Source organism: Halobellus clavatus, from assembly GCF_900107195.1.
In the GTDB taxonomy this organism is placed as follows: domain Archaea; phylum Halobacteriota; class Halobacteria; order Halobacteriales; family Haloferacaceae; genus Haloquadratum; species Haloquadratum clavatum.
The window spans coordinates 1-55,161 of the sequence record NZ_FNPB01000008.1 but is presented as its reverse complement, the minus strand read 5'-3'; the positions used below and the strand labels follow the sequence as shown (position 1 = coordinate 55,161).

Annotated in this window: 57 protein-coding genes, 1 tRNA gene and 1 pseudogene; 29 read left to right on the top strand and 30 right to left on the bottom strand. The window is 65.4% G+C overall.

The window, feature by feature from the left end; all coding sequences use genetic code 11:
• The first annotated feature begins 22 nt into the window (after positions 1 to 22).
• The 3 genes from BLU74_RS12080 to BLU74_RS12070 all read left to right on the top strand — a co-directional run bounded on the left by BLU74_RS12080 (position 23) and on the right by BLU74_RS12070 (position 2,262).
• The gene (locus BLU74_RS12080; protein ID WP_089767564.1) at positions 23 to 793 is read left to right on the top strand and encodes a VOC family protein; all 771 of its coding nucleotides are present in this window, start codon (positions 23 to 25) and stop codon (positions 791 to 793) included.
• A gap of 75 nt (positions 794 to 868) precedes the next feature.
• Positions 869 to 1,792: an archaeosortase A gene (gene artA, locus BLU74_RS12075; protein ID WP_089767561.1), complete on the top strand. Its 924-nt coding sequence runs from the start codon at positions 869 to 871 to the stop codon at positions 1,790 to 1,792.
• Between the two features lie 59 nt (positions 1,793 to 1,851).
• Positions 1,852 to 2,262, top strand: a complete 411-nt coding sequence (locus BLU74_RS12070) for a DUF4260 family protein (protein WP_089767559.1) — start codon at positions 1,852 to 1,854, stop codon at positions 2,260 to 2,262.
• A gap of 69 nt (positions 2,263 to 2,331) precedes the next feature.
• Here BLU74_RS12070 and dph5 read toward each other — a convergent pair whose 3' ends face one another.
• The 5 genes from dph5 to BLU74_RS12045 form a co-directional block, all read right to left on the bottom strand.
• A complete protein-coding gene (gene dph5, locus BLU74_RS12065; RefSeq protein ID WP_089767556.1) occupies positions 2,332 to 3,111 on the bottom strand; it encodes a diphthine synthase in 780 nt (259 codons plus the stop codon).
• 127 nt (positions 3,112 to 3,238) lie between these two features.
• Positions 3,239 to 3,454 carry a DUF8149 family protein gene (locus BLU74_RS12060; protein ID WP_089767554.1) on the bottom strand — a complete coding sequence of 72 codons (216 nt, stop codon included), beginning with the start codon at positions 3,452 to 3,454 and terminating at the stop codon, positions 3,239 to 3,241.
• Positions 3,455 to 3,676: 222 nt separating this feature from the next.
• The gene (locus BLU74_RS12055; protein WP_089767551.1) at positions 3,677 to 4,537 is read right to left on the bottom strand and encodes a cytochrome c oxidase subunit 3; all 861 of its coding nucleotides are present in this window, start codon (positions 4,535 to 4,537) and stop codon (positions 3,677 to 3,679) included.
• Between the two features lie 87 nt (positions 4,538 to 4,624).
• Positions 4,625 to 5,698: a phytoene/squalene synthase family protein gene (locus BLU74_RS12050; RefSeq protein ID WP_089767549.1), complete on the bottom strand. Its 1,074-nt coding sequence runs from the start codon at positions 5,696 to 5,698 to the stop codon at positions 4,625 to 4,627.
• Between the two features lie 118 nt (positions 5,699 to 5,816).
• Positions 5,817 to 6,134 carry a PadR family transcriptional regulator gene (locus BLU74_RS12045; protein ID WP_089767546.1) on the bottom strand — a complete coding sequence of 106 codons (318 nt, stop codon included), beginning with the start codon at positions 6,132 to 6,134 and terminating at the stop codon, positions 5,817 to 5,819.
• Between the two features lie 116 nt (positions 6,135 to 6,250).
• Between BLU74_RS12045 and BLU74_RS12040 the strand changes: the two genes are divergently transcribed.
• Entirely contained in the window at positions 6,251 to 6,526 is a 276-nt protein-coding gene (locus BLU74_RS12040; protein WP_089767543.1) for a DUF7111 family protein, read from the top strand.
• Positions 6,527 to 6,569: 43 nt separating this feature from the next.
• Here the strand turns inward: BLU74_RS12040 and BLU74_RS12035 are convergent, their stop codons facing one another.
• Entirely contained in the window at positions 6,570 to 7,271 is a 702-nt protein-coding gene (locus BLU74_RS12035) for a protein sorting system archaetidylserine synthase (protein ID WP_089767541.1), read from the bottom strand.
• Between the two features lie 135 nt (positions 7,272 to 7,406).
• On the opposite strand from BLU74_RS12035, the gene BLU74_RS12030 reads away from it, so the two are divergent.
• Entirely contained in the window at positions 7,407 to 7,862 is a 456-nt protein-coding gene (locus BLU74_RS12030) for a cupredoxin domain-containing protein (RefSeq protein WP_089767539.1), read from the top strand.
• Between the two features lie 153 nt (positions 7,863 to 8,015).
• On the opposite strand, the gene BLU74_RS12025 is transcribed toward BLU74_RS12030, so the two are convergent.
• From BLU74_RS12025 to BLU74_RS12010, 4 genes are read right to left on the bottom strand one after another with little or no spacing between them, the layout of a single operon-like run.
• Positions 8,016 to 8,663, bottom strand: coding sequence for a 30S ribosomal protein S3ae (locus BLU74_RS12025; protein ID WP_089767537.1), 648 nt, complete (start codon positions 8,661 to 8,663; stop codon positions 8,016 to 8,018).
• Entirely contained in the window at positions 8,656 to 9,003 is a 348-nt protein-coding gene (locus BLU74_RS19345; protein ID WP_245705790.1) for a KEOPS complex subunit Pcc1, read from the bottom strand. Before BLU74_RS19345 ends, BLU74_RS12025 begins: the two co-directional genes overlap by 8 nt.
• Positions 9,000 to 10,190 (bottom strand): hypothetical protein, encoded by a 1,191-nt coding sequence (locus BLU74_RS12015; RefSeq protein ID WP_089767535.1) that lies wholly within the window; start codon positions 10,188 to 10,190, stop codon positions 9,000 to 9,002. The genes BLU74_RS19345 and BLU74_RS12015 overlap by 4 nt, the downstream gene beginning before the upstream one ends.
• Before the next feature lie 18 nt (positions 10,191 to 10,208).
• Positions 10,209 to 10,676: a 30S ribosomal protein S15 gene (locus BLU74_RS12010; RefSeq protein WP_089767533.1), complete on the bottom strand. Its 468-nt coding sequence runs from the start codon at positions 10,674 to 10,676 to the stop codon at positions 10,209 to 10,211.
• A 234-nt stretch (positions 10,677 to 10,910) separates the two neighbouring features.
• Here BLU74_RS12010 and BLU74_RS12005 point away from each other — a divergent pair.
• The 3 genes from BLU74_RS12005 (at position 10,911) to BLU74_RS11995 (ending at position 12,999) form a co-directional block, all read left to right on the top strand.
• Positions 10,911 to 10,982: transfer RNA gene (locus BLU74_RS12005), tRNA-Ala, on the top strand.
• 164 nt (positions 10,983 to 11,146) lie between these two features.
• On the top strand, positions 11,147 to 11,632 hold the full coding sequence (locus BLU74_RS12000; RefSeq protein WP_089767819.1) for a hypothetical protein: 486 nt from the start codon (positions 11,147 to 11,149) through the stop codon (positions 11,630 to 11,632).
• A gap of 101 nt (positions 11,633 to 11,733) precedes the next feature.
• A complete protein-coding gene (locus BLU74_RS11995) occupies positions 11,734 to 12,999 on the top strand; it encodes an MFS transporter (protein ID WP_217635371.1) in 1,266 nt (421 codons plus the stop codon).
• A gap of 70 nt (positions 13,000 to 13,069) precedes the next feature.
• On the opposite strand, the gene BLU74_RS11990 is transcribed toward BLU74_RS11995, so the two are convergent.
• From BLU74_RS11990 to BLU74_RS11975, 4 genes are all read right to left on the bottom strand, one after another.
• Entirely contained in the window at positions 13,070 to 15,544 is a 2,475-nt protein-coding gene (locus BLU74_RS11990) for a tubulin-like doman-containing protein (RefSeq protein WP_089767531.1), read from the bottom strand.
• Positions 15,545 to 15,815: 271 nt separating this feature from the next.
• The gene (locus BLU74_RS11985; RefSeq protein ID WP_139175753.1) at positions 15,816 to 16,604 is read right to left on the bottom strand and encodes a hypothetical protein; all 789 of its coding nucleotides are present in this window, start codon (positions 16,602 to 16,604) and stop codon (positions 15,816 to 15,818) included.
• Positions 16,605 to 16,704: 100 nt separating this feature from the next.
• A complete protein-coding gene (locus tag BLU74_RS11980; protein ID WP_089767526.1) occupies positions 16,705 to 17,913 on the bottom strand; it encodes a sensor histidine kinase in 1,209 nt (402 codons plus the stop codon).
• Between the two features lie 150 nt (positions 17,914 to 18,063).
• The gene (locus tag BLU74_RS11975; protein WP_175454633.1) at positions 18,064 to 18,282 is read right to left on the bottom strand and encodes a hypothetical protein; all 219 of its coding nucleotides are present in this window, start codon (positions 18,280 to 18,282) and stop codon (positions 18,064 to 18,066) included.
• Positions 18,283 to 18,397: 115 nt separating this feature from the next.
• Here BLU74_RS11975 and BLU74_RS11970 point away from each other — a divergent pair, with 115 nt between their 5' ends.
• Both BLU74_RS11970 and BLU74_RS11965 read left to right on the top strand, forming a co-directional pair.
• Positions 18,398 to 18,685, top strand: coding sequence for a hypothetical protein (locus BLU74_RS11970; RefSeq protein WP_089767521.1), 288 nt, complete (start codon positions 18,398 to 18,400; stop codon positions 18,683 to 18,685).
• A 67-nt stretch (positions 18,686 to 18,752) separates the two neighbouring features.
• Complete coding sequence (locus BLU74_RS11965) at positions 18,753 to 18,911, top strand: AbrB/MazE/SpoVT family DNA-binding domain-containing protein (RefSeq protein WP_089767519.1); 159 nt, start codon at positions 18,753 to 18,755, stop codon at positions 18,909 to 18,911.
• 430 nt (positions 18,912 to 19,341) lie between these two features.
• On the opposite strand, the gene BLU74_RS11955 is transcribed toward BLU74_RS11965, so the two are convergent.
• Both BLU74_RS11955 and BLU74_RS11950 read right to left on the bottom strand, forming a co-directional pair.
• A complete protein-coding gene (locus BLU74_RS11955; RefSeq protein ID WP_089767516.1) occupies positions 19,342 to 20,013 on the bottom strand; it encodes a nucleotidyltransferase family protein in 672 nt (223 codons plus the stop codon).
• Complete coding sequence (locus tag BLU74_RS11950) at positions 20,010 to 21,284, bottom strand: molybdopterin molybdotransferase MoeA (protein ID WP_089767514.1); 1,275 nt, start codon at positions 21,282 to 21,284, stop codon at positions 20,010 to 20,012. The genes BLU74_RS11955 and BLU74_RS11950 overlap by 4 nt, the downstream gene beginning before the upstream one ends.
• Positions 21,285 to 21,530: 246 nt before the next feature.
• Between BLU74_RS11950 and BLU74_RS11945 the strand changes: the two genes are divergently transcribed.
• The 9 genes from BLU74_RS11945 (at position 21,531) to BLU74_RS11905 (ending at position 31,789) form a co-directional block, all read left to right on the top strand.
• Positions 21,531 to 22,127 carry an SRPBCC family protein gene (locus tag BLU74_RS11945; protein ID WP_089767512.1) on the top strand — a complete coding sequence of 199 codons (597 nt, stop codon included), beginning with the start codon at positions 21,531 to 21,533 and terminating at the stop codon, positions 22,125 to 22,127.
• Positions 22,124 to 23,011, top strand: coding sequence for an FAD binding domain-containing protein (locus BLU74_RS11940; protein ID WP_089767511.1), 888 nt, complete (start codon positions 22,124 to 22,126; stop codon positions 23,009 to 23,011). The genes BLU74_RS11945 and BLU74_RS11940 overlap by 4 nt, the downstream gene beginning before the upstream one ends.
• Positions 23,008 to 23,709: a (2Fe-2S)-binding protein gene (locus BLU74_RS11935; RefSeq protein ID WP_089767510.1), complete on the top strand. Its 702-nt coding sequence runs from the start codon at positions 23,008 to 23,010 to the stop codon at positions 23,707 to 23,709. Before BLU74_RS11940 ends, BLU74_RS11935 begins: the two co-directional genes overlap by 4 nt.
• Positions 23,706 to 26,207: an aerobic carbon-monoxide dehydrogenase large subunit gene (locus BLU74_RS11930; RefSeq protein WP_089767509.1), complete on the top strand. Its 2,502-nt coding sequence runs from the start codon at positions 23,706 to 23,708 to the stop codon at positions 26,205 to 26,207. Before BLU74_RS11935 ends, BLU74_RS11930 begins: the two co-directional genes overlap by 4 nt.
• A gap of 126 nt (positions 26,208 to 26,333) precedes the next feature.
• Entirely contained in the window at positions 26,334 to 27,461 is a 1,128-nt protein-coding gene (locus BLU74_RS11925) for an XdhC family protein (RefSeq protein ID WP_089767508.1), read from the top strand.
• Positions 27,458 to 28,414: an AAA family ATPase gene (locus tag BLU74_RS11920; protein WP_089767507.1), complete on the top strand. Its 957-nt coding sequence runs from the start codon at positions 27,458 to 27,460 to the stop codon at positions 28,412 to 28,414. Before BLU74_RS11925 ends, BLU74_RS11920 begins: the two co-directional genes overlap by 4 nt.
• Before the next feature lie 5 nt (positions 28,415 to 28,419).
• Positions 28,420 to 29,802, top strand: coding sequence for a VWA domain-containing protein (locus BLU74_RS11915; RefSeq protein ID WP_217635370.1), 1,383 nt, complete (start codon positions 28,420 to 28,422; stop codon positions 29,800 to 29,802).
• On the top strand, positions 29,799 to 30,635 hold the full coding sequence (locus tag BLU74_RS11910) for a Rossmann-like domain-containing protein (RefSeq protein ID WP_089767505.1): 837 nt from the start codon (positions 29,799 to 29,801) through the stop codon (positions 30,633 to 30,635). Before BLU74_RS11915 ends, BLU74_RS11910 begins: the two co-directional genes overlap by 4 nt.
• Entirely contained in the window at positions 30,632 to 31,789 is a 1,158-nt protein-coding gene (locus BLU74_RS11905) for an XdhC family protein (protein ID WP_089767504.1), read from the top strand. The genes BLU74_RS11910 and BLU74_RS11905 overlap by 4 nt, the downstream gene beginning before the upstream one ends.
• 25 nt (positions 31,790 to 31,814) lie before the next feature.
• On the opposite strand, the gene BLU74_RS11900 is transcribed toward BLU74_RS11905, so the two are convergent.
• A complete protein-coding gene (locus BLU74_RS11900) occupies positions 31,815 to 32,786 on the bottom strand; it encodes a phosphoadenosine phosphosulfate reductase family protein (RefSeq protein WP_089767503.1) in 972 nt (323 codons plus the stop codon).
• A gap of 608 nt (positions 32,787 to 33,394) precedes the next feature.
• Between BLU74_RS11900 and BLU74_RS11895 the strand changes: the two genes are divergently transcribed.
• Positions 33,395 to 34,291 (top strand): NAD-dependent epimerase/dehydratase family protein, encoded by an 897-nt coding sequence (locus BLU74_RS11895; RefSeq protein WP_089767502.1) that lies wholly within the window; start codon positions 33,395 to 33,397, stop codon positions 34,289 to 34,291.
• A 51-nt stretch (positions 34,292 to 34,342) separates the two neighbouring features.
• Here the strand turns inward: BLU74_RS11895 and BLU74_RS11890 are convergent, their stop codons facing one another.
• Both BLU74_RS11890 and BLU74_RS11885 read right to left on the bottom strand, forming a co-directional pair.
• The gene (locus BLU74_RS11890; RefSeq protein WP_089767501.1) at positions 34,343 to 35,119 is read right to left on the bottom strand and encodes an IclR family transcriptional regulator; all 777 of its coding nucleotides are present in this window, start codon (positions 35,117 to 35,119) and stop codon (positions 34,343 to 34,345) included.
• A 153-nt stretch (positions 35,120 to 35,272) separates the two neighbouring features.
• Positions 35,273 to 35,962 carry a 4-carboxy-4-hydroxy-2-oxoadipate aldolase/oxaloacetate decarboxylase gene (locus BLU74_RS11885; RefSeq protein WP_089767814.1) on the bottom strand — a complete coding sequence of 230 codons (690 nt, stop codon included), beginning with the start codon at positions 35,960 to 35,962 and terminating at the stop codon, positions 35,273 to 35,275.
• Between the two features lie 88 nt (positions 35,963 to 36,050).
• On the opposite strand from BLU74_RS11885, the gene BLU74_RS11880 reads away from it, so the two are divergent.
• A complete protein-coding gene (locus BLU74_RS11880) occupies positions 36,051 to 37,058 on the top strand; it encodes a 2-hydroxyacid dehydrogenase (protein WP_089767500.1) in 1,008 nt (335 codons plus the stop codon).
• A 156-nt stretch (positions 37,059 to 37,214) separates the two neighbouring features.
• Complete coding sequence (locus BLU74_RS11875) at positions 37,215 to 38,312, top strand: TRAP transporter substrate-binding protein (RefSeq protein WP_089767499.1); 1,098 nt, start codon at positions 37,215 to 37,217, stop codon at positions 38,310 to 38,312.
• 124 nt (positions 38,313 to 38,436) lie between these two features.
• Here BLU74_RS11875 and BLU74_RS11870 read toward each other — a convergent pair whose 3' ends face one another.
• Positions 38,437 to 38,880, bottom strand: a complete 444-nt coding sequence (locus BLU74_RS11870; protein ID WP_089767498.1) for a universal stress protein — start codon at positions 38,878 to 38,880, stop codon at positions 38,437 to 38,439.
• Between the two features lie 167 nt (positions 38,881 to 39,047).
• Between BLU74_RS11870 and BLU74_RS11865 the strand changes: the two genes are divergently transcribed.
• Positions 39,048 to 40,007, top strand: coding sequence for an AEC family transporter (locus BLU74_RS11865; RefSeq protein WP_089767497.1), 960 nt, complete (start codon positions 39,048 to 39,050; stop codon positions 40,005 to 40,007).
• A gap of 72 nt (positions 40,008 to 40,079) precedes the next feature.
• On the opposite strand, the gene BLU74_RS11860 is transcribed toward BLU74_RS11865, so the two are convergent.
• Complete coding sequence (locus tag BLU74_RS11860) at positions 40,080 to 41,378, bottom strand: TRAP transporter large permease (protein WP_089767496.1); 1,299 nt, start codon at positions 41,376 to 41,378, stop codon at positions 40,080 to 40,082.
• Positions 41,371 to 41,850, bottom strand: coding sequence for a TRAP transporter small permease (locus BLU74_RS11855; protein WP_089767495.1), 480 nt, complete (start codon positions 41,848 to 41,850; stop codon positions 41,371 to 41,373). Before BLU74_RS11855 ends, BLU74_RS11860 begins: the two co-directional genes overlap by 8 nt.
• A gap of 133 nt (positions 41,851 to 41,983) precedes the next feature.
• Between BLU74_RS11855 and BLU74_RS11850 the strand changes: the two genes are divergently transcribed.
• Entirely contained in the window at positions 41,984 to 43,027 is a 1,044-nt protein-coding gene (locus BLU74_RS11850; protein WP_089767494.1) for a zinc-dependent alcohol dehydrogenase, read from the top strand.
• 78 nt (positions 43,028 to 43,105) lie between these two features.
• Here BLU74_RS11850 and BLU74_RS11845 read toward each other — a convergent pair whose 3' ends face one another.
• Positions 43,106 to 43,780: an MBL fold metallo-hydrolase gene (locus BLU74_RS11845; RefSeq protein WP_089767811.1), complete on the bottom strand. Its 675-nt coding sequence runs from the start codon at positions 43,778 to 43,780 to the stop codon at positions 43,106 to 43,108.
• Positions 43,781 to 44,173: 393 nt separating this feature from the next.
• Here BLU74_RS11845 and BLU74_RS11840 point away from each other — a divergent pair, with 393 nt between their 5' ends.
• Both BLU74_RS11840 and BLU74_RS11835 read left to right on the top strand, forming a co-directional pair.
• The gene (locus BLU74_RS11840) at positions 44,174 to 44,824 is read left to right on the top strand and encodes an MBL fold metallo-hydrolase (RefSeq protein ID WP_089767493.1); all 651 of its coding nucleotides are present in this window, start codon (positions 44,174 to 44,176) and stop codon (positions 44,822 to 44,824) included.
• 356 nt (positions 44,825 to 45,180) lie between these two features.
• Positions 45,181 to 45,831, top strand: coding sequence for a type I 3-dehydroquinate dehydratase (locus tag BLU74_RS11835; protein ID WP_394327873.1), 651 nt, complete (start codon positions 45,181 to 45,183; stop codon positions 45,829 to 45,831).
• A gap of 30 nt (positions 45,832 to 45,861) precedes the next feature.
• Here the strand turns inward: BLU74_RS11835 and BLU74_RS11830 are convergent, their stop codons facing one another.
• Positions 45,862 to 46,386, bottom strand: a complete 525-nt coding sequence (locus BLU74_RS11830) for an amino acid-binding protein (RefSeq protein ID WP_089767491.1) — start codon at positions 46,384 to 46,386, stop codon at positions 45,862 to 45,864.
• Positions 46,387 to 46,647: 261 nt separating this feature from the next.
• Here BLU74_RS11830 and BLU74_RS11825 point away from each other — a divergent pair, with 261 nt between their 5' ends.
• Positions 46,648 to 47,985: a hypothetical protein gene (locus BLU74_RS11825; protein WP_217635369.1), complete on the top strand. Its 1,338-nt coding sequence runs from the start codon at positions 46,648 to 46,650 to the stop codon at positions 47,983 to 47,985.
• Positions 47,986 to 48,066: 81 nt separating this feature from the next.
• Here the strand turns inward: BLU74_RS11825 and BLU74_RS11820 are convergent, their stop codons facing one another.
• From BLU74_RS11820 to purB, 5 genes are all read right to left on the bottom strand, one after another.
• Entirely contained in the window at positions 48,067 to 48,633 is a 567-nt protein-coding gene (locus BLU74_RS11820) for a DUF7110 family protein (RefSeq protein ID WP_089767490.1), read from the bottom strand.
• Between the two features lie 157 nt (positions 48,634 to 48,790).
• On the bottom strand, positions 48,791 to 49,132 hold the full coding sequence (locus tag BLU74_RS11815; RefSeq protein WP_089767489.1) for a glutaredoxin family protein: 342 nt from the start codon (positions 49,130 to 49,132) through the stop codon (positions 48,791 to 48,793).
• Between the two features lie 101 nt (positions 49,133 to 49,233).
• Positions 49,234 to 49,884 (bottom strand): transcriptional regulator GfcR, encoded by a 651-nt coding sequence (gene gfcR, locus BLU74_RS11810; protein ID WP_089767488.1) that lies wholly within the window; start codon positions 49,882 to 49,884, stop codon positions 49,234 to 49,236.
• Entirely contained in the window at positions 49,871 to 50,947 is a 1,077-nt protein-coding gene (locus BLU74_RS11805) for a glucose 1-dehydrogenase (protein ID WP_089767487.1), read from the bottom strand. Before BLU74_RS11805 ends, gfcR begins: the two co-directional genes overlap by 14 nt.
• 60 nt (positions 50,948 to 51,007) lie before the next feature.
• Entirely contained in the window at positions 51,008 to 52,393 is a 1,386-nt protein-coding gene (gene purB, locus BLU74_RS11800; protein ID WP_089767486.1) for an adenylosuccinate lyase, read from the bottom strand.
• A 167-nt stretch (positions 52,394 to 52,560) separates the two neighbouring features.
• On the opposite strand from purB, the gene purH reads away from it, so the two are divergent.
• A complete protein-coding gene (gene purH, locus BLU74_RS11795) occupies positions 52,561 to 54,150 on the top strand; it encodes a bifunctional phosphoribosylaminoimidazolecarboxamide formyltransferase/IMP cyclohydrolase (RefSeq protein WP_089767485.1) in 1,590 nt (529 codons plus the stop codon).
• Between the two features lie 196 nt (positions 54,151 to 54,346).
• Here the strand turns inward: purH and BLU74_RS11790 are convergent, their stop codons facing one another.
• Positions 54,347 to 54,784, bottom strand: coding sequence for a universal stress protein (locus tag BLU74_RS11790; RefSeq protein WP_089767484.1), 438 nt, complete (start codon positions 54,782 to 54,784; stop codon positions 54,347 to 54,349).
• 103 nt (positions 54,785 to 54,887) lie between these two features.
• On the opposite strand from BLU74_RS11790, the pseudogene BLU74_RS11785 reads away from it, so the two are divergent.
• Positions 54,888 to 55,161 (top strand): annotated as a pseudogene (locus tag BLU74_RS11785) (IS6 family transposase); the annotation flags it as partial.

Here is a 55,161-nt window from a genome sequence, read left to right as displayed (position 1 = left end):
CGCGGCACTCGATGTGTCGTCTATGTCCGGAGTACTCGATCACGTGATGATGCGGGTCGAAGACCTCGACGCGTCGCTCGATTGGTACACGACCCACCTGAACTACGAGGAGAAGGGCCGCTGGGAGGCCGACACCTTCACTAACGTCTATCTCGGTCCCGAGGAGATGCACGAAGAGGGTGCGATGCTCGAACTCACCTACAACCACGACGACCGCACCTACGAGATGGGCGACGCCTGGGGCCACATCGCCGTCCGCGTCCCCGAGGGAGAACTCGAATCCCACTACGAGCAGTTGCTGGACGAGGGCGTCGATGACTACCGCGACCCCGAATCCTGCGGCGGCCGCTACGCCTTCGTGAAAGACCCCGACGGCCACGAGGTCGAGATCGTCCAGCGCGACGCCGACCTGCCGACGTGGAGCCTCGATCACACGATGATCCGCGTCGAGGACGCCGACGAGGCGCTGGGGTTCTGGACCCGGAAGTTCGAGTACGTCCCCGACGGTCGCTGGGAATCCGACACCTTCGCGAACTACTTTATGAAGCCGAAGGGCGCCTCGGACGCCGCGATGACCGTCGAACTCACGTACAACTACGACGGCCGCTCGTACACGATGGGCGACGCGTGGGGACACCTCTGTGTCCGCGCCGACGACCTCCACGAGTACTGGGAGACGCTGATGGAACGCGGAGCCGAGGACTACCGTGACCCCGAATCCTGCAACGACCGGTACGCGTTCACCACGGATCAGGACGGTCACGAAATCGAAGTGCTGAACCCCGAGTCGTAAGCGGCCGGAACCGGATTCGCGCCGCCGGCGCACGGAACGACAAGGGATTTATTCCTCAACCGCATTCTCACGCCTATGCCCGGCCTGCTCTCCGATTCGCTCGCGTGGGCCGTCATTCTCCTCTTCGGCGTCGGCGTGCTCTCTGAGGACAGAAACGAGCGACTCGCGCGAGCCCTCACCACGGCCGCGTGGGTCGGCTTCGCCGTCTTTTGGCTCCAGTTGGTTCCCCACTTCGCGTTCGAGCAGAAGAGCTACGTCGAGGGTATCCTCTCGGTGGCGGCGGTGCCCGCGTCGCTGTACACTGGCTATCTCCTGTGGAACGGCCGAGGTACGCTGTTCGTTCTCTCGCGGGCGGTCGCCGCGATGGGACTGATCTACCTGCCCTTCGAGACCATTCCGGCGCTCTCGCTGTTCGGCGTCTCGATCCCCGCCCCCCGCGGGATCCTGATGGAGACCGTCGCCGACCAGACGAGCGCGCTCGTACACGCGCTCGGCTACACGCCCGAGATGATCGTCGGCGAGCAGGGCTATCACAACACGTTCCTCTTCTACGACGGCGACCACCGGCTGACCGTCTCGGTCGTCCTCGCGTGTACGGGACTCGGGAGCATCGCCATCTTCGGCGGCCTCATCGCCGCGGTGAAAGCCCCCCTCCGCCGCAAACTCCGCGGGCTGGCGATCGCCGTCCCCATCATTTACGGCCTGAACCTCCTGCGGACCACGTTCATCACGATTATGTTCGGCAAGCAGTATATGCAGTGGTTCGTCGACGAGATTATGCTCCTGTTCGGCTCTACGGACCCGTACATGGTCTCGTTTTTCATCTCAGATCGGATCATCAGCCAGGTGCTCGCGGTGGTCGTCCTCGTCGGGATCACCTACCTCGTCGTCCGCGAGGTCCCAGAGCTCCTGACGGTCATCGAGGACGTCCTCTACATGCTCACCGGCGACGAGTACGACCTCGAGTCGTCACTCGGACTGCGCCGTCGCGGCGTCTAACGGCGATCGTGCGGCAGTACGACCGCATCATTTTTGCTCTGAGCCGACGTTAGTATCATATGAATCCACAGACGATACTCAGGATCGAGGGGGCCGCGGCGCTGGGCGTCGCACTCGGCGGATACTACTTCCTGAGAGGGCCGCTCTGGCTACTGCTCGTCCTCGCGCTCGCGCCCGACCTGTCGATGCTCGGCTACCTCCGCGGCCCGCGACTCGGGAGCGTGACGTACAATTTCGCGCACACGTACACCGTCCCGGTCGTGGTGGGTGCGGTGGGATACGGGGTCGGCGCGCCGACTCTCACCCTCGTCGCGCTCGTGTGGATCGGCCACATCGGGGCGGATCGGCTCGTGGGGTACGGACTCAAATCACCGACGGGCTTTACGCAGACGCATCTGTCGGTCGAGCCCCAGGAGACCGCTGTGCCACAGGGTGAGTCACCGATCGCGGACGCCACGAAGCCTCGCTGAACTGCGAGAACGCGGTCGACGCTCGTCGATCCCGTTCCCGATGCCCCGGTTCGTTCCCGCTCGGTGCGCCTACAGTTCGTTCTCGCGAAGAACGTCTTCCGGGGCACCGCCGAGCGTCGCGAGCGCGTCGGACTCGACGTGATGCAGGTCGCCGGGGACGACGAGGAGGTGTAACGGGTCGCCGAACGCCCGATCGGCGAGTGCGGACAGGCGGTCCGCCGCGACGGTCGATTCGGGACTGCCGGCACGGGCGACCGCCACGCCGAGGCCGTCTTGCCACCCCTCGGCGAGCATCTCGGCTGCGACGTCGGCGGTCATATACTCGTCGCGCTCGGCTTTGATGTCGAGATACACGAGCGTGTGGAGGCCGCGTTCGCGGTTCGCCTCGATCGAGTCGACGACGCTCCCCGGGACGCCGTCGGCGCCGTGGGCGTACGGGAACGGGAGCGTGACCGCCTTTCCGAACCGGTAGTTCTGCAGTCCCGTGAGGCCGCTCGCAGCGGTCTGGGCCGTCACGCCGTGGACGACTCGCGTGTCGATCCCGCGCTCGATCGCGCGCAGTCGAAGGTCGACGTGGGTGGTCGAGATCATCGTGTCGCCGGCGGTGAGGAAGGCGACGTGCTCGTCTTCGGCGGCGTCCAGAAGGTCGGCCGGGTCCTGCTCGACGCCGGCCCGGTCGCGGACCTCGATGTCGATGTCGTGGTGCGCCGAGAGCTCGTCGACGGTCGCGCCGACGAGGTGGCTGGTGTAGAACTCGGCGGCGGCCCGATCGGCGTCGGCGAGGGCTTCGCGCCCCTCGACGGTGATCGAGCGTTCGTCGTACAGTCCGAGACCGATGAAGGTGAGCATATCGAGACCTGTGCGGCCGCGATCATAAAGCGCGTGAAAGCCGTCGTGTGCAGGTGTCGGGAACCGCGCCACACGTCGGATTCGTCTCACACCGTCGCCTGCAGCGCCTCCCCACCGCCTCGGTGGATCAGGGCTCCTCGTCGAGCAGTCCGAGGTCGTCGGCGACGGCGTCTGCGAGTGCGTCGGCCAGGACCGGATCGACCTGCGCCTTCTCCGCCCCGTCGTGACGCTTCTCGTTGTGTGCATCCAGCGACTCGCGCAGTTCCGAGAGCGGGACGCGCGAGGTCGTATCGCAGGCCTCGCACACGATCGGCACCGTCGGATCGTCGGACTCGTCGCTCATATCTGATAACGCACCACGAACGGTGAAAACTGATCCGGTTCGGGAGGCCGCAGGCACCCGAGCGTCTCGGGTCGCCCGAGCACGCCCGGAGAGACTCGACATCTCGGAGGCGTCCGATCGCGGTCCGACGTCCCGGATACGGCGCGGAGCCGGGGCTCCAGACGTCGGTGGAGAAACGGTGGAATCAGAAGAATCCGAAAGGGGGCGCCTCGGCTCGCTGCGTCAGCCGCCGACTTCCGCGCCGACGTAGAGAACGACGACGAGGAAGATCCAGACGACGTCGACGAAGTGCCAATACATCGAGGCCGTACTCACGGAGACGTGGCGTTCCGCGGAGTACTGTCCCAGCAGCGCGCGGGCGAACACGATCCCTAGGAGGACCGCGCCGAGGCTGACGTGGAGACCGTGCAGCCCGGTGAGGCCGAAGAACGCCGATCCGAAGAACCCGGAGGTGAGCGTGAAGCCCTCGTGGATGATGAACTCGTAGTACTCATACACCTGCCCGCCGATGAAGACGACCCCGAGGAGGAGCGTGCCCGCGAGCCCGCCGATGAACTTGCGCCGGTCGTTCTTCCGGATGGCGAGGTGCGCGTAGTGGAGCGTGATCGACGACAGGATCAGCAGTGCCGTGTTGATGAGGACGAGCGAGCCCGTCAGCTCCGGAATGCCGACGAAGATCGATTCCCAGTCGCCCGTGCGGATGTAGAAGTAATAGCCGAACAGGCCGCCGAACGTCGCCAACTCCGACCCGAGGAACGCGAGCATTCCCCAGCGGAGTTTGTTCGCGCTCTGGGCGCTCGCATCCCGAGACCAGAACTTGACAACGAACGCGTGATACGTCCAGCCGTACAGTCCGACGAGGAAGATGCCGATCGTGGCGACGAGCGCGGCGGGGCCGACCATCGGGCCGACGATGGCGCTGTCACCCCGACCGAGAATGTACAGCGCGGCCGCGACGTAGACGCCAGCCGCCCCGAGTGCGGTGACGAACGGCCACCAACTGGCCTCGCCGAACCCGCGGGGCCAGTCCTCGACCGCCGGGAGGTGGTGTCCGTGGTCGTCGTGTGCTTCTTCGGTACCCATAGACGACCCTTTCGATCCGACGACTAAAAACCCTCCCAAAACGCGCGGTGTCTCAGGGAACGCCACCGAGTGCCGAATCGGGCGGTCTCAGTCCGCACTCGACAGCGTCCGGTGGTACGGACCCGCTTCGATGTCCTCTCGGAGTTGGCCGAGCGCGTCGCGGTCGCGGCCGGCGCTCATATCGCTCACGACTGCCAGCACCTCCTCGCGGGAGATCTTGACGCCCGTCGAGGAGAGCGCGTCCTCGGGTCGCGAGAGGAGTTCGCGGAGCGTCCCCACCGCGAGGAGGAAGGGGATCGCCCACGCTTCGAGCGTGTTCCCGTCACGGAGCGGGACGGTCTCGAGGTACGTCTGCGCGTCGTCGAGGAACGACCCGGCGAGTTCGGCGGTCCGGCGGACGACCGACGCCGCGTTCGCGCGGTGGTCGTCGTCGACGAGTTGTTCCTGTGGGACGCCGGCATCTTGCAGCCACTCGGCCGGAAGGTAGACGTTGTCTTCGGCGGTGTAGTCGTCGTAGACGTCTTTCGAGATGTTGACCAGTTGCAGCAGGAGCCCGAACTCCTCGGCGGTGTCGTAGAGGCGCTGTCGTCGGTCGGTGGAGACGTCATGTCGCGTGACGAGGTTCGTGATGAGATTGCCGACGGTCCCCGCCGCGTAGTAACAGTACTCTTCGAGTTCGCTGCGGGTCTGGATGCGGAGTCCACCTTCGTCCTCGTAGCGCTCGACGAACGTCGCCATCCCCTGGACCAGTTCGCGGGCTGGCGGAACGATCGCCTCCTGGACGTCGTCCGGGAGGCTGTTGAACGTCCGGAGGACGCGCGGCGAGTCGCGGACGACCGCCCAGTCGTCGGTCAGTTCGTCCGCGGGGAGGTGCGGTTCGACCGCGGCCGCGAACGCCTCGGCCTCGGTGTCGTCCGCGGGGTCGAGCACGGCGTCGTACGTGTCGAGTAACGCCGCCTGTTCTGCCGGCGGAATGTGCGATGCGTCTTCGACGGTGTCGGCGATCCGGCAGACGAGATACCCGAGACAGATGTACGACGACATCGGCTCGTCGAGCACGTCCACCGTGAGCGCGAAAGTGCGAGAGACTCCCTGGACCGACTCGTGACACCACTGGAGGTCGGCTTCGTCGACTCGGGGACGTTCTTCCTGCTGAGACATTCGGAGTGTGACCCACTACGAAGGGCGGCTTAAAAAACTTCGTGGGGAAACACGCAGGGGTATCGTGATCGCCCGCGCCTCGAACCCAGATCTGGACCGAGTGCGAACCGAGATCGATTCACTCCTCGGCGTCGGGGGCGCCCGCTGCGGTTTCGGGGTCGTCATCGACCCGCGCCGTGAGCCACGCGTAGTGAGCGTCCACCCGTTCGGCCCCCTCGTCGGTGAGTCGGTAGACGTCGTGGATGCCTTCGGTCTCGACGGCGATCAGGCCACGGTCCACCAGTGCGTCGACGCTGCCGTAGAAGGACTGTGGATCCAGTCGGGTTTCGTAGTGCCGTTCGAGCGCGGTCTTGAGTTGCTGTCCGCGCATCGGTCCCGCGTCGTAGAGCAGGGCGCATAGATCCCGCCGCCGGCCGCTCTGGAGCCACCTGGCCATTGTCGGACCCTCGGAGCCGACTCCTACGTTACTTTCGCTTCGAGGCCGGCGCGCGGAGGGCCCGGTGCTCCACATCGAACCGGTAAGTTCGACTGTGTCGCGGCCAAACCGGTGGTATGGCGGAACGCGAGACGACGGCGAACGGGATCACCGCGCAGTACGACGAGACTGAGACTGAGCGGCTCCTGACGTTCGAATCTGACGGGAGTACGGCCGCGATCGCACAGAACCGCGAGGGATACGCGATGCTGAAAGTGCGGCCGGCCGCCGACGGCGACGAACTGGAGCGCTACTACGGATTCGATATGGCGCTCGATCACGCCGCGGAACTGCTCAACGTGGCGCCCCACGACCTCCCCGTCCCCGAGGCCGCGGCCGATATGGGGATGTGAACGGTCTGGCCGACCGGAGCGACGGGGTCGGTGGCCCGTCGAATCAGTCGCGACGCCAGTAGAACCGCGGCCCGAGGAACAGATACGAGAGCGCGAGAAACAGCAGGCCGTACGCGAACCCTTCACCGATCGCTCCGACCACCTGGCGACCCATCCGGCCCCCGAGGATGATCGCCGCCGCCTGGACGATCCCCATCACGACCGCGTCCTGCGCGTGGAGGTCCGGATACGTGATCGGCGCGAGCATCAGCGCGGCGAGCAGGTACACGAGCGGGACGAGCACGATCGGACTCGTGAAACCCGCAAGCACGGTCGCGCCCAGAATCGTCGCTGCGAGCGTGGTCTGGACGCCCTCGGTCTCCGCGGAGCCGCTGTCGTACGCAGTGTAGAGTCCCAGCCGCGTCACCGCCGTCGCGACGAACAGCGCCGATCCGACGATGGCGACGATGCCGCGGGGGGTCCCGAGGCCCCACGTCTCCGCCACGGCCATCGCCACCAGCAGTGCGGGACCCACGCCAAAGGACGCGACGTCGGCCAACGAGTCGAGATAGGGGCCGACGGTCGTCCCACCGCGCCGGCGGGCCACTACCCCGTCGAGCGCATCCGCGATCGCCGCCAGGAGGAGAATCCGGGCCGCGAGTTCGACGTCGACCGTCGCGGCGACGGCGGCGACGAACCCCAGGGCGGCGTTCGAGATCGTGACCGCGTCGGCGAGACCCAGCCGACCCACGAACCGGGGCTTCATACCGCCGACGACTCGGACGATCGGTTTACCTCTTTACATCCGGTCGCCGGACGCGACAGCCGAGAGGATGGCTCGAACCACGTCAGTGGGCCGCGGACCGCGCGACATATAGCGCTCGAATCCTGAGTGTCTCGTATGAGCGAACGGTCTGTGACGGGCGGGCGAGACGGGACTCGGCGCTCCCGACGGGACGTCCTGGCCGGCCTCGGAACGGTGACGATCGCAGGCCTCGCCGGGTGCGCTGGGGCCGGCGCGGCGAACGACTACGACGTCGGGATGACCGCAGTGGCGTTCAATCCGCCGGAAACCACCATCGCTGTGGGCGAGCGCGTCGTCTGGCGGAACACGAGTTCGCGCGGACACACCGTCACGGCGTACGACTCGGGGATCCCCGAGGACGCGGCCTTCTTCGCCAGCGGCGGCTACGACTCGACGGCGGCCGCCCGGGACGGATTCATGTCCGAGTTCGGAGGAATCATCGACAGCGGCGAGACGTGGTCCCATACCTTCGAGGTCCCCGGCACGTACGAGTACTTCTGTATCCCCCACGAGCAGGCCGGAATGGTGGGGACGGTCGTCGTCGAGGAGTGATCGATCGTAGCGTTTGCAGGTCTTCACCCGCACGATCGCACGACGGCAGACGTCGGATGAGCAATCAGTTGCAAACGCTACGATAGCTGCCGCTCGGGTCACTCGTCGGGGTACCGATACCGAAAGAGGAAATGTCTGGTCGAACCGGCCGAATCAGGCCTCGTCGTCGACCGCGACGTCTTCCTCGTCGACGTCGACGGCGGCCTCTTCCTCGGCGGCGACCTCTTCGGGCCGCGCTTCGAGGGTGAGTTTCTGGATTTCGACCCGGCGGAGCGGGTAGATCGTCTTGGCTTCGCCGTAGATCGCCGACGAGAGTCGGCCTTCGATGACGCTATCGACCAGTTCGTCGAAGGTCCGCTCGGCAGCGGCTTCCTTGACGAGGTCGATCATCACCCGACGGACCGCCTGCTCTTGGCTGCGGTCGGCCTTCTTCGTGGTGAAGGCGACCGGCTGGAGCTGGACGCGGTAGTCGTCGGTCGTCCGGACCGTGATCGCGACGTCGACCTTCGAGGCCCCGCGTCGGACGAGGCTCCGGACGTAGTCGCGTGCGAGTTCGTGTTTGATGAACTCCGTGTAGGCCGCGTCGCTGGCGACGTCGTTCACTTTGAAGGTGAGTTTCGTGTTGTTTTCGCCCTGATCGCCGGTGATGTCGCCGAGGGTGACCTCGACGGTTCGGCCGTAGACCTTCTCGGGTTCGTCTGCGAACGTCGAACCGATCTCGGTCCGGTCGAACTGTTCCGGCGCGATGAGGGTGTACCATCGCTTTCCGCTTTGCTGCTTCGAGACTGATCGTTCACTCATTGTGTGTCTGGGTAGTGTCGACGATGGCGTCGGCCACCGTCAGGTTGACCACGGTGTCGTCCACCGTGGACTGCAGCCCGCCGGTCGTCTCGCGGGAGATCGTCGTCACGAGGGTATCGCCCTCGACGCTGATCTCCATCGAGTCGGTGTTGTCCGGACGGAGCGCCGCCATCACCGTCTCGGCGTCGGCGTGCGTCGTCCGGAGGCGGGCCGTGCGCGACGCACTGTCGTGCGTCGTATCCGAATGTGATTCCGTGTCTGTACGTGCCGTCGTCTCGTCCTCGTCCGCTCGCGGGGTGTCGAGTCCGTCCGTCGGCGCGTCGCGGTCGCTCCCGGTCATCGGGTGGCCTCCCTGATCGCGGCGATGACGTCGGCGTCGGCCGCGTCCGGATCGAAGCGGACGACGGCCTCGGTCGGCGTGCCGGTCCACGCGGCGCGCTCGCCGGTGGCGAACTCCGAGGCGATCGCCTCGGCCGCGTCGGAGGCGCCGGATTCCGTGGCTGACACCGCTGCGACGCCCTCGCCGAGCGCGACGACGAGTGGCTCCGGCGAACGGAAGTCGCGAGCCAGTCTGGCTAGCGCCCCCAGCCGTCCGGCGGCGCGGGCGTCCTCGTCGGCACCGACGTCGCTCCGGACGGCGAAAACGCCGTCGTAGCGGCCGGTGTGGGACGCTCGAAGCGCCGTGTGGACGGTTCGGGCGTGTGTCCGCCACGCCTCGAGCGCGGCGTCGGTCCCGCCGTGGCCGAGTGCGAGCGCCACGGCCGTTCCGGGGCGCTCGCGGGCGACGGCGTTCAGGACATCGGCGAGGCCGCCGACCGTCGCCGTCGGACCGTCGGGCGTGGCGTACGGACGCAACGCCCGCTCGACCGCGTCGGCGCTTCGCGGCGTCGACTCGTCGTCGCCGGCCACCGCGAGCGCGACGAACGAGGCCAGTTCCGTCCCGGCCCGCTCCCCGTCGGCCGCCGCGAGCGATCCGATCGCCGATCTGACGGCGTCGGGATCGCCCGAGACTGGCGCGTGAAACAGCGTCGAGTGGGCGAGCCCGTCGACGACGTCCGCCGTCGGGATCGCGATTCCGGGACGCCGCTCGACCGATCCAGCGGCCTCGGCCCGATCGAGCACGGCTCCAGCGACCGAGCCGGGGTGTGCGCCCCCGGCGACGACGCCGGCGAGCGCCAGGACCGGATCGGGCTCCTCGCCCGCCAGCGTCGACGCCACGTCGTACGCGCGGTGGCTCACGGCCGACCCGACCGATGGCGCGAGCGTCACGTCCGCGCCGGGACGTTCGGCCCCGACCGCGACGAGGACGCCCTCGTCGGTCGCCGGCGGTTTGGCGCCGAGCGGATCGACGCGCACCTGGAAGGGGACGTCGACGCCGCGAAGCGCCCGCGAGAGCAACCCCGCGGCCGCCAGCGCGTCCCCGGTAGCCGTGGGGACGAGACGGACGAACCCAGCGCTCTGGAGCGTCGACGCGACGCGCTCGGCGGGTGCGTCCGGGGTCGGCGTGGGGTCGGATCGGGAGGCCATTGTGGACTGTGAGACGCGCTATTCTTCGAGGATTTCGACAGCGGCGTCGTAGGTGTAGGTGAAGTCCTCGTCGAGCTCGTCGCCGCGGTAGTAGTCGACCAGGCGACGGATCTTCGACTCGGTGTTCTGCAGCGCGCGCTTGTTCTGCATATCCTGTTGGTTCTCGTTGACGTGGCGGCGGAGCCGCACTGCGCGCTCCATCAGGCTTCGGAGATCCTCGGGGATCTCGGGCTTCGCGTCGTGCGCTTCGAGGATCGTCGTGACCTTCTTGCCCGTCGCGACTTTGACGTCGGGGACCGGGACGCCCTTCACGCCTTCGTCGCGGAGCTTGAGCCCGATCTGACTGGGCTCGTAGCCCTGCTCTGCGAGTTCGACGACGCGCGCTTCGATGTCGTCGGGATCGACGTCACTCCACTCCGGGGGTTCGTCTGCCACCGGCTTGTCCGAACCGGACGAGCCGCGGCGGCGGGTGTGCATTCGTGCCATTGGTATAGATTGGAACGGCACAGACCGCAGAATACGCGATGTGACGCGGTCGGGTCGCGACCGCATCGCACTTCCGCAATCCCAAGCCGCACCGCGCGGCGAGTCAGATTTGCGGCCGTGCTGTTCCCGTTTTTACCCACCAGTGACGGCGTCAAAAGCGTTGCGACCCGCGACCGTTGCTCGCCGAGTCGAAGCCCTTAAGAACAAAAGCAGGGTATCTGAGAGTGCGACCGAGGGCTCGTAGATCAGCGGTAGATCATCCCCCTGGCACGGGGAAGGCCGCGGGTTCAAATCCCGCCGAGTCCACTTCTCCACTGCACCTGTGGCCAGTGAGCGTCGCGTGTTTCCGCCGAAACGGATCGTAGACGGTCGAATCCAGCGAAATCGACCGACTACAGACCGTCCACACGTCAGCGCGCTCGATGGCCACTCCGCCACGGTTATCAGAATCCGAGCCCGACGATGAGGGGATGGAATTCGACACAGGCCGTCGCCGGTTTCTGGAACTCGCCGGAGTCGGGGCCGCCGCGACGCTCGCCGGGTGTAACACCGGGCAGACCGAACAGACAACGGACAGTACCGCCACGAACGGGGGCGCCGCGACGGTGACGGCCGCCGTAGAGCCGGACCAAGAGCAGCTGCAGGAGCGCGAATCAGCGATCCGGTCGGAACTCGATTCGGGCAATATCTCGCAGTCGGAGGCCCGAGCGCAGTTCCGCGACGCACAGAGTGAACTCCGACAGGAAGCGCTCGCGGCCTTCGAAGAGCAGGCGAGCGAAGCCGGGATTTCGGTCGAGGACAGCGTCGACCAGTTCGGCGTCGTCCTGGTCAGCGGGCCGGCAGCGGCGTTGATCGGGGCACTGGACTTTGACGGAGTGACGGCACTGCTCCCCGAATCGACGTTCGAGGAGGCACAGTCGCAGGCGCAGACGGCCACGACGACCGCGTCGCAGTAGTCGGGGCGGACGCCACCGGTTCCGTCAGGGTCTTTATCGGATGGGTGCTTCACGAGAGCGTGTCGCCGTCTTCGAGCTCCCTCACCGACCGAGTGGGGGCCGTGGTCGCCTCCCTGCGGGGCGACGGCCGCGGCTGGACGCTGCTCGCCATCGCCGGCGGGTGGTTCTTCGCGCTCGGCTTACGATTCACGATCCCCGCGTTGTTACCGGCCATCAGAGCCGATTTCCCCGTTTCGGAGACCGTCGCTGGTGCGGCGATCACGCTGCTGTGGGTCACCTACGCCGCGATGCAGTTCCCCGCCGGCGTCCTGGTCGATCGGGTCGGCGAGCGGACGCTGCTCGTCGGGAGCGCCGGGACGGGCGCACTCACGATGGTCGCCTACGCCGTCGCGCCGACGTTCGCGCTGTTCGTCCTCGCGACCGCCGCGTTCGGATTCGCCTCGGGACTCTACGGACCGCCCCGCGGGACCGTACTCACGCGGACCTACACCGACAGCGACGGTGCCGCCTTCGGGATCGTCCTCGCGGCGGGGAGCATCGGCGCGGCGCTCGTACCCCCGCTCGCGACCTACGCGACCGGGGTGGTGGGGTGGCGCGGCGCGCTGGGACTCACCGCACCCGGCTTCCTCCTCGCGGCGGTCGCGCTCGGTGCGTTCGTACCGGCGCAATCAACGGTCGATGCAGCCCGTCGGACCGACGGCGACGAGGCGGCCGCGGAGGCGGAGACTGAACCGCAGGACCGGCCGCTCACAGCACGACTCCGCGCCGCCGCCGGCGACGTCCGCCGCGGCGTCAGCTCGCGGAAGGTCGTCCTCGCGATGATCGGGACGACGCTGATGCTGTTCGCGTTTCAGGGGCTGACCGCTTTCCTCACGACGTATCTCGTGACCGCGAAAGCGCTCTCGGAGGCGACGGCAGGGACGCTCTTCGGCCTCCTGTTTCTGAGCGCGGCGGTGTTTCAGTCGACCGGGGGCGCACTGGCGGACCGATACGGGTACGGAACAGTCCTCTCGATCGTCGCGTTCGTCGGCATCGGGCCCCTGCTCGCGCTGCCGTTCGCGGAGGGAATCGTGCCGCTCGTCGTAATCGTCCTCCTGCTTGGGATGCGACTCGTGGTCGGCCCCGTCGCCAACGCGTACATCGTCGCCCTCCTCCCCGCCGACGTCCGCGGGACTGCGTGGGGAGCCATTCGGACCTCGCTCTTCGTCGTCGGCGCGTTCGGCTCGACCGCCGTCGGGGCGATGGCCGACCATGATCTGTACACGGCCGCGTTCGTCCTGCTCGCGGTGCTGACAGCGATCGCGGGTGTGATCTACGCGTATCTCCCGAATCGCGACGAGGTAACGGATCTCGGAAACGCGGAGTGAGTCGCGAACTGTCGCCACCGAGGCCTGCCGAGGGCCGCCGGGTCGACCGCGCTGGCACCGACGGTGCAGCTCAGTCTTCGGCCGGTTCAGTCACTTCCGAGGAGAATCCCCACGCGTCGTTGATCTGGTCGTCGTCGGGGAACAGTTCCGGGTAGCCGAACTTCCGTGCGACGAGTTCGGCGTCCTCCGCCGTCGATCCGAGCAGTTCGCCGACGTCCTCGTCGGCGCGGAAGTGCTCGTGGATCTGGCCGAACTCGCTGCTGTTCTCTAAGGCGATGTCCGCGTGGACGCCGGTGAATCGGATGCGGAACACGTCGTCGACGAGTGCCGTCTCCTGTTCCTCGCTGTTGGTCGACATCAGTGTGGGAACGGTGTCGATCCCCTCGACGTCGTCGAGTTCGCCCTGAAGCAGATCGACGTTCGAGTCGTTCGTCAGGACGCCGAGGTACCGGTATGGGTTGATCGGGACGTTCTGCGGTTCGAGGTCCTGGAACGGCTCTTCGAGGTGTTCGAGGGTGAACTCGAGCGCACGAGCGACCCGCTGGCGGCTCACGATGCTCCGTTCGAGCAGGTCACCGATGCTCTCGAGGTCGGTGAGAAACTCGACGCTGGCGTTCTCGAAGTTCTGGAACGGGATACTCACGTACCGTTCGCGCTTGTACGACTCCAGCGTCTCCCGCCGAGAGCGCTGGACGTTCTCGCGGCGGCCGCGTTCCTCGCGGAGTTGTTCGAGGTCGGACTCCGCCTGACGGATTTTGTCGTTGATGTCGTCACGGATGTCCGCCAACCCGGTCCGGGCGTCCTCGCGACGGCCGCGGGCGGTGCTCTGTGCGTCCTCGATGTGCTTGAACTCCGCGTACTCGTCAGTGAGTTCGTTCTGCCGCTGTTCGAGGGTGTCGATTCGGTCTTCGATCTCCCCGCGGAGCCGGAACTTGATCCGGCTCGTAGATTCGAGTTTTCGCTCCTGATCGTCGATCGCCTCGTCGAACCACTCCTCGAGGCCGCCGGTCCACTTCGCGAGCGGATCCGCGCTGGAGTCGGTGAGCAACTGCGTCTGGTCGCTATCGAGGTATCGGGAGAACTTATCCGCGTAGTCTTCGACAGCGTCTTGGACGAGCCGGGTGAACCGGTGGCCCTGCTTGAGCGACTGGAGACGGGTGACCAGTTCGCGGTAGTAGAAGTACGAGAAGACGTCGTCGACCGAGAACTCGTACCGGCTCGACAGCGAGCCGACCTGTGAGAGCGCTTTCTCGTACTTCTCGTCTAAGAGGGCGTCGTCGTAGCCGTCCCGCGGGTCGAATTCGTTGGTGGCGTGTTCTCGAGCGGTCTCGACGAGCGACTTGTCCACGTACAGTTCCTCGCCGTCCTCGGCGCGGCCCTCCTCGAACGCCTGGCTTCCCGATTCGAGGTCCAGCGCTTGGTTGATGTAATCGCGGTTTTCCTGGTACCGCTCCAGTTCGTCTTCCGCGTTCTCGATGCGGTCGTCGATGTCCTGGATGTTCTCCAGCGCTTGGACGTAGTTCTCGACGGCCGTCACCGGGACTTCGACGCCGCGACTATCGACCGAGTAGAGTTTCGGTTTCCCGTTGCGCCCCGACCGGGAGTAGCCGTTCGGGAAGTCCTCCTCGAAGGCCTCTGCGAGAAGTCGCACGGTGTCCGCTGCGACCTGGTTGAGGTTCTCCCGGTAGTCGGTGTTGTCGCCCTTTTCCTCGTTGAAGCCGATCAGCCCGTAGAAGTCGAACGGTGGGCTTTCGAGAACGATGTCGTCGTAGCCCGGAAGCTGATTCTCTCCGTGGGTGGCATACAGCGGGATCCTGAGCCCGTCATTCGCGTACCCGGCGCCGGCGGCGTCCTCGAACGTGCCGTCGAAGTCGTAGTCGAGTAGCACCGCGAGTTCGCGGAGCGCCGTGTACGCGTTCGCGTAGAAGTTCTCGTTCGCGGTCGGTGGCCGGGACTGTTCGTCGATCTGGTCGAGTCGCGGAAGCGAACCGAGGCCGCAGAGGTAGTAGTTCTCGTCGGCGTCGGCCGTGATCCGGTCGAGTTCACCCGCAATCAGGGGGAACGCGCCACTACCGGTTCCGCCCCCGAAGGAGTTGATGATCCAGAGGTTCGCGCCGTCGAGATCCGGATCGTCTAATGCCTTCCCAGCGTCGTCCTCGAACTCCTCGACGACGCGTTCTAACTGTTGTCGAAAGCTCGTGTAGTTCTGTAGGTTGTCGATGTAGTACCGGGAGACCGCGCGCTGACGCGTCGCCCCACCGACGTCGGCCAGGCGCATATCGTCACGGAGGTACGGGTACTCCTCGACGTCGTTCTCCCAGTTCTTTGTCGGTGTCTCGAGCGCGATCGTCTGGAAGGAGTCTGGAGTGTACTCCTCGACTTCGTCGGCCTTCGTGTCGATCCCGACGAATTTGAAGCGGTCGAGGACCTCTTCTTGATCGCCACGGTCGGCTGGGACCTCATCGACGATGCTTCGGTAGGTCCGAGCAGCCATCTTGCAACCGGCCTCCCCAATCCCAATAACGATAGATGGGTTCGTAACCATTCTCTGTCAGATATCTCGCTGTGCTGTATATTATAACTAAGGGACGGGGCGCAAGAAACGTCGGAAGCACAAATCCGCTCCCGTCCGTCGGTTAGTAAGCGTGTGGACTGAGCCACATAAATGGGGGTCAGGCGACGCTTCAGAGGCGACGAATCATCGACTGATAGTCACTTCGCGTCTTCGCAGATCACCTGTGGCCGACCGAGCGTGGGAGTATCGCGGCGTCCGAAGACAGGTATCGGCCCCGGGGGCCTTCGTCTGCTCGACAGCGTCACCAATCGTCCCCGTCGTCAGAGTCGATCTCCTCACGGATTTGTTCGGCCGCGTTGTTGAGCGTCTTCGTGTCGTCTCTGCTCTCCATTCCTCCCGCGAGTCGTTCGAGGTGGTTAGCGTGTTCTCGCTTCAGATCGCTCGCACTGCTGCTGCGTCGCCGCCACGAGTACGCGCCGAAGGCGAGCCCGACGATGCCGATGGCGAGGCCACCGAGGAAGGCCGCATTGGTGAACTGCCCGGCGAGAGAGACGTCACCGAGTTGCGACTGCAGTTGATCGACCTCCTCGTTCGCCTGCTGGAGTTCGAACCACGGCGAAGATCTCATGTCTGCTGAGACGGTCTCGGAGTCGGTGAGTTCCTGGCCGTTCTGGATGTACTCCATCCGAACGTTCGCCGCGTCGATCTGTTCTTGCTTGATCGTCTTGGGATACGTCTGGAAGACGAACGTCACCTCCTCGTCCGGTTCGATCTCCTCGATGAAGAACGCGTTTCCTGGCCGGGACTCAACGTTGATGTCCGCCCCTCCCGGACGGACCGCGAAGCTGAACGAGTTGGGTTCGAGCAGCGCCCGGTTAGTACCGGTGAACGCGACGGTCATATTGTTGATCGTGCTCCCTTCAGGTGAGACCGTGTACGTCACCTCGATCGCCTGATCGGCGTCCGTTTGCGTACCGTTGTAGGCTGTGTCGTTGCTGGTCGTGACGGCGGCGGAAGCCGCCATGGAACTGAACGCCAAGAGAATCACCACGCCGATGATGGGTAACAGACGGGAGAAACGCCGTGTCATACGTCTGGAGTCACCTTCCGTCCATCGCGTCATAATTGTTTCCACTACTGACAGCCGGGAAATTGATCGACTGCAGCGGTGGGTGAGCCCCCGCCGGCAGTCACTCCACGAGTCGGACGCCGGTGACCTCGAATCGGGCCCCGCCATCGCTGCCCTCGCAGACACCGATCGACCAGCCGTGCGCCTCGAAAATGCTCTGGACGATCGCGAGCCCGAGTCCGGTCCCGCCGTCCGTGGTGTATCCCCGGTCGAAGACCGTTTCGCGTTCGGATTCGGGGATCCCGGGGCCGTCGTCTTCGACGTAGAAGCCGCCGTCGATCGGTCCCACTCGGACCGTCACCGACTCGCCGCCGTGTTCGATCGCGTTCCGAAAGAGGTTCTCGAAGGCCTCCCGAAGCCGTTCGGGATCACCGTCAGTGTGCCCGATCGGCTTCGGCTCGAACGTGGTGGCGCGCGTCTCGACGGTCTCCCACGCGCGCCGAAACACCGCGTCGAGATCGAGGCGCTGGGGGTCGCTGACGTCCCGGCCCCGACGGGCGAGCTTCAACACCTGATCGACGAGGTCGTCCATCCGGTTCGCCGCGCGGACCGCCCGATCGAGGTGCTCGGAGTTTTGATTCTGCTGTGCGATGTGGAGCGATCCGGTCACGACGTTCAGCGGGTTGCGGAGGTCGTGGGAGATCACGCTCGCGAACGTCTCGAGTCGCTCGTTTTGCGCTTCGAGTTTCGTCTCTCGTCGGACCCGCGCCAGGGAGTGGCCGATCATATCCGCGACGGTCCGGAGCAGTTCGACCTCCGTGTCCGACCACTCCCGGGGCGAATCGAGTACGTCGAAGACGACGAACCCCCCGAAGGACCAGTTGTCGACGATCGGCAGAAACACCGCGGCGCTGATATCATCTTCACGGAATCGCGTTCTGAGCGCCGCTCTCGGCGGCACGTCCTCCAGCCGGCCGATCGGCACGTTGTCGAACTGTTCGAGTCGCTCCTGTAACCACTCCAGCGAGTCCAACTCCGCGCGGCGGCGGGTCACCGGATCGACCCCGTCGGTGGACCACGACGCGACGCGCTCGTGGCCCTCAGCCATCGACTGGAAGACGGACCCTCGATCGGCGCCGATGTGGGTCCCGACGCTCTCGAGGACCCAGCGAAGCTTCGTGTCGAACTCGTCCGGCTCGGCGCTCATCAGACTCGTCGACGTATCCAGGACGATATCGTACAACTGAATGTGACCTGAGTCCCCCGGATGCCCGGCCTCACCGTTGCTCGATGGACCGGGTTCGACGACGCGTTCAGGGAACCTGTCCATATGCTCCGGCGGATCCCACGACAAGTAGTACTTGTGGCCCGAGTATCAGACGTGAAGCTCAGACGGGGTCGGTACGCGACCAGCGCGCAGACGGGAAGCAGTGACGCCGAGAGACGGGGGGACCAGGGTATCGACGCCCGCCGAGATGAGTCACCAGCGAAGCCACACGAGCAGCGCGAACCCAACCGCGAGCCCCGTCGGGAGCAACATCAGGACGAACGCGGGAGCACCGAGGGGACCGACCCCGGTCAGGTCAGCGAGTATGGTGCTGACTCGACTGTCGCCGCCGACGGCGCGGACCGCCCCCCACAGAAGCGCGACGGCGAGTGAGGCGACGACCGCGGCGGCGACCAGGCTGCGTTGTCGCATCATCACGAACGGAAGTAGGCGCGACCGGTTCGATAACGTTTCGGGAAGAATCCCACGAATGGGTGACCCATCCGCAAACTCTATTGTGGTCCCTGCAGTACCGAAACTGGACACGATGTGCCGGGAACTGAAGCGGGAGCCGACGTGGGTGGCGGCCATCCGACTCGCGATGCTCGAAGGGCGAGTCGACGCCGAGGCCGTCATCGAGGAGGCGAACCTCATTCCCGGTCGGGAACGGACGGTGTGTGACGTCCTCTCGACGATGGCCGAGCGCGATCTCCTGCGACCGATCGATGACGGCACGTACCTCCCCGGTCCCGTGTTACTGCACTCGGACCGCTTCGAGCTCGACTTCACGAACGCCTCGAATGGCGGTGCGCACCGGTGGAAGTCGTCGGTGTGATCGGTCTCCTGCTCCTCGCGACTGAGCATAGCGTAAACTATGTAAATACTACGGCCATACGGCCCGTATGGGAACGCTCACGGACACGAAAATCTCGAGTAAGAATCTGACGACCGTCCCGAAACCCGTGCGAAACTTCCTCGACGTTGGCGCCGGGGACCGCGTCGAGTGGCAGGTCGAAGACGGACGGATCATCGTCAAAAAGTGCGACGGCGACGAGGAGTGAGATCCGGGCGGCGAGACGGCCGGTATCGGCTGTGCCGCGACGGAACCCTAGCCGACGCTGCTGAGCGACGACTTCTCTGAGTAACCGGCTCTTCTTGCCAATCACCTCTCTTGGCCGGCCGACTCCTCCACCCCATTCCCGCTTCTGACCGGGCACTCTCCGGAAGTCAGCTCCGAGAGATTTTGCGACTGGATCTCAGGCCAGCAATTGGCGAGTCAGGCACTGATATTGCACAGAGACGGGGAACCCCTGCCGTTCGAAACTGTCGATAGCCTGAACAAGGCGATCCAATCCGACGACGACTTGGCCGACTCGGTTCCCGGAGAGGTGAACGACGCGACCGGTCCGGTCACCCTCGAGGGGCCCGAATCCGGCGACATCCTGAAAGTCGAGGTCGAAGACGTCCGCGTCGGTGTCTCGCGTGCGAGACTCAGTCGAGGTCGTCCGGTTCGTCCACGTCGCGGCGCACGCCCGGATCGTCGACAGCGACGCACGCACTGCGGTCGCCCTCGAAGAGGAGCCGTCTGCCGCCGACATCGCCCTCGACGTCACAGAGCGCATCGAAGTACCGGCGATCGAACAGCACCGGATTGCCGCGGTCGCCGTCGTGAGCGGCCGCGAGCGCTGCGCCGACGTCCGCTTCGTACGCTGTGAGGAGCGCCTCGATCGTCTCTCGGGCGACGAAGGGCATATCGCCCAGCGCAATCAGCACTGCGTCCACGTCGGATTGGTCGCGGACGGCCTGAACCCCGGCGCGGACCGAGGTGGCCTGTCCGTCGGCGTACGCCTCGTTCCGGACCAACTCGACGTCCAGGCCGTCGACCGCCGTGGCGACGCGGTCGGCCTCGTGACCCAGGACGACCACCACGGGATCGAGCCGCGTCGCGGTGAGCGTTCGAGTCGCCCGACGGACGATCGGCTCGTCGCTGTCGTCCGCGGCCGCGAGCAGTTTGTTCGCCGTCCCGAAGCGGCTGCTCGTTCCGGCGGCGAGGACGACGCCGGCCACCCGAGTGGTTCCGGTATCAGAGTCGCTACGTTCCCGACCGGTGGCGTCGAACGGCGGTTCGACGATCGGGAGTCCGTCGCCTGTCGCCCCGCTCATCGCTCCACGACGGGGTAGGGGACCACCTCGACGGGGTCGTCGCGGTCGACCGCCGAGTCGGTGAGGACGAAGCCGTCGGCGCGAGTCGCGCGGGTGCTCGACGAGAGGACGCTCGGATCGAACGCCCGGTCGTAGACGTCGAGTGACGAGTCAGTGTGTCCGAGCGGCATCGCCCGTGCCGGGGATGAGTCGCCGGCAGCCTCGTCCGCATCGTCGGGCGCTCCCGCCTCGAGGGTGACCGGAATCGCGTAGGCGAACCCCGGCACCGTGATGTCGACGTCGCGAGCCATCTGCGCGGAGACCGTCGGGAGCGAGGACTCCCCGGTGAAGAACGGGCGAGCCACCAGTGACGTCACTGCGTGCGCGCCCACGGGCTTGCCGGGGATCGCGAAGGCGACGGCGTCGTAGTCGGGGAGTTCGGCCACGGCGATCGGCTTGCCGGGGCGGAGTCGGACCCGATGAAAGCGGACGGTGCCGAGCGATTCGAGCGCGCGGATCACGTAGTCCTTGTCGCCGACGCTCGTGCCGCCAGTCGTCATCACCACGTCGTGCTCGCGCGCCAGGCTCTCGATCTCGGACTCGACCCGGTCGTACGCGTCGGGGACCGATCCCTCGTAGGTCGCCTCGTGGCCCCACGAGCGGACCAGTCCCGCAAGCATCGGGGAATCGAGGTCGCGGTGGCGCCCCTCGTGGATCTCTGTGCCGGTCGCGAGCAGTCCGACCGAGAGCGGCTCGTAGACGGTGACGGTGTCGATCCCGAGGTCGCCCAGCAGCAGCGCGTCTTTCGGACCGAGGCGTTCACCGGCCTCGAACAGCCGTTCCCCCTCGGCGACGTTGCTCCCCCGCTCGTAGACGTACGTGCCCGGATCGGTCTCGGTCCCCGTCAACTGTCCGTCCTCGACGGTCGCCTCCTCGCGTTTGAGGACCGCGTTCGCCGCGGGTGGAAGCGGCGCACCGGTGGCGATGCGGACGGCCTGACCAGCACGCAGTTCCGGCGGATCGTCTTCGGGGAAGACGTCGCCGTCGACGACCTCCAGCGGGTACTCGTCGGTGCCGTCGAAGGCGAACCCGTCCATCGTCGAGTGGCTCTGCTCGGGCACCGCGGTCGGGGCGTCGATCGGCTCCGCGAGCGTCCGTCCGGCGATCCGGTCGAGTCCGACGGACGTCGTTTGACGCCCGGGGAGCCAGCGGTCCCGCAGCGCGCGGACGCGAGCGGCGCCGTCGTCCCACGTGAGCATATCGTCGTGGTCGTGATCCATCTCGCCGGTCATACGTTCCGGAGGCGCTTCGATCCGTCGGCACGCTGTCGCTCCACCTGATCCGTGTAACTGTCGCCGGTACCGGTCGGTGCCGAACGTAACTGCTCGGTCTGCTCGCCCCCGCGGCGAGGAACGCAAACCTTTATTTGGGTTCTGTATGATATCATCGATCGTGCTAATAGTGTGCACATAGTGAGGGTACTTAAAAGATGATGGCGCGAATCCACGGCCGATCCGAGTCAGCGATACTGTAAGACCATGGAATTTGAAGGAGAATTCGAGTTAGACGGAGTACCGCCCGAAAAAGCCTGGATCGTCCTGTCGGACCCGATGGCGGTCCGCGACTCCCTGAAGGGGTGTCAGTACATTACCCCGATGGGTGAGGACTTCAATTTCGACGAGTACGAGGCCAAAGAAGACGTCGAGATGCTTCCGGAGGCGGATCCGGACACCGTCGCCGACCGCGCGTTCGTCGCGGGGCAGAAGTACGCCGCCCTGATGCAGGTCGGTGTCGGGAGCGTCAAGCCGCGCTTCGAGACGACGGTCACCATCGACGACCGCGACGACGAGGAGTTCGAGATGCTCGCCTCGGGCGGCGGTGACGCCTCGGGCAGCAGTTTCAGTATGAACTCCGGGATGCGGATCCACGAACTCGATGACGGCGACGGGGCGCGGATCGAGTGGTGGACCGAAGCCGACGTGTCGGGCCGCATCGCGCAGCTCGGCTCGCGGGTCATCAATCCGGTCGCGAACAAGATCGTGAACAACTTCTTCGGAAGCATCGAGAAGCAGATGTCCGACGTCGACGAGGAGACGAACAGCGGCGTCACCGACAGACTCCGGAACATGCTATGAAAGCAGCAGCGTTCGAACACCACGAACCGACGACGGTGGACAAGGCGGTGAGCCTCCTCGAGAGCCTCGACAGCCCGACCATCCTGGCCGGCGGACAGAGCCTTGTGCCGATGCTACGGTTCCGGCTCGCCCGCCCCGACACCGTCGTCGACATCAACGGCATCGACTCCCTGGATTACCTCCACGAGGAGGACGGCTACCTCAAACTCGGCGCGCTCGCACGCCACGCCGACGTGGAAGATTCAGACCTCATCGACGAGAAGTACGGCAGTTTCGCCGACACGGCCCCACTCGTCGCGGACCCGCAGATCCGGAACCGCGGCACGATCGTCGGCTCGATCGCACAGGCCGACCCCAAGGGCGACTGGGGATCGGTCCTGCTCGCCCACGACGGCGAGGTCGTCGCACAGGGCCCGGACGGCGAACGGGTCATTCCGGCGGACGAACTGTTCTTGCTGCCGTACGACACCTCGCTCGGCGAGAACGAACTCGTCACCGAGGCGCGAGTCCCCGTCCCCGAAGCGGGAGAGGGCAGCGCCTACCACAAGCTGAAGCGCAAGACCGGCGACTACGCGATGGCTGGCGTCGCGGCGCGCCTCGTCCTCGACGACGACGGGCGGATTACGGACGCGGGCATCGGGATGACCGCCGTGGACATCACGAACGCGCGCGCTCGGGAGGCCGAAGCGCATCTCGAAGGCGAGCGCCCCAGCGCCGACCTCTTCGAGGCGGCCGGCGAACTCGCCGCCGAGGAATCGAACCCCGAATCCGACGAACACGGCGACGCTTCGTACAAAGAGCGGATGATCGACGTACTGACCCAGCGCGCGCTCGGTGACGCCGCCGAACGCGCCGGGGTCGTCAAACGGAGGGTAACACCGTGACTGACGAACGAGAAATCACGCTGACTGTCAACGGCACCGAACACACCATCGAGGTCGAACCGCGACGACTGCTCGTCCACGCGATCCGCGAGGATCTGGACATGACGGGCACGCACATCGGCTGCGACACCGGCAACTGCGGGGCCTGTACGGTCCTGCGGGACGGCGAGCCGATCAAGTCCTGTATGATGTTCGCCACGCAGGCCGACGGGAGCGAGATCCTCACCGTCGAGGGGATGGAGGATCTCCCCGAGGCCGGACCGGAACTCCACCCCCTGCAGGAGGGCTTCAAAGAGGAACACGGTCTCCAGTGTGGCTACTGCACGCCCGGGATGCTGATGGCGGGCAAGGCACTCTTAGACGAGAATCCCGATCCCGAGGAACCGGAGATCCGCGACGCGATCAGCGGCAACCTCTGTCGGTGCACGGGGTATCAGAACATCGTGAGCTCCATCGAGTACGCCGCCGAAGAACTCGAAGAGAAGGCGGCCGCCGACGGCGGGGTCGTCGCCGAGGATCGCGGCGCGACCGACGGTCCCGAACCCAGCGCGGACGCGGCGGACGTGTTCGACGGAGACACGACGTCGGAGTTCGACTGCGGCGTCGAGAACTGCTGCGGCGGCCCGTCGGCTGAATCGACCTACGACCACATCGAGGGAGCAGACTCCCAGTTCGACGCAGACGGAGGAGACCAATGAGCAGCGAACCGGATCTCACGGCCGAACCCGAGGAGCATCAACACGCCGACGACGGCGGCCCACAGCCCGAGAAGCACTGCGGACACGGCCGCGGCGGAATGGGCGAGGAAGTGACCAGAAAGGAGGACAAGCGCTTCATCACCGGGCGCGGCAACTACGTCGACGACATCAAGAAACCGGGAATGCTCCACTGTGAGATCGTTCGGAGCCCCCACGCCCACGCCCGCATCGAGGACATCGACGGCTCCCGCGCGATGGCGCTCGACGGCGTCGTCGCCGTTCTCACCGCCGACGACCTGCTGGAGCACGACCTGGCGACGATGCCGACGCTGATGGACGACACCCAGGACGTGCTGGTCAACGACAAGGTCAAGTTCCAGAGTCAGGAAGTCGCCGCCGTCATCGCGGAAGACCGCTACACGGCGAAGGACGCGGCCGAAAAGGTCGAAGTCGAGTACGACGTCCTCGAACCGGTCGTCGACGCCGAGGAGGCGCTCGAGGACGACGCGCCGCTCATCCGCGACGAACTCGACGATCAGGAGGACAACCACATCTTCGACTGGGAGACCGGCGACAAGGAGGCCACCCAAGAGGTGTTCGACGAGGCGGCCGTGACCGTCGAAGAGCAGATGGAGTACCAGCGGCTCCACCCCGCGCCGATCGAGACCTGCGGTGCGGTCGCCGACTGGGACCCCGGCAAGGACAAGATGACGGTCCATATGACCTCGCAGGCGCCGCACGCCCACCGGACGCTGTTCTCGCAGGTGTCGGGCATCCCCGAGCACAAGGTCCGGATCGTCAGCCCCGACGTCGGCGGCGGCTTCGGGAACAAGGTGCCGATCTACCCGGGGTACGTCGTGGCCGCCGCGGCCTCGTACGTCCTGGAGCAGCCCGTGAAGTGGATCGAAGAGCGCTCGGAGAACATTCAGACCACCGGCTTCGCCCGCGACTACGACATGACGGGCGAGATCGCCGCCACCGAGGACGGCGTCATCCAGGGCGTGAAGGTGGACGTGCTGGCCAACCACGGCGCGTACAACGCCGCGGCCCAGCCCTCGAAGTTCCCGGCCGGGTTCTTCAACATCTTCACCGGGTCCTACGACGTCGACGCGGCCTACGGGTCACTGACCGGCGCCTTCACCAACACCGCGCCGGGCGGCGTCGCCTACCGGTGTTCGTTCCGGGTGACGGAGGCGGTGTACCTCATCGAGCGGATGGTGAAGGTACTCGCCGACGAACTCGACGTGGATCCGGCGGAGATCCGACGGCGGAACTTCATCCCCTCGGACGCGTTCCCCTACGAGAGCGCGACCGGGTGGAACTACGACTCCGGCGACTACGAGAAGGCGCTCGATAAGGCCCTGGAGATGGCCGACTACGAGCACTACCGTGAGGAGCAGCAGCGCCGGATCGCCGAGGACGCTGACAAGCTCATCGGCATCGGCATCTCCTCGTTCACGGAAGTCGTCGGGGCCGGTCCCGGCAAGCAGTGCGACATCGCCGGCATCGAGATGTTCGACTCGGCGGACCTCCGCGTGAACCCGACCGGAAACGCGGTCCTCCGGATCGGCGTCCAGACGCAGGGGCAGGGTCACGAGACGACCTTCGCACAGATCGTCGCCGAGGAACTGGGGATGGACGTCGACGACATCACCGTCGAACACGGCGACACCGACACCGAACCGTACGGGCTCGGCACGTACGGCTCCCGTTCGACGCCCGTCGCTGGCGCGGCCGCGGCCGTCGCCGCGCGCAAGGTGCGCGACAAGGCGAAGTCGATCGCGGCCAACGAACTCGAAGCGGCCGAAGAAGACATCGAGTGGGACCGCGAATCCGGCGAGTTCCACGTCGCTGGCGCACCCGACCGCTCGATCACGATCACCGAGATCGCCGCCGGGGCGTACATGAACTCCCCGGGCAACGAAGAGCCCGGACTGGAGGCCGTGAACTACTACGACCCGCCGGAGATGACGTATCCGTTCGGCTCCTACATCGTCGTCGTCGAGGTCGACAGGGAGACCGGCGAGGTCGACTTTGAGAAGTTCGTCGCGGTCGACGACTGCGGTAACCGCATCAATCCGATGATCATCGAAGGGCAGATCCACGGCGGTCTCGCGCAGGGGATCGGCACCGCGATGCTCGAACACGTCACCTACGACGACAACGGCAACGTCACCGGCGGGGACTTCATGAACTACCTGCTCCCCACCGCGAACGAGATTCCGAACTTCGAGACGGGCCACACCGTCACGCCGTCGCCGCACCACCCGATCGGCGCGAAGGGCGTCGGCGAGTCGCCGACGGTCGGGTCGCCGCCGGCGATCGTCAACGCGGTCGTGGACGCGATGTCCCACGCGGGGACCTCTCACGTCGAGATGCCGATGACCCCGGACACGGTCTGGGAAGAACTCGACGAGGTCGGCCTCTCGATCAGCCCGAGCGAGAACGTCAGCTTCGAGTTCGACGACGGCGCGAGCGAGGAACCGGCAGACGACTGACCGACGCGTGAGGCACCGAACGACGACCGGCGGTCCGCGGATCGCCCGGGACCGGCCGCCGAGACGACCGCAGCCGATTCCGGGCGAGCGCCCCACCCGGGCGCACACCGCCGCTTCCACCGAGAGATGACAGGACACGACAGCGAGACGAGCGGGGACGAACCGCCGCACCGAGCGGATGCGGCCGACGGCGACGTCGCCGCGCTAGAACGAGCACTCACCGAGCGAGGCGAAGCGTACGCCAGAGTGACCGTCGTCCGCCGGGAGCCGCCGGTGTCGGCGAACGTCGGCGATCGCGCGGTCGTCACGGCCGACGGCGACCTCACCGGCTGGATCGGCGGGGCGGCCTGCGCACAGACCACAGCGACGAGTGAGGCGCAGGCGGCCTTAGAATCCGGCGAGCCGCGACTGGTCGGGATCGCGCCCGACCCGGAGACCGTCGATCGGCCGGGGCTCGAAGCCTTCCCGATGCACTGCCACAGCGAGGGCGTGCTCGAACTGTTCATCGAGCCGGTGAATCCGACGCCGGACCTGCTGATCGTTGGCAGTTCGCCGGTCGCCCAGTCGCTCTCGCGCTTAGCGCCCGAACTGTCGGTCGACGTGACCGTCGTCGACCCGGAGGGCGGCGACTACGGCGACGCGAAGACGGTGACGACGACGAAGCCTGAAGGGATCGTCGAAGCGATCGGGCACGCACCGCTCGTCGTGGTCACGTCGATGGGGCAGTACGACGCCCGCGGCGTCGCCGCCGGCGTCAGCGCCGAGGCCCCCTACGTCGGTCTCGTCGCCAGCGACAAGCGGAGCGACGAAGTGATCGATCGCGCGGCGACGCTCCTCGACGGGGACGCCGAAGAGGTACGCGCCGCCGTCACGAACCCGGCTGGCGTCGACATTGAAGCGCGGACGCCAGCCGAAATCGCGACGGCCATCCTCGCCGAGATCGTCGACGCGCGGGCGAACACCGGCGTCCTCGGTGCGAGTGTCGGGACCGACCACTCCGACAGCGAGGCGGACACCGACACGGGGGATGCGTCCGAGCCCGCGGCCGAAGCCGGCCACGACGAGTCCGCGTCCGACTCCGAGACCGACGACCTCGCGACCGATCCCGTCTGTGGGATGTCCGCGGACCCGGAGACCGCGCCGTCGGTCGACCACGACGGGGAGACGTACTACTTCTGTTGTGAGAACTGCGCGGCGTCGTTCCGCGACGACCCCGCCTCGTATCTCGATGCGGAGGAGACGGCCTCAGCATGACCCGACAGGCCTTCGCATCGGTGACCGAAAGCGACCTCGAAGAGCGGTTCGAGGCGGCCGAGTACGTCGCAGACGACCGCACGGTCACGACGGTCCAACTCGCGCTGACGCTCGGCCGCCCGCTGTTGGTCGAAGGACCACCCGGGAGCGGGAAGACCGAACTCGGGAAAGTCTTAGCGAGCGCATTCGAGACGGAGCTGATTCGGCTGCAGTGCTACGAGGGCCTGACAGCCGAGAACGCGCTCTACGAGTGGAACTACACGAAACAGCTGCTGGCCGTGCAGGCCGACGAGGGGACCGTCGCGGGAGACGCGGCGGTGGCGCCGAACGACAGCGCGAACCGCGGGTCGGTCTTCGGCGAGGAGTTCCTCCTCGAGCGACCGCTACTCCGAGCGCTCACCGCCGGAGGCGACACGCCGCCGGTGCTGCTCGTCGACGAGATCGACCGCGCCGACGAGGAGTTCGAGGCGTTCCTCTTGGAGTTGCTCTCGGACTTCCAGGTGTCGATCCCCGAGTACGGAACCGTCAGCGCCGAGCAACCGCCGGTGGTGGTACTCACCTCGAATCGGACCCGCGGGCTCTCCGACGCGCTGAAGCGCCGGTGTCTGTATCTCCACGTCGAGCCGCCGTCGTTCCAGAACGAGTTCGAGATCGTCCGCCGGAAAGTCCCGGAACTCGACGTCGCGGTGGCTGCGGAGGTCTGCGCCGTCGTCGACCGACTGCGCGAGGAGGCGTTCCTCAAACAGCCGGGCGTCGCGGAGACGCTCGACTGGGCGCGAGCGGTCGCACAACTCCGGCGTGGCGAGGAGGCCCGGCCGCTGTCGACGGACGAGATCGAGCGGACGCTCGGCTGCCTGCTCAAGGAGGCCGAGGATCTCGATCGGATCGACACCGAACTGCTCGAAAACCTACAAGCGGCCGCATCGGCCGCCGACGAGCGTATCGAGGCCTGATGGGTATGCCCGGACCGGAGGACCCGACAGCGGACGGCGGCGAGCCCCGGACTGAACCGCTCGATGGGGCCGACGAGGTCCCAGACTTCCGCGCGGCGCGCCGGCACGTCCTGATCGAACTCCTCCGGTTCACCGCACAACTCCGTAGCGAGGGCGTGGACGTGCCGACCAGCGGGTCGCTCGACGCTGCCAGATCGCTCGCCGTTATGGGTCTAAACGACCGCCGGCGCGTCGAGGACGCGCTGCGCGCAACCCTGTTGTCAGCGACCGCCGACGAGACGGTGTTCGAGTCGGCGTTCGACACCTTCTGGCACCGGCTCCGTTCCGGGCTCAGCGCCGTCGGCGCGGACCACGACGGGCCGACAGCCGGCGATGCCGACGAGGACTCGCCGGACGGTCCGGACACGGCGACGCCGGCCGACGACCCGGGTGTGCTGGAAGACGCGTCCCCGCCGGAACTGGACGGATCTGACGGCGGGGACGTGGACGTCCGTATCCCGACCGAGCGGCGGCACGTGACCGGTGATCGCCCGGCGGAGACGGGCGACGACGACGCGAGGCGGTTCAGCGCGGTCGGGAGCCGGCAACGGATCGATGCCGAGACGGCGCAGTTGGGTCGGACCGAGATCGACGCGATCAACCGGTTCGTCGACGCGCTTTCGACGGTCCCCGGCCGCCGCCGCCGCCGATCGGAGACGGGCGATCGGATCGCGGCCCGACGGGCGCTGCGATCGAGTCTCGCGACCGGCGGGGCGCCGATCGAGTTGCCCGACACCGGGCCGGTTCCGAGCGAACTCCGATGCTGCCTGTTGGTCGACGTGAGCGGGTCGGTCCTCGATACGATCGATCGGAGCGTCTTGCTCGCGTTCGCTGAACGCCTCCACGCGGGCGCACGGCGGGCGAGCGTGTTCCTGTTCGACACCGACCTCGTGGAGGCGACGCCGCAGTTCGAGCGGGCGAACGGCGACCCCGCAGCGGCGCTCCGCGAGGCCGAAGTCGAGTGGGGCGGTGGGACGCAGATCGGAACGGCGTTCGAGACGCTTCGGCGGCAGCACCCGCACGCGCTCGACCGGCGGACCGTCGTGGTCGTCGTCAGCGACGGGCTCGACGTCGGCGACCCCGACACGCTGGCCGACGGGATCACGTGGCTCGCCGGGCGCGCGGGCACCCTCGTCTGGCTGAATCCGCTGGCCGTCTCGCCGGAGTTCGAGCCGCGCTCTCGGGGGATGTCGACGGTCGAGCCGTATCTCGACGCCCTGTTCGGCTTCGCCGAGCCGGCTGATCTCGCGGAGGCAGCGCGGCAGATCGAACAGCGCGGGCTCGGCCGTCGCGTCGGCTACGAGTTCGACGCGCGGCTGAGCGGCGGCCGCGCGGGAGGGACAGAATGAGCGAGGTCCTGCGGGCGGCGATCGATCGACTCCGAAGTGCGGGCCGCGCCGAGACGGCCGCCCTCGAGGAGATCACGATCGGTCCTCGTGCGATGCTCGTGGAACTGCGCGAGGGCGACGGGGCGACAGCGGCCGGACTCGCACACAGGCCGCCCGGGGATCCGCCGGAACGGGCGGACCGTGACGTCACAGCACTCCTGTCTGCGGCGACCGACTCCGGGGCCGAGTCTATCCGATCCGACCGCGCGTTGGGGATCGCGACGGCAAACGCGCTGTCGGCGTCACAGATCGACTGGCGTCGGGGTGATCCGATGGCCCTCCTCGATCCCGACGTCGAGCGGATCACGACGGTCGGCCTGTTCGGGCCCGCGTTCCGGAAGTTCGACGGCGTCGAGGTGCGGGTCGTCGAACGCGACCCCGTCGGGGAGCCGCCGGATCCGCCGGGTGTCGACGTGCGGACGTTCACGCCGGACGCGGCCGACGCGGCGATGGCGAGTGCGGAAGTCGTCTTCGTCACCGGGTCGGCGTTCGTCTACGGGGGCGTCGACCGCTATCTCGACGCGGCCCCGGACGAAGCGACCGTCGTGGTGATCGGCGCGACGGCGTCGTTCCTGCCCGAACCGCTGTTCGATGCGGGCGTCGACGTCGTCGCCGGTGCGTCGGTAAGCGACGTCGCGAGTGTCCGAGCGGGCGTGTCCGACGGGGCGTGCGGGACCGACCTGCACGACAACGGCGTCGAGAAGGTGTACGTGGCCGCGTCGCAGCCCGCAGGCGTCCAGCTGGAGACGACGAATACGACAGAGACGACCGACGGAGGGAGATACGACCTATGACACAGCGAAACTGGAGTGTTCCAGAGACGGAGGTAGTACAGCGCATCCACGACCGACTCGATGGCGACGGCACCGACGCCCTCGCCACGATCGTCGACGTCGAGGGGAACGCCTACCGACGACCGGGTGCGAAGATGCTCCTCGACGAGGACGGTGCCGGCGTCGGCAGTATCACCGCTGGCTGCCTCGAGGACGAACTCGTCACCGTCGGGGCGGAGGTCCGCGAGACCGGGCGTCCACAGCTCGTCACCTACGACCTGATGGAAGACGACGAAGCGGACGTGTGGGGCCTCGGCGTCGGCTGTAACGGCGTGATCGAAGTCCTCGTCGAACCCCTGACCGATACCTACCGCTCGGCGGTCGAGGCGTTCGCCGACGGCCGTGACGTGGGGATCGCGACGGTCCTCGACGGCGGTGACTCGGCGTTCGAACAGGGCGATCGCGCGTACTACCACCCCGCAGCCGACGAACTGCGCACCCCGGAGGGAGCGCCCGCGGCCGACTGGCCGGCCGGGATTGCGGGACCGGCGGGTGAGCTGGCGGCCGACGGCACGGCCGGAACCATCTCGGTCGAAGTCGACGGCACCGAACTGACGGTGTTTGTCGACGGCCTCTCTGCGCCGTCCGAACTCGTGGTGTTCGGGACCGGCCATGACGTCGGCCCCGTCACGGAGTTCGCGGCCAAGAACGATTTCAGAGTCACCGTGGTCGGGTTCCGCGGGGCGGTGGATCTCGAATCCCGCTTCCCCGCCGCCGACCGGATCGTGACGACCGCACCGGCCGCCGTGGGCGAGGAACTGTCGCTCGATCAGGACACGTACGCGGTCGTGATGACGCACAACTTCGTCGACGATCAGTTGACCGTCGAGGCGCTCCTCGACGCCGGGATCCCGTACGTCGGTCTGATGGGACCGCGCGAACGCTTCGAACAACTCCGCGACGGATTCGACGAGGGGTTCGACGACGACGCGCTGGCGTCGCTGTACACCCCCGTCGGCCTCGATCTGGGCGGCGGATCGCCGTACCAGATCGCCCACAGCATCGTCGGCGAGGTGCTGGCGGTGTCGAACGGCAGGGACCCGCGACACCTCAGAGAACGAGAAGGGCCGATTCACGAGCGCGTCGACGTCGAGTCAGACGCGCCCGTGCAGTGAAAAGCGAAGGGCAGTCGCGCCGCGATTACATATAGCCGAGGTCGCGGAGTCGTTCCATCAGGTCCTCTTTGTCCTGGGCGCGACCCGCGCGCTCGGTCGTATTCTCCATATCCTGCAACCAGGCGGGCTCCTCGGTCGTCTTGTCGGTTGAGACTTCACTACCGAGCGAGCGGAAGCCGGCGAAGTACTTCGGCGAGACGGGAATGTCGGCCATCGTGAGCCCGTTCGGCAGGTCGTCGTCGCTCTGGGGGACGTAGCCATCGTCGGGGTAGCCCTCGACCGTCTCGGGCACGACGAAGTGCCAGAAGGCGTCCCAGACGGACGACTCGTCGAACTGGAGGATGGGTTGAACGCGGTCGTGCGGCGGGTAGATGTCGGGGTCGTGCCGCGGCGAGAAGAACGTCTCGTCGGCGCGGGCTTCCTGTTCGTCCCAGCGCACGCCGGAGATGACGCCGTCGATGTTCATAGACTCGAGGACGTCGTTGAGTGCCACCGTCTTCAGCAGGTGGTTGCCGACGTAGGTGTCGAGCAGGAACGGGAAGGTGTCTTCCTCGTACTCGAGGAGGTTGCGGATGTGGTGCTGGTTGTGCTCTGAGAGTTCCGCGACCGGGATGTCGTCGCCGGGCTCGAGGTCGTGTTCGTCGACGTACGCGCCGACGTCCTCGTTGCGGGCGTAGACGACGTCGAGGTCCCACTCTTCGGCCCAGTGATCGACGAAGTCGTGGATCTCGTCGAAGTGCTGGAAGTGGTCGATGAACACCGCCGTGGGCGTCTCAAGATCGTACTTCTCGGCGACTTCCTTGATGAAATACAGCGTGAGCGTCGAGTCCTTGCCACCGGTCCACATTACGGCGGGGTTCCGGTACTCTTCGAGGCCACGCTTGGTCACGTCGATCGCCTTCTCGATCTTGTCTTCGATCGTCGGGTAGTCCGCCGGCGACTCGCCGTCGCCGTCGGTGTAGTCGACGTCCAGATAGTCGGGGAACTCGTCTGACATCGTGTAATTACATCTAATTACGACCGATAAATGCCTTTTGGGATGGATCGGAGTGACACACACCTTACAATAGCTCCGCCAAGGGTATTGAAATTATAATCTTATTGTATACACTAGTATCTTATATTTTATTTTGTACTGTTCTTAGAAATTGTTTTGAGCGTCTATTCACCGATATTCTCCTCAAACTGGGGTATTGTGTTATATACGAAATCTTACTATTGAGTATTATCTCATAGTTCTGATAGTACTGGGGTTGGGCGTGCACTATATCGCCGAGGCGGGATCGACGGATCCCACACGAGTCCGAGCTCGCGGCTATCGCACACCTGACCGAGGACTGTCGTTCGCTGGTCGGTACCCCGGGTGAAACGCAGCACCCACCGTGAGTTTTCATCATATTGAAACGCTGTGCGAAGGCCAGTTGCGGTCATCGATGGGGCCTAGATGTTTCGAATAACTTTCGTACACCTGTTATAATTATTGTCGGGCGGCCACCCAGAGTTTCAACGATGGTGGAATCGCCCCGCGGAATCCCGGAGCGAGCTGTGTGGCGTGCCGACAACTGCGTAAATTTAAATAGTAGTATCGTGGATTACCTCTCATAGATGGCAGCCCAGAACGTTCTTGTGACGGGTCCGTTCGGAGAGGCAGGAGAGGCGATCCTGAACCACCTCGCGGACCGAGACGAGTACGAGTTCACGTATCTGAACAGGAGTGACCACCCCGAGTACGAGACGCACGTCGCGGACATCGCCGATTACGAAGCGATCAGACCGGCGTTCGAGGGACAGGACGCCGTCATTCACCTTGCGGCACAGTCCGATGCCGGTGCAGACTTCACAGACATCATCGAACCGAACATCGTCGGGACGTATAACGTGCTCAAAGCGATGGAAGACGCCGGCGTCGAGAAACTCATCTACGCCTCCTCCCAGCGGGTGATGGGGCTCTACGAGGAGGATCACGCGCCGGAGCTCTACGAGGAAGACTATCCGAGTGCGCACGATCCGTTCCGCCTCACCCACGAAACACTCCCGAAGCCAGACGGCTACTACGGTGCCTCGAAGATGTTCGGCGAGCACATCTGTCGGACCCACGCCCGCCGGGCGGGCGCACCCAATCAGGTGTACTCGCTCCGGATCTCGAGCGTTCGAACCGCCGAGTACGACCACCCCTACGGCGACGCCGAGCGCGGCGTCGACCGGGGAACCGAACACGCGGTCGACGACGACGAGGTGTGGGATCAGTCCCAGACTGGATCCTGGGAGCGCGGCAGCGACGAGTACCAGGAGATGGTCCAACGCCTGAAGGCGTCGTGGACGTCCCAGCGCGACTTCGCCCAGCTGCTGGAGTGCTGTCTGGAAGACGAGGACGTCACCTACGACACGTTCTACGCGGTCAGCGGCAACGACGCTCGGTGGTTCGGGATCGAACACGCCAAGGCCGTTCTCGGATACGATCCCCAGGACAACGGCGGGGAGTGGGACAGCCCGCCGGAGTAACGACCGATCAGGGCGCATCCGACGGCCGAACTCCGGCCGGGGTCGGTCTCGTCACTCGAACTGCCGGATTTTCAACTCGATGATGTTCTTCTTGTTCAGCAGTGCGGGCGCGAGTTCGTCTTCGATACGCTCGGTGGTGATTCGGCTCCGCGGGCCGCTGATGGAGATCGCGCCGATGGCTCCGTCGGGGTCGGACGCGATTGCCGTACCGATCGCACAGACCCCCGGGAAGTGCTCGCCGTTGTTGATCGAATAGCCTCGGTCGCGGATGGCCGCCAGTTCGTCGTAGAGGACATCCTCGTCGGTGATCGTCTCGTCAGTCAGTGCCGGCATCCCACGCTGATCGAGGATCTCCGCGACGCGTTCGTCGGGTAGTTCCGCGAGAATCGCCTTCCCCGTCGCCGTCAGATGGAGATAAAAGTGATCGCCCAGCGACGCGTCGTCGTCGATCGAATGGGGGTTCTCCGATTTGTATAGCTGGACCGAGTAGCCACGCTCTTCGACGGTAACGTTCGTGTGCTCGCCGGTCTCGTCGCGCAGTTCGTCGAGTTCGGGCTTCGCCGCCTGATACAGCGCCAGTCCGTCACGGCGCTGCCCGCCCGTCTGGAGGAACTCGAACCCACAGCGGTAGACATCGTCGTCTTTCACGACGTACCCGGTGTCGACGAGCGTCGTGAGGTGAATGTGGGCGGTGCTCACCGCCATCCCGAGGTCGTCGGCCGCCTCAGAGAGCGTCGCGCCGCCTCCACTGCGTAAGTATTCGATAATCTCGAAAGACCGTTCCACGCTCTGTAGCCCGCGAGCGTTCGATTCATCCGGGTTGGCCATACGTACTGCTTCGTGCGGGCCTTCTTAAGCCCTGTGGGGAATTACAACGATATTGAATCGGCCGTGGGCGTTCGCCGCTGGCCGTAGGCCTTCTCAAGCGAAACCGCCCGCCGGGTGGCATCCGGCGTGTGTGGCTGACCAGCGCTGGGAGTCTTACTGGATCGAGTCTTCGGGGCCGACGACGTCTAAGTCCTCGAACAGTTCGTCGTATCCGTTGCGCTCGAAGAGATACGTGCCGTCCTGGATCTCCTCGCGGGTCTCCTCCTCGGACTCGAGTTTCGCGCGTGCGAGTTCGAGGACGTCCTGCGCGTCCTCGCCGGGGACGACCGCAACGCCGTCGTCGTCCCCCACGACAACGTCGCCAGGGTCGACGCTCACGCCGCCGCAGGACACCGTGACGTTCACCGAGCCCGGGTCCTGCTTGAGGGGCCCCTGTGGATTCACGCCCCGGCCGTAGACGGGAAAGTCCATCTCGGCGATCTCCCGGCTGTCGCGGTATCCGCCGTCGATGACGAGCCCCGCGAGGTCGTTGGCCCGACAGGACTCACACATCAGTTCCCCGACGTGGCCGACGCCGGTGTAGCCGTCACAGTCGATGACGAGCACGTCTCCGGGGCTTGCCATCGTGATCGCCTTGTGGATGATGAGGTTGTCTCCGGGCGCGGCCGTGACCGTGACTGCGGTCCCGGCCAGATCGACGCCGTCGGAGGCCGGTGACAGATCGGCGTCCATCGTTCGTCCCACGTTGCCCGTCACGTCGGAGACGATGGTGCTCGGGATCTCCTCGAACGCGGCGACGACGTCGCGGTCCGGTCGCTCGACATCGGGCTCGATCGTGTGCATACGTCCGAAGAGATCGATCGCGCACATTAAGCTACTGATCGACGCTCGACACCAAACGATTTCATCAGCGAACGTCCATCGGAAAGCAATGACAGCCACCCCGACCGTCTACGTGACCCGGAAGGTACCCGAGGCCGGACTCGCACGGCTCCGCGACCGCTACGAGGTGGTCGTCCGAGACGAGAAACTTCCACCGTCGAAGGCACACATCGAGAGACGGCTCGCAGACCTCGACGCCGACGGACTCGTCTGTCTGCTCTCGGATACGATCGACGCCGACGTGCTGGACGCGTCGTCGGACCTCTCCGTCGTGAGCACGTTCTCCGTCGGCTACGACCATATCGATCTGGAAGCGGCAATCGAGCGCGACGTGGCCGTCGGTCACACCCCCGGCGTGCTAACCGAGACGACCGCAGATCTGGCGTGGGCGCTGCTGATGACGTGCGCGTGCCGAACGGTAGAGGGCCACGCGTACGTCGAGGCCGACGAGTGGGAGACGTGGGGGCCGACGCTCCTGACCGGGCCCGACGTCCACGGCGCGACGCTGGGCATCATCGGACTCGGGAACATCGGCACGGCGACCGCCCGACGGGCTGCGGGCTTCGGGATGGCGGTTCGATACAGCGGTCGGTCCCGAAAGCCCGATCGCGAGGCGGAACTCGCCGAAGTCGGGGTCGACGCGACGTACGTCGACCGCGAAGAACTGCTCGCCGAGAGCGATTTCGTATCCCTGCACGTGCCGCTCGTGGAGTCGACCGAGGAGCTGATCGGTGCGTCGGAACTCCGGCAGATGCCGGACGACTCGATCCTCGTCAATACGAGTCGGGGCGGCGTCGTCGACACTGACGCGCTCGACACCGCTCTCGAAGAGGGGTGGATCGCCCGCGCCGGACTGGACGTGACCGACCCGGAACCGCTCCCCGGTGACCACCCGCTGCTCCGACACGCACCGTCGCGGTTGGTCGTGACGCCACACATCGGGAGTGCGAGCATCGGAACGCGGGACCGGATGGCCGAGATGGTCGCCGCGTGCACCGAGGCCGGAATCGAGGGCGAACCGCTGCCGCACTCGGCCAGACAGGACGCCGGGCTGTGATCAGGGTGGCTGCGTCGATCGGACCGAGAGCAAAGATAGCCGAGGGGGGGTTGAGGCGACCACAGACACGGAACGGTTCGTGAGTACCGGAGATAGTCGGAGTATCAGAGACAATTAACACAATCTTTATTATTGATTAGTGATTCGCGTACCAGTATGGCTCGTGATTCGAAGCCAACCACACGGCGGAGTGTATTGAAAAAGGGCGGCATCGCGGTCGGTGTCGGAATGGGACTCGCCGGCTGTTCCGGAAACGGCGGCGGTGGCGGCGGTGAGGATACCGACAGCGGGAGCACCGACAGTGGTGCCACTACGACCACCGAGAGCAGCGCTGAAGAGGTCGAAATCACCTTCGCGACCACGCAGCCACCCGAGAACGTTTCGGTCCAGGCGGCCCAGGAACATTTCATCGACGTGATCGAAACGGAGACCGACGGACGCATCACGGTGAATCTTGAGGCGGCGACGCTCGGTGGGACCGAAGACAACCTCGACGCGCTCGAGGCCGGGACCGTCGACATCCTCCACGAGAGCCCCACGGCGCTGTCCCAGCGCTTCGCCTCGGAGTACTCCTTCGCGGGCGACCCGTTCGTCATCGAGGATATGGAGCACTACCGCGCGGTGAACGAGGAGTTCCTGAAGCCCGAGGACGGACTGAACGGCATCCTACTGGAAAACGGTATCCGACTCGGCGACGCGTTCTACGTCGGAAACCGGTGTTTCACCAGCAACACGCCCGTCACGAGCCCCGAAGATGTGCAGGGACTCAAACTCCGCCTGCCGCAGTACGAGACGTGGACGTCGGTGTGGGACGAGATCGGTGCCGACGTCACGCCGGTCGCCTACGACGAACTCTACTCCGCACTCCAGACCGGCGTCGTCGACGCCTCCGAGGGGCCGATTTCGCAGTTCCTGGCCGTGAGTCTCTACGAAGTCCAGTCGCACTTCAGCGTCACGAACCACCTTCTGGACACGAAACACTTCCTCTACAACGAGGAGTTCTACCAGGGGCTGAGCGACGATGACGTCGAACTCATCACGTCGACAGCCGCCGACGCGGTCCAGGGGATGACCGAGGACATCAAGTCCCGTGAGGAAGAGCTCTACGCGCAGGCCGAAGAGGAGGGGACGACAGTGGTTCCGGCCGAGGACGTCGACCGTGGGGCGTTCGTCGAGGCCGGCCAGCCCGCACTCGAAGAACTGTCCGAGTCCAACTGGGCAGTCAACATCAACGACGTGCAGGACCTGGCCTAGGCCAGCGCATCGATTCCTTCTGTCGGTCTTCGCGGATCGGCGGCTGTGGTGGCAGTTCCGACTCCGAGTCCGGCGACCCGACAGCCCACTGAGGGCTGTATACGGAGGCCGACTACCGCACAGCCTACTCAGCGGAGCGGGCGCGCAACGAGACGACGGGACAATTCGCCGATAACAGAACCGACTGCGCAACACTGCCGAAGAGGATCTTCCCGGTCTGACTCCGTTGTTGCGGACTGACGACGATGTATCGAGCCTCGTGTTCGTCAGCGTAGGAGACGATTTCGCCGGCCGGATCGCCGATCCGTCCGGCGACGGTGGGTTCCGCGTCCGTGGGATGGTCCTCGACCACCGCTGCGGCGACGTTTGCGGCCCGGGCACGGAGATCGTCCACGGGGATGGCCTCGTCAGTCTGGGTGAGGCTGTCCTCTTCGACCTGGATCGCTTCCGATCGGTTCATCACGTGCAGAACGTGGATCGGTTCGTCGAACGCGGCCGCCAGCGCGTCGGCCTCGCTGAGGACGGCACCAGCCTGCTCGGATTCGTCCACTGCTGCTAGGATAACCATACTGGCACTTCTGACTCACCCGTGTTATATTTTTAGTATAGTCCCGTCGCCGGGGTAGGACTGCTGTAGGGGCCGCCGGACGCAGACGAGCGGGGGCCACCGGACGGAGACGAGCGGGGGCCGTCGGACCGACAGGGATTTTATTTCGGCTGTCAGAAACCCGGTGTATGTCCTCCGCGCTCGGGACCATTGTGTCCGCTATCGTCCCGATTCTGTTGATTCTCACCGCCGGGTTCCTGTTGAACCGCATACGAGGGATCGATCCCGGCCCGCTGAACACGCTTTCGCTGTTCGTGTTGACCCCCGCGCTCGTGATTCACAGCATCGCGCTCACCGACCTCGAAACCGGTGCGTTGGTGAAAATAACTGTCGGCGTCGGCGCGTTTCTCGCGGGCGTGCTCGCGGTGAGTTGGCTCTACGGAGTGCTCACGGGAAAGGAGGGCGCGGTCCTGAACGGCTTCCTGTTGGTCACGGCGTTCGGAAACGCCGGCGCGCTGGGGATCCCACTGGCCGACTTCGCGTACGGGGACGTCGGACGGCAGGTCGCGGTGCTCTTCGCCGCGGTCCACGGGGCGCTGGTGTTCACGCTCGGACTGTTCATCGCGCTGGGTTCCGGAGACGACGGCGGCGACGTCGTCACGAAGCGCGTGTTCCGCTACCCGCTGGTGTATGCGGTTGCCCTCACGGTCCTCGCTCGGGTCGGGGGTGTCGTCCCGGAGGCTGGCTCACCGCTGATGGAGACGCTGGGACTCGTTGGCGAGGCGTCGATTCCGGTGATGCTCCTGGTGCTGGGAGTGCAACTGTCGGAGACGGAGTACTACGGAGCGCTCTCGATGACGGTGATCCCGACGCTGTTCCGGTTCGTCGTCTCCCCGCTCGTCGGGCTCGCCGTCGCCCTGACGCTGGGGTTTCAGGAGCCGGTGGTGGGGCGGGTGTTCGTCCTCCTGACCGCGATGCCCGCGGCCGTGGCCCCGGTCATCTTCGTCGGCGAAGTCGCGGGTGACACCACCGTCGGTGGCGTGACCCTTCCGGAGTTCGTTTCGGCCACGGTATTCGTGACCACGCTCGCGTCCATTCCGTTGCTCGGCGTCGTCATCACGCTGCTCCAGACCGGAGTGCTCATTTGATCGGGGCAGAGTGGGTGAACGGGGACACGACGGGCGTCGAGAATCCGATCCTGAAGACGCGCTGTCGGCCGCTCAGAGCAGGCCGAACGCTTCGGGGAGTGCGAGCGAGAGCTCCGGATAGAGGATGACGAGGAGGAGGACGACGAGCAGCGGGAGGTAGTAGGGCAGCATCGATCGCATCACCTCGTCGAGTGACTCGTTCGTCACCCGTTCGAGCACGAAGAGGATGAGTCCGAACGGCGGCGTGATGAGCCCGTACATCAACGTCACGACCATCACGATGCCGAAGTGAATCGGATCGATCCCCAGTTCGGGGTACAGCGGGACCAGCATCGGGACCATAATCAAGAGCACTGCCATCCCTTCCATAAACGTCCCCAGCACGAGCAGCACGAGAGCGAGGAGCAGCATCGTGACCGCGGTACTCGCCCCGAGGCCGGTGACGATGTTCCCGATGAGATCCGGGATGCCGGCGAGCGTCAGCCAGTACGCATAGAGGTTCGCGAAGCCGAAGATCACGACGATGCTGGCGGTGTCCTCGAAGGTCTCCTTGCTCACTTCGTAGAGATCCTGCAGCGTGATCGAGCGGTAGTAGAAGAACCCGAGCAGGATCGCGTACACGACCGCGACGAGCGCTGCTTCGGTGGCCGTGAACACGCCGAAGAGAATCCCCCCGATAATGATGAGCGGAGCCATCAGCCCTGGTACCGCCTTGAGGAAGGACTCGAACAGACTGGAGAGGTCATACGAGCCCGCACTCGGCCAGTCCTGCGTCCGAGCCAGATAATAGACTGTCCCGGCCATCGCCAGCGCCATCAGTACCCCGGGGACGACGCCGGCGATGAACAGCGTCCCGATGGATTCCTGGGCCAACACGGCGTAGACGACGATCGGAATGCTGGGTGGGATGATCGGGCCGATGATCGAGGACGCCCCCGTGATGCCGACGGCGTCTTCGCCCTCGTACCCGTTTGTGGTCATCGCCTCGTACTCGACGCTCCCGATGCCGGCGGCGTCAGCGACGGCCGAGCCACTCATTCCTGAGAAGATCAGGCTCACGACGACGTTCACCTGCGCGAGTCCGCCGCGGACCGGGCCCACGAGTTCGGTGGCGAAATTGAACATATCGTCGGTAATCCCGGTGATGTTCATAATCCGGCCCGCCATAAGGAAGAACGGGACGGCCAACAGCACCCAGGAGTTCATCCCCGACCAGAACCGCTGGGTGATGACGATGAAGTTCAGATCCGGACCGATCGGCAGGAGCATAATCGAGATCACCGTCAGCGCCAGCGAGTAGGCCGCGGGGACGCCGATCCCGTAGAGAAGAAAGAGAATGCCGATGAACGCCGCGAGCAAGAGCTCAGACATCGGACCCTCCGAGAACCGCTTCGAGACGACGCTTCGTGTCACTGAGGACGACGACGAACAGCACCGCGGCGGCGACACCGAAGAACAGGTAGCCCCACGCGATTTTGAACCAACTGACCGTCGGGAGCGTGGTGTCGCCGGACGTCACGTAGGCGAGGGAGGCCGACCAGACGAGCACGATCGAGAGCCCGCTCATCAGGACGTTCCTGATCAGCAGGAACCGGTCGGTCTGCGACGTGACCCGTCGGAGGACCGGCAGGAACGAGATGTCTGCGTCCCGCTTGAACAGATACGGAATCGCGAGAATCGTCATCAACGCGAGCATCGTCCTGGCGACCTCGTACGTCCAGTACAGTTCGATCGAGAAGTCCACGTATCGGTTCAGTACCTGGATAACGCCGATGACCAGCATCGCGTTGAGCAGGAAGACGCCGAGTGCGACGGTGGCCGTATCGTACCAGTCCGATGCCATAGCGGGTGAAAAACCATCAACGATCATAAACGCTTTGAATATCGACGGAGACGCCGCCGGCAATTGCGGCTATCGCATCGATCGATCCCACCGAGTACGAAAGATTATAATATGTGAATCGAGTCCTACTCGTATGCGCGGACTAGCGAAGACCGGGCGCGAGTCCGGACACGTAGAACTCGTCGACAGGGAGCGCCCAGCCCCTGCATCGGACGAAGTCCTGATCGAAGTCGACTACGCTGGCCTCTGCGGGAGCGACGCCGGCATCTACGAGTTCAAATCGGCGTTCGAACGGATGGACCTACCCACGATCATCGGCCACGAGTACACGGGTCGCGTCGTGGAAGTCGGCGCCGAGGTCACTCAGTTCGCGCCCGGTGATCAGGTCGTCGAGCGTCCCGTCCGCGGCTGTGGCGAGTGCTACCAGTGTCAGTCCGGACTGGAAAACCTGTGTCAGAACATCGAGCTAATCGGCATCGACCGCGACGGTGCGTACGCGGGGTACACGGTCGCGCCTGCAGACGCTGTCCAGTCCGTTCCGAACGGCGTCGATCCACGGCACGCCGCACTGGCCGAACCCACTGCGGTCTGTACCCGGGCAGTCATCGAAAACTCTCGCGTCGGCGCGGGCGATCGGGTCCTCGTCGCCGGTCCGGGACCGATCGGCCTGCTCACCGCACAGGTCGCACGTGCCCAGGGGGCGAAGGTCGCTGTCGCCGGAATCGACGCCGACACCCGGTATCGACTCCCGCTCGCCGAGGACCTCGGGTTCGAGACGATCAACGTCGAAACCGCTGCGCTCGAAGCGTCTCGCGAGACCTTCACCGGCGACGTCGGGTACGACGTGGTGTTCGACACGACCGGTCACCCCTCGGGGCTCCCGATGGCCGTCGACGAGGTCCGCAAGGGAGGCCAGATCGTCCTCGTCGGGCAGGCCGGTGACACGACCGTTTCGACTACTCCGCTGGTCCGCGCCGAGATCGACCTCCAGTGCTCCTACAGCGCGCTGTATCAGGACTTCGACCGCGCGTTCAAACTGATGGCCTCCGGCGACGTCGACCACGCGACGTTCCTCGACGATCGGTTCAGTCTGCTCGACGCCGAGTCCGCATTCGAGTCCTTCCTCGACGGCGAGACCTGCAAGCCCGTGTTCGACGTCTCCGTACTTCGCGGCTGAGGGCTGCCTCAGACAACGCGTGTGCGTCCGGTCGAGTGAATCAGAGCAGAGAGAACGAGACGCGACAGCCTGTGACGCTCAGTCGGTCCGCGGGTCCCACTCGTTCCACTCGCGCTCGACGAGGAAGGCGTCGAGTTTCTCCTTCGGATCCTCGAAGACGTGAGAGCCGTGGAAGACCAGGAGAGTGTCGAAGTCGTGACCAAGCAGGTTGTAGAGGTTGAGTTCGGCAGCTTCGTGGTCCGCATTGAACAGCGCCGGTGGCGGAAGCAGGTAGCCGGCGGGCAGTCCACCGCGGTCGGAGCCGTCCAGCACGTCACCGGAGATGAGGATGTCTCGATCCGCCAGCAGGAGGGCGGAGGTGGCTTCGGTGTGGCCGGAGACCTGGATGACCCGGATGTTCCCCGCGAGGACGTCGCCGTCCTCGTAGGCCACGTCTGGTTCAACGTCGATGCCCGCTTCCTCGAGGTGCTCGTAGAGTTTCGACTCGTCGGCCGGCATCGCCAGTTCGGGGTCGAAGGCGTCGACCACGTGGGAGAGGCCGCCGTGATGTCCGTGATCCCCGTGCGTCAGGATGACGCGATCCACACGCCCGTATTCTGATTCGAGAATGTCGACGAGTTCCGCACCGTTTTCGTCGAACGCCGTATCGACGAGCGTGACCGCCCCCTCGCGCGGCATATCTTCGAGGACGAACACCCGGACGTGCTCGAACTGAATCTGGTCGATTCCGTCGACGACGGTACTGACAGTCATCGTGCCTCGCGTTCTCTCGTTCTCGTACATAATTCTGTTGCTCTTGACCCTCACAGGGCAGGACCGCCGGGGGCGACCCCGCGCACTCCCTGTGAAGGAGGATTCACCCCGCCTGTGAAGATTTTCAACATCGTTGGAAAACATTCCCACGAGCGGGCGGTCGTACAGGCAGATAACAGCCGTACAATCGTTATGTATCCCGTACAGTCGGGCAGTAGCGTTCCACTATCGTTGAAATCACAGCGCACGGGTGACCGAGGAGCAGTTCGATCCGGGCCACGAGATCGAGCGGCCCGGGAGCGGGCTGGCCCGCCCGTCGGTCGGCGGCGACTCCCGAGAATCGAGAGCCGACATACTCATTTATGTATTATCAGCGGCGATCCTAAGGTGACGATGTCGATCAACAGTCCCATCGAGAGTGTGGACACCGTCCAGTTGGAACACGTGCGTGTCTTCGTACTCGAAGACCGGCCCACCGGTACGGTCACCGTCATCGACGCCGGGTTCCCCGACGACGGCGAAGACCTGGCGGCGACGCTCAAATCGGAGTACGGCGGGGTCGACCGTCTCATCGTCTCTCACGGCGACGAGGGACACTTCGGGGGCGTCCCCGCGCTGATGGAAGCGTTCGATCCGGAACTGCTCGTTCCCGGCGGGTCGCGCGGGTTCTACGACGCGCTGGACTACAACGCGGACGATCACTTCGGCGACGGCGACGTACTGCCGGGTGGTATCCGCGTCGTTCGAATACCCGGGCACACGGTCGCAAACAGTAGTTTTCTGCTCGAAGGGGAGTCGACCCTCATTGCCTGCGACTCACTGGAGGGATCGGATCGACGTGGGTTACCCGCGGGCCACCTCGTGCCGCCCGCTGCACAGTTCAACGATTACAGCCACGCCGCGGCCGAGCGGAATCTGGGGAAACTGTTCGAACACGACATCGAGACGGTGTTGGTGAGCCACGGGAGTCACGTGGTCGAAGACCCCCTGGAGAAACTCGACGACTGGCTGCTCAACAGGGAGTGGGACCTTACTTACGAGTGAACCAGTCGTCCCAATTTCGCCGATATTCTTTTTCTGAGTGTATATAATATTCTAAATATATTTAGTATTGAATACGTAGAAGTCGTTTTTCAAAGTAATTTTAGACCGATTGGGTCTTAAATTCTTTTATACTTATCCGGAAGATAGTCTAAAATATATGAATTATTATAATACTCAAATGGGCCGGTCGAGATCGAGCGTCCCTGAGCCCAGGGCGACACCGATGAGCAAATTTATAAACAAACGGATGCTACCGAGTGACAATGAAAATCGAGGACTTCGCTCTCGCGGCCACCACAAACGATCTCACACGCGAGGCGGACGTCCGGGGGAAGGCGGACATCGTCGAATTCCGGATGGACAAGGCCGAGGACCCGATCGAACAACTCGAAGCGTACGACGGCGAACTTCCGATCATCGCGACGAACCGGAATCAGTGGTTCGGCGGCAAGGCCCGAGATCAGGGACGGCTCGACACGCTCTTCGCAGCGTCACGGTTCGAGGACGTCGCGTACGTCGACATCGAACTGGAAACCGCGCGGGCGAAGGAGTGGATCTTAGACGAGTTCCGGGAGAACGATGTCCGGCTGATCATCTCACATCACGATTTCGAGTCGACCCCCGAGCAGGACGTTCTCACAGCGATCATCGACCAGTGTGCGAGTTACGGCGAGATCGCCAAGGTCGCAGTCTACCCAGAGGACCTCTCGGACACGCTGACGCTCCTGACGGCTCTCCGCGAGGCGACCGAAGACGGGATCAGCGCTGCGGGTATCGCGATGGGTGAGACCGGCAGCCACACGCGCGTCATCGGGCACATTTACGGCTCGAAGCTCGGCTACGCCCCGCTCCTCGACGACGACAGCGAGTACGCGCCCGGGCAGATCCCCCTCGGCAAGCTCAGGGCGCTCGTCGAGTCGACCCGGATCGACGGGGCGAACCTCGAACGGATCGAGGCGGTCGAGGACGACGTGGCCGTCCCCTCGGAACTGGGCCTCCCGAACTGATCGGGCGGCGCAGTCCGCGGAAGTCCGTTGTTAGGCCGGTTTGAGCGGTTCGACGAGTCGGAGATCCTTCTCCGAAGCGATCGATCGGAGTTTCCCCAAGACGTCGTCGGTCGCACCCCGCTCGGCCGCGATGCGGATTCGGGCGCTGGAGACATCGCTCGTCCCGTCTGGCGCGGCCAGCGAGAGATCCGTGACGCTCGCGTTCGCGGACTCTTGAATCCGTGACAGCGTGTTCGAGAGGTCGGTGTCGATGACGTGGCCCGAGAGAATGACCGTGAGCCCCTCGCTGTAGCGCTCGGTGCCCGCCTGGATGACGTTGATACCGGCGTCGCGCAGGTCGTCGATGATCCGCTCGAAGCGTTCCGGCGTCGCCTCGACGTCGACTTCGACGGGAATGTGGCCGCGCGGCGTGACGTTCCCACGCTCGTGAAAGATCGAGAGGAGGTTCCCGCCGTTGTCCGCGATCGGCCGGAGTGAGCGGAGGAGTTCGCCGGGTTCGTCGATCAGTTCCAGTCGGAGTGTGTACGCCCGGACCTCGGTCTGTGTGTCGCTCATCGGGAGTCCACCTCAGTCGGCGTGCGAATCATCTTCGTGTGTCACCCACCACCGGCGGCGAAATAAGTATACTGCCGGGGGCGGGACGGTCCAGCGGTCGACGGTCCGGTTGGGATTGAGTCAGCGTCGAAAGGGCGGTAAGGCAAAGCACGGCAAAATAACAGCAGCCACGACAAGGCACAGCAAAGTAAGTCACCCCCGTCGCGCTCGCACCTCTTTCATAAAGTATTATGCTGGTCTTCCCGATTGTGTGATTGCGATATGTCAGACCGTACCTTGGCCGACGTACTGGAGTCTGCGGAGAGCGAGGTCGACCTGCTGCGCGACCTCGGACTCGGGAACTTCACCAACGTCCCTGACGAGTACACAAATTGGATCGAAGAACAGCGCGCGTGGCAGGAGGGCGTCGCGCTCGCGGATCAGTCGTACCATATGACCGACCTCCGGATCACCGGCCGGGAGGCCATCGATCTCTACAGTGACTACGCGGTCAACGACTTCAGCCAGTTCGACGTCGGGCAAGCCAAACAGCTCGTCGTCGCCAATCCGGACGGCTACCTCATCGGCGACGCCATTCTCTTCCGGGAGGCCGAGGACCAGTTCCTCAGCGTCGGTGCAGCAGCCGCACACAACTGGCTGGACTACCAGGCGGCGACCGGAGCGTACGACATCGACGTCGAGATGCAGCCTCGTCCGGCCGCGACCGGTGACGATCCGAACAACTTCCGGTATCAGGTCCAGGGCCCCGACGCTGTCGACGTGATGGCCGAGGCGGTCGACGGCGACCTCCCCGACCTGGGCTTCTTCCGGTTCGGAGAGATCTCGATCGACGGCGTCGACGCCTACCTGCTGCGTCACGGGATGGCGGGCGAGGCCGGCTTCGAGTTCTGGGGCGATTACGACGACGCCGACACGGTGAAAGGAGCGATCCTCGACGCCGGCGAGGACCACGACATCCGCCGCCTCGGCGGGAAGAGTTACCAGAGCGCCAACGTCGTGCTCGGGTGGCTGCCGCTCCCGCTCCCCGCGATCTACAGCGGCGGGGAGATGCAGGACTTCCGAGAGTGGCTCTCGGTCCGCCGGGGACTCATCTCCATCGGTGGGAGCTACGACTCCGACGACGTCGAAGACTACTACGTCACGCCGATCGAGGTCGGCTACGACCACATTATCGACTTCGATCACGACTTCGTCGGCAAGGCGGCCCTGCAGGCCGAGATGGACGACCCCGAGCGCAAGAAGGTCACGCTCGTGTGGGACGACGAGGACGTCGTGGACGTGTTCGCGTCGCTATTCCGCGAGGGTGCGTCGCACAAATTCATGAATATGCCGGCGCCCCGCTCGTCGGCGTGTCACTACGACGAGGTCACGAAAGACGGCGAACACGTCGGCGTCTCGAAGTGGATGAGTTACATCTACAACCACCGAGAGATGCTGTCGCTCGCGCTCGTCGACACCGAATACGCCGAGCCCGGGACCGAGGTCACGCTCACCTGGGGCGAGGCCGACGGCTCCGGTAACGACAGCGTCGAGCGCCACGTCGAGAAGGAGATCAGTGCGACCGTCGCGAAGGCCCCGTACAAGCAGGATCGGCGCTGAAAGACCGGCGAGGCGCGCACAGCGGCCTCTCGATGCGTGTCACGCAGCGAGGGAGTCGCGCTCCGACCGTCGCCGACGGAATCAGTCCGAGATGAACTTGTTGTCGCGCCAGTTGACGCCGTTCGAGCCGTTTTCGCTCTTCGAGGGGTTCTCGACGACTTCGATGCTCGCCGGGCGCTCCTCGCCCTCGACGATCCGGTGGGCGTGGAGTTCGTCGTCGACTTCGGTGATCGCGGTGAGCGTCCCCTTCTCTGCGAGCAGCGCGATCTCGCGCAGGACGAGGAACATCGGATACTGCAGCGCCGTGTTCTGAAGCACGGTCTCGCGGTCGCCTTTGAAACAGGCGAACTCGACCAGTTCGGACGGGATCTCTTCTTCTTCTTCCTCCCAGCGCGGCGCGCCCGCCCGCGGTGGTTCTTCCTCGTAGACGCGATTCTCCGTGATGCTGGCCTTCAACTGAGCGGTCGGCGTGTACTTGCTGAGGTTGTCCTCCGCGGCGACGGCCTTGAGAATGAGCGTGTTGTTTCGACGGGTCACCTCGACGTCGTTGACCTCGGGGGGCAGGTCCGGGTCACCGTTCAGGTACTCTTCGACATCTTCGAGGGGCAGTTCCAGTGTCGAGTGAAGTCGGTATACGCGGCCTGACATAGTTAATCTGGGGTTGGATGGTAGCCGTACGAGACGGAACGACGCGACGTCGGTACCTGTGTGGTGGTACGGGCCGGGGGCTTATAGGGTCTCTGCATTTCTCGGGTGACAGCGACTGGCATACGTGTGCCAGTTGTTCACAACCAACGAGAACGGGTTACGCGCCGAGCGTCTCTTCGAGTTCGTCGCGTTCGTCGAGTTCGGCGAGGATGTCGCTCCCGCCGACGAACTCCCCTTCGACGTACGTCTGCGGAATCGTCTCCCAGCCGCTGTGGGCCTCGAGCGCGTTTCGGTACTGATCCAGCGCGGGGAGGACGTCGATGGTCTCGAACTCCTCGACGTACTGCGAGATGAGTTCGACCGCGCGCTGAGAGTAGCCGCACTGCGGCATCAGGCGGTTCCCCTTCATGAACAGCACCACGTCGTTGGACTCGATGGCGTCGTCGACCCGTTCGCGGACCTCGTCGTCGCTCAGATCGGATTCGGGCTGAAACGTCATACGCCTTCGTATGCGACGGGCGAACAAAGGGGTTGCGTCGGCGCGGCGAGCGAAATCGGTGCTGGAACGGAGAGTGGACGCCCGACCCAAACGAACGGTCGTTACTCCTCGCCGACGCGGACGACGTCGATCAGCGAGTACACCGGGACGCCCTCGATGGCGTCGATTCCCTGCTTGTCGACGATCACGACGCAGGCAACGGGGTCGCCGCCCTCCTCGCGGATGGACTCGATCGTCTCGCGCATCGTCGTCCCGGAGGTGACGATGTCGTCGACGACGTAACACTCCCGGTCGCGGATCTGCGCGAAGTTCCGCGAGAACGAGCCGCCGAGTTCCTCAATGTCGCCGTCGTCCCACTGGTGTTTCGCCGGGGCGTACGAGCCCAGATCAGTGTCCAGTTCGTTCGCGACGACCGTCGCCAGCGGCGCGCCTGCTTTCTCGACGCCGATCGTGAGATCGACCGCCTCACCCTCTTTCGACAGGAGATCGGCCATCGCCCGGGCCACCTGGGTGAGTCGGGCGGAGTCCCGCCCGACCGCACTCCAGTCGACGTGGATGTCGTGCGGACCGCCGTCCTCGGCGTCCGGCGTCGCGGTCGGTTCTGGATCGTCGTAGCCCATCGAGCCGCTGCGTTCGACCAGCCAGCTGGCCGTCTCCCGGGAGACGTTCAGCTCGTCGGCGATTTCGCCCTTCGAGAGCCCCCGTTCTGCGAGCTCCGCCGCGCTGGCGATGAGGTCGTCAACGTTCTTCATATGCACTGAATTGCACGGCTGTTTTTATAGTGGTGTCGTCGTCGTCGAAGGCGGCCTCGAACTGGGAAACGTCGTACACGCCGGTGACCAGTTCGTCGAAGAGCCACTCGGGGAACGCGCCCAGGGCGTCCGCCGCGGCCTCGAAATGCCGGACGTTCGAGTTCACGCTGCCGACGAGCGCCTTGTTGTGCAGGACCAGGTCCCGGTGGAGGCTCCCGCCGTCGACCTCGAACTCCCACGGCTCTGGGACGCCCAACAGCGCGCCGACGCCGTTGGGTGCGAGCGCCGCGACGGTGTCGAGCGCGTGTTTGGCGGAGCCCGTCGCCTCGAAGACGAGATCCATCGACTCGTACGCTGCCGGTATCTCGGCGACGGGGGTCTCGCGCGAATCGATGTAGGTCGCGCCGAGTTCTTCGATGATGTCGATCGTCGGGTCCGGGCGGTCCCGGCGTCCGAGACAGTAGAGTCGATCGTACTCGTGCCGCTCTCGCAGGTACGCGAGGGTGAGCAGGCCGAGGCTGCCGTTGCCGAGAACGACGGCGGACTCGGGGTCCCACTCGAACGACGAACGGGAGGCGTACGCGAGTTCGAGCGCCTTATCAGCGATCGAGAGCGGTTCGACGAGGAATCCCAGGCCGGCGAGCGAGGGCGGCACCGAGACGAGATACTCCCCGGGGCTGGTGAAGTATTCGGCCATATAGCCGTCTGCCCCCTCGATGCCGCGTTCGTAGTACGCACCGGAGGGGGCCATATCCGGCTCGCCGCGCTCGAAGTACTCGTTTGACTCCCCGGGCGGCCGACGGACCGTGGGGGCGACGACGTCGCCGGGCGAAAAGTGGGTGTCGCCGGCCTGTTCGACGACACCGACCGCCTCGTGTCCGAGAATCAGGCGGTCCGAGTCCGGAGGGAATCCTCCGTGGTGTCCGGCGATGACCTCCCCGTCGGTCCCGTCGACGCCGACGCGGAGCGTGCGGACGAGCGCCTCCTCGGGCCCCGGTGTCGGCCGCTCGACGTCCACGACGGCCGGGCCGTCACCCCCGCGCTCGACAGCGATGGCTTTCATACACTACCGTCTCGTCGGGAGTGCTAAAAGATTTATTCTATGGTGAGTTAAGAATCCGTCTCAGTGGTCCTCGGCGAGTTCGGCCGCGACGCCGAGGTAGTCGGCGGGCGCGAGTGCTCGGAGTTCCGCGCGGACGGACTCGTCGACGTCCAGCTCGTCGAAGAGGTCACGGAAGTCCGCGAGCGTCACGTCGCGGCCGCGGGTGAGTTCCTTGACGCGTTCGTACGCCTCGGTATCTCCCTCGCGACGGAGGATCGTCTGAACCGCCTCGCCGATCAACTCGGGGTGGGCGTCGAGTTCCTCACGCATCACGGACTCGTTGGGAACGACCTTGTCCAGGCCCGTCTCGGTCTTGCCGTAACCGATGAGACAGTGCGCGAACGCCGCGCCGATGTTTCGCTTCACCGTCGAGTCCGAGAGGTCGCGCTGGAGCCGCGAGGTCGTGATGTAGTCCGCGAGGAATGTGAGGTCGGAGTTTGCCTTCGAGAGGTTCCCTTCGCTGTTCTCGAAGTCGATCGGGTTCACCTTGTGCGGCATCGTCGACGACCCGGTCTCGCCGGCCGCGGCCTCCTGTCCGAGGTAGCGATCCGACACGTAGAGCCAGATGTCGCGGTCGAGATCGAGGAGGACGTTGTTGACGCCCCGAAGCGCGTCGAACAGCGCCGCGAGGTCGTCGCAGGGGTTGACCTGCGTCGTGAGTCCGGTGTGATCGAGTCCGAGGTCGGTGACGAACGACCGCGAGAAACCCCGCCAGTCGACGTCGGGGTAGGCGGCGACGTGCGCCGCGTAGGTGCCCGAGGCCCCCGCGAGTTTGCCCGAGAGACTGGTCGCCGCGTCGACGACGCGACCCGTCGCGGTGCCCAATCGGGCGGCGTAGACCGCCATCTCCTTCCCGAACGTCGTCGGGGTCGCGGGCTGTCCGTGGGTTCGTGCGAGCATCGGTGTGTCGCCGTGCTCGTGTGCGAGCGCTTCGAGTTCGTCGCGGACGGCCGTGATCGCCGGGACGAGCACGTCCTCGACGGCGGGCTTGACGAGCAGGCGGTGTGCGAGGTTGTTCACGTCCTCGGAGGTGAGTCCGAAGTGGATCCACGGATGGACGTGATCGTCGGTCTCGGTGCGGAGGAAGTACTCGACGGCCTTCACGTCGTGGTTGGTCGCGCTGTAACCCGCAGCGCCCTCCGTCTCCAGGCGTTTGATGAGTCGTGCGTCGTCGCCGTCAAAGTGCTCGACGACCGAGCGGAGGGCTCGGCGCGCGTCGTCCGAGAGCGACAGCGACGTCGCATCGAGATCGGACAGCGCGAGGAGATACTCGACTTCGACCCGGAGTCGGGCCCGCATCAGGGCCGCCTCGCTGGCGTACGGGACGAGGGATTCGGTTCGACCCGCGTACCGTCCATCGAGCGGCGAAACGGCCGCGAGCGGGTCGGAACGGGAGAGATCCTGCATACGCCCATCGTCCCCGTGCGCTGAAAAAAGCGTGTCGATGAGTATCCCATTCCCGTGCATAGATTTGCGCGGTACGACCCGGTATCTAGCCCTCGCTATCCGCAATTGTGTATAGACGGCTCGGTGAGACCACAACTGACTTACTATCTGCGCGAGGGGCCTCCAGTATGACCAAGATTGCCGGCCTGGCGAGCAATCGCGGACGGAACCTCCGACACATCGACGAGCGGCAGCCCGGCGGCGCGGAACTCGGCGTCGTCCTCGCAAACCACGAGGATGCGCCGATTCTCGACGCCGCGACCGAGCGCGGCATCCCCACAGAAGTCGTCGAACGGGACGACGACGAGTCCCGCGAGTCACACGAACGTCGCGTTCTCGACGCGCTGTCGAGTTACGATTTCGATCTCGTTTGTCTGGACGGCTATATGCGAATCCTCACCGGGACGTTCCTGGACGCGACGCCGACGACGCTCAACGTCCACCCGTCGCTCCTCCCGTCGTTTCCCGGCAACGACGCCCACGAGCAGGTACTCGACGCTGGCGTGAGCGTGACCGGGTGCACCGTCCACGTCGTGACCGAGGCGGTCGACGCCGGTCCGATCGTCACCCAGGAATCGGTTCCGGTGTACGCCGACGACGACGTGGAGTCGCTGAAGTCGCGCGTACTCTACGACGCCGAGTTCACCGCGTACCCACGCGCAGTCCGCTGGTTCGCCGAGGGAGCCCTCGAGGTCACCGAAGCCGACGGTGCCCTGTCGGTATCGATCGACGGCGACGACGGCGGTGACTTTCCCGAGCGTCGTCTGCTCTCGAACGACCGGACGGCGTCACTCCGCTACGGCGAGAATCCGCACCAGGACGCCGCCGTGTACGCCGATGCGGCCGCGACGGAGGCGAGCGTCGTCGATGCGCCGCAGCTGAACGAGGGCGCGAAGGGGCTCTCGTACAACAACTACAACGACGCCGACGCCGCGCTGGAACTGGTGAAGGAGTTCGACGAGCCCGCGACGGCGGTGATCAAACACACGAACCCTGCGGGCTGTGCGACCGCAGAGACGCTCGCGGACGCCTACGTCGACGCCCTCTCGACGGACCCGATGAGCGCGTTCGGGGGCATCGTCGCGCTGAACCGCGAGTGCGACGCCGAGACTGCCGGGGAGATCGTCGACTCGTTCAAGGAGGTCGTGGTCGCGCCGGGGTACACCGAGGCAGCACTCGATGTGCTCTGTGAGAAGGACGACCTCCGCGTCCTCGACGTGGGTCCCCTCGACGAACGGACCGATCGCATCACCGAGAAGCCGCTGGTCGGCGGTCGACTCGTCCAGGAACGCGATCTCTGGGCGCCCGGTCCGGAAGACCTCGAGGTCGTCACCGAGACCGAGCCCACCGACGAACAACTGGAGACGATGCGCTTCGCGTGGAAGGTGCTCAAACACGTCAAATCCAACGGTATCGTCCTCGCGGACGGGACCGAAACCGTCGGCGTCGGGATGGGGCAGGTCTCCCGCGTCGACGCCGTCCGACTGGCCGCGATGAAGGCCGACGAGCACGCCGAGGGGAAGGGGCCCGACGGAACGGTGATGGCCTCCGACGCGTTCTTCCCGTTCCCCGACGGCGTCGAGGAAGCGGCCGAATCCGGCGTCGAAGCCGTCATCCAACCCGGCGGTTCCGTCAACGACGAGGACGTCATCGCCGCCTGCGACGAGCGCGGGATGCCGATGGTGTTCACTGGACGGCGGTGCTTCAGACACGACTGAGCGAGACGAGAGAGCGTCTGCAGTCGGGGGTGGCGAACAGTCGGCACCGGCTGTCGGCGTCGCCGCCGACTACCCGCGCCGGTGTGCCGAGCAACCGCAGCACGACGCGGGGGAGCAGTCACGTCACAGGGCGTCTGGCCCCGTCTTCGGAGATAAACCTACGGCGACGAGCCCGGCCGACGCACGCGGCCGTACGTCACTCCCCGCTCATCCGAACGACCAGGATCGGGATGTCGGTATTCTCGACGACGCGTTCGGTGACGCTTCCGAGGTTCTGGAGCTTATCGCGGCCTGAGCGCCCGTGCGTCCCCATCACGATGAGATCGACCGCAGACTCCTCGGCGTAGTCCAGAATGGCTCGATACGGGGTGCCGTCACGGACGATCGTCTCGGAGTCGACCCCCGCGTCGTCGGCGGCGGTCGCGACGCGTTCGACCGCGTCGTGTGCGTCTTCCTCGAGGGATGTCCTCAACTCGGACTTCTGGTCTTCACCGGCCGCCAGGTAGAGCCGTCGGTCGACCACCGAGAGGGCGTGAATCGTCGCGTCGCGCGTGGCCGCGATGTCGAGCGCGTGATCGAGCGCCTCTCGCGTTCCCTCGCTCCCGTCGGTCGGCACGAGTACGTGATCGTACATCTCACCGGTACTTCGTCCGGTGGGGTCTTGAACGGTACCCCGATTCGAGGAGTCGTGTTTAGTTAAGGATGAAGAGTGAGGCGGAGTGATTTCTTGGTGATCTATGCCAGAAATCGCCCGCCTCACCGGATGTACAGACTGGATTGATTTGGACTTTGTGGAGCGTCAGCGGACACCCGAGCGTGCGATGAAGCTCGGTATTCAGTTGCAGTTAGCGGGGCTGTCGCTCCGGAATACCGTCCCGGTTCTCGAAGAGTGGGGTGTCGAGCGCTCGCCGAAAGCGATCCACGATTGGGTGCAGAAAGCCGATCTACAGCCCACAGAGGGTCGAAGCCCGAATCACGTTGCTCTTGACGAGACTGTGATTCGAATCGATG

Coding starts and splice junctions, on each gene's coding strand:
- BLU74_RS12080 (WP_089767564.1), top strand. CDS start 23: ATGTCCGGAGTACTCGATCACGTGATGATGCGGGTCGAAGACCTCGAC.
- artA (WP_089767561.1), top strand. CDS start 869: ATGCCCGGCCTGCTCTCCGATTCGCTCGCGTGGGCCGTCATTCTCCTC.
- BLU74_RS12070 (WP_089767559.1), top strand. CDS start 1,852: ATGAATCCACAGACGATACTCAGGATCGAGGGGGCCGCGGCGCTGGGC.
- dph5 (WP_089767556.1), bottom strand. CDS start 3,111: ATGCTCACCTTCATCGGTCTCGGACTGTACGACGAACGCTCGATCACC.
- BLU74_RS12060 (WP_089767554.1), bottom strand. CDS start 3,454: ATGAGCGACGAGTCCGACGATCCGACGGTGCCGATCGTGTGCGAGGCC.
- BLU74_RS12055 (WP_089767551.1), bottom strand. CDS start 4,537: ATGGGTACCGAAGAAGCACACGACGACCACGGACACCACCTCCCGGCG.
- BLU74_RS12050 (WP_089767549.1), bottom strand. CDS start 5,698: ATGTCTCAGCAGGAAGAACGTCCCCGAGTCGACGAAGCCGACCTCCAG.
- BLU74_RS12045 (WP_089767546.1), bottom strand. CDS start 6,134: ATGGCCAGGTGGCTCCAGAGCGGCCGGCGGCGGGATCTATGCGCCCTG.
- BLU74_RS12040 (WP_089767543.1), top strand. CDS start 6,251: ATGGCGGAACGCGAGACGACGGCGAACGGGATCACCGCGCAGTACGAC.
- BLU74_RS12035 (WP_089767541.1), bottom strand. CDS start 7,271: ATGAAGCCCCGGTTCGTGGGTCGGCTGGGTCTCGCCGACGCGGTCACG.
- BLU74_RS12030 (WP_089767539.1), top strand. CDS start 7,407: ATGAGCGAACGGTCTGTGACGGGCGGGCGAGACGGGACTCGGCGCTCC.
- BLU74_RS12025 (WP_089767537.1), bottom strand. CDS start 8,663: ATGAGTGAACGATCAGTCTCGAAGCAGCAAAGCGGAAAGCGATGGTAC.
- BLU74_RS19345 (WP_245705790.1), bottom strand. CDS start 9,003: ATGACCGGGAGCGACCGCGACGCGCCGACGGACGGACTCGACACCCCG.
- BLU74_RS12015 (WP_089767535.1), bottom strand. CDS start 10,190: ATGGCCTCCCGATCCGACCCCACGCCGACCCCGGACGCACCCGCCGAG.
- BLU74_RS12010 (WP_089767533.1), bottom strand. CDS start 10,676: ATGGCACGAATGCACACCCGCCGCCGCGGCTCGTCCGGTTCGGACAAG.
- BLU74_RS12000 (WP_089767819.1), top strand. CDS start 11,147: ATGGAATTCGACACAGGCCGTCGCCGGTTTCTGGAACTCGCCGGAGTC.
- BLU74_RS11990 (WP_089767531.1), bottom strand. CDS start 15,544: ATGGTTACGAACCCATCTATCGTTATTGGGATTGGGGAGGCCGGTTGC.
- BLU74_RS11985 (WP_139175753.1), bottom strand. CDS start 16,604: ATGACACGGCGTTTCTCCCGTCTGTTACCCATCATCGGCGTGGTGATT.
- BLU74_RS11980 (WP_089767526.1), bottom strand. CDS start 17,913: ATGGACAGGTTCCCTGAACGCGTCGTCGAACCCGGTCCATCGAGCAAC.
- BLU74_RS11975 (WP_175454633.1), bottom strand. CDS start 18,282: ATGCGACAACGCAGCCTGGTCGCCGCCGCGGTCGTCGCCTCACTCGCC.
- BLU74_RS11970 (WP_089767521.1), top strand. CDS start 18,398: ATGTGCCGGGAACTGAAGCGGGAGCCGACGTGGGTGGCGGCCATCCGA.
- BLU74_RS11965 (WP_089767519.1), top strand. CDS start 18,753: ATGGGAACGCTCACGGACACGAAAATCTCGAGTAAGAATCTGACGACC.
- BLU74_RS11955 (WP_089767516.1), bottom strand. CDS start 20,013: ATGAGCGGGGCGACAGGCGACGGACTCCCGATCGTCGAACCGCCGTTC.
- BLU74_RS11950 (WP_089767514.1), bottom strand. CDS start 21,284: ATGACCGGCGAGATGGATCACGACCACGACGATATGCTCACGTGGGAC.
- BLU74_RS11945 (WP_089767512.1), top strand. CDS start 21,531: ATGGAATTTGAAGGAGAATTCGAGTTAGACGGAGTACCGCCCGAAAAA.
- BLU74_RS11940 (WP_089767511.1), top strand. CDS start 22,124: ATGAAAGCAGCAGCGTTCGAACACCACGAACCGACGACGGTGGACAAG.
- BLU74_RS11930 (WP_089767509.1), top strand. CDS start 23,706: ATGAGCAGCGAACCGGATCTCACGGCCGAACCCGAGGAGCATCAACAC.
- BLU74_RS11925 (WP_089767508.1), top strand. CDS start 26,334: ATGACAGGACACGACAGCGAGACGAGCGGGGACGAACCGCCGCACCGA.
- BLU74_RS11920 (WP_089767507.1), top strand. CDS start 27,458: ATGACCCGACAGGCCTTCGCATCGGTGACCGAAAGCGACCTCGAAGAG.
- BLU74_RS11915 (WP_217635370.1), top strand. CDS start 28,420: ATGCCCGGACCGGAGGACCCGACAGCGGACGGCGGCGAGCCCCGGACT.
- BLU74_RS11910 (WP_089767505.1), top strand. CDS start 29,799: ATGAGCGAGGTCCTGCGGGCGGCGATCGATCGACTCCGAAGTGCGGGC.
- BLU74_RS11905 (WP_089767504.1), top strand. CDS start 30,632: ATGACACAGCGAAACTGGAGTGTTCCAGAGACGGAGGTAGTACAGCGC.
- BLU74_RS11900 (WP_089767503.1), bottom strand. CDS start 32,786: ATGTCAGACGAGTTCCCCGACTATCTGGACGTCGACTACACCGACGGC.
- BLU74_RS11895 (WP_089767502.1), top strand. CDS start 33,395: ATGGCAGCCCAGAACGTTCTTGTGACGGGTCCGTTCGGAGAGGCAGGA.
- BLU74_RS11890 (WP_089767501.1), bottom strand. CDS start 35,119: ATGGCCAACCCGGATGAATCGAACGCTCGCGGGCTACAGAGCGTGGAA.
- BLU74_RS11885 (WP_089767814.1), bottom strand. CDS start 35,962: ATGCACACGATCGAGCCCGATGTCGAGCGACCGGACCGCGACGTCGTC.
- BLU74_RS11880 (WP_089767500.1), top strand. CDS start 36,051: ATGACAGCCACCCCGACCGTCTACGTGACCCGGAAGGTACCCGAGGCC.
- BLU74_RS11875 (WP_089767499.1), top strand. CDS start 37,215: ATGGCTCGTGATTCGAAGCCAACCACACGGCGGAGTGTATTGAAAAAG.
- BLU74_RS11870 (WP_089767498.1), bottom strand. CDS start 38,880: ATGGTTATCCTAGCAGCAGTGGACGAATCCGAGCAGGCTGGTGCCGTC.
- BLU74_RS11865 (WP_089767497.1), top strand. CDS start 39,048: ATGTCCTCCGCGCTCGGGACCATTGTGTCCGCTATCGTCCCGATTCTG.
- BLU74_RS11860 (WP_089767496.1), bottom strand. CDS start 41,378: ATGTCTGAGCTCTTGCTCGCGGCGTTCATCGGCATTCTCTTTCTTCTC.
- BLU74_RS11855 (WP_089767495.1), bottom strand. CDS start 41,850: ATGGCATCGGACTGGTACGATACGGCCACCGTCGCACTCGGCGTCTTC.
- BLU74_RS11850 (WP_089767494.1), top strand. CDS start 41,984: ATGCGCGGACTAGCGAAGACCGGGCGCGAGTCCGGACACGTAGAACTC.
- BLU74_RS11845 (WP_089767811.1), bottom strand. CDS start 43,780: ATGACTGTCAGTACCGTCGTCGACGGAATCGACCAGATTCAGTTCGAG.
- BLU74_RS11840 (WP_089767493.1), top strand. CDS start 44,174: ATGTCGATCAACAGTCCCATCGAGAGTGTGGACACCGTCCAGTTGGAA.
- BLU74_RS11835 (WP_394327873.1), top strand. CDS start 45,181: ATGGACAAGGCCGAGGACCCGATCGAACAACTCGAAGCGTACGACGGC.
- BLU74_RS11830 (WP_089767491.1), bottom strand. CDS start 46,386: ATGAGCGACACACAGACCGAGGTCCGGGCGTACACACTCCGACTGGAA.
- BLU74_RS11825 (WP_217635369.1), top strand. CDS start 46,648: ATGTCAGACCGTACCTTGGCCGACGTACTGGAGTCTGCGGAGAGCGAG.
- BLU74_RS11820 (WP_089767490.1), bottom strand. CDS start 48,633: ATGTCAGGCCGCGTATACCGACTTCACTCGACACTGGAACTGCCCCTC.
- BLU74_RS11815 (WP_089767489.1), bottom strand. CDS start 49,132: ATGACGTTTCAGCCCGAATCCGATCTGAGCGACGACGAGGTCCGCGAA.
- gfcR (WP_089767488.1), bottom strand. CDS start 49,884: ATGAAGAACGTTGACGACCTCATCGCCAGCGCGGCGGAGCTCGCAGAA.
- BLU74_RS11805 (WP_089767487.1), bottom strand. CDS start 50,947: ATGAAAGCCATCGCTGTCGAGCGCGGGGGTGACGGCCCGGCCGTCGTG.
- purB (WP_089767486.1), bottom strand. CDS start 52,393: ATGCAGGATCTCTCCCGTTCCGACCCGCTCGCGGCCGTTTCGCCGCTC.
- purH (WP_089767485.1), top strand. CDS start 52,561: ATGACCAAGATTGCCGGCCTGGCGAGCAATCGCGGACGGAACCTCCGA.
- BLU74_RS11790 (WP_089767484.1), bottom strand. CDS start 54,784: ATGTACGATCACGTACTCGTGCCGACCGACGGGAGCGAGGGAACGCGA.